We start from the raw sequence: 56971 nt of genomic DNA, 5'->3' as shown, positions 1-56971 counted from the left end.
GGGGCCGTGCGTACGTGGTGGGTCTCGAGCCGTTCGCCGGACGGCCGACCGAGGGCCTCGCCGAGGCGGTCCGCAACGGGTCGGCGCTCGCCCTGCGGCCGCACGAGACCAGGCCGCTGTGGCTGCGCGCGGCCGTGATCGAGGGGGGAGAGACGCGATGAGGGAGTTCGGCGGCAAGGTCGCCGTGGTCACCGGGGGGTCGCTCGGCATCGGCCGGGCGGTCGTCCGGCGGCTCGCGGAGGACGGCGCCGCGGTCGTCTTCTGCGGCATCGACGAGGACGGCGTCCGCGCCGCCGAGGCGGAGCTGCGCGGCGCCGGCCTGGACGTGACCGGCGTCGTCGCCGACGTCACCGACGCCGCGCAGATGCGGGGCCTCGTCGGCCGCGCGGTCGACGCGCACGGCGGCCTCGACACCGTCGTCACCTGCGCCGGGATCCAGCGGTACGGGACGGTCGAGGACACCGACGAGGAGCTGTGGGACGAGGTCCTGGACGTCAACCTCAAGGGCGTCTTCCTGGTCTGCAAGGCGGCCGTCCCGGAGCTGCGGCGGCGCGGCGGCGGCACGATCGTCACGGTGTCGTCGGTCCAGGCGTTCGCGTCGCAGGACCGGGTCGCCGCCTACACCGCGAGCAAGTCCGCGATCAACGGGCTCACCCGGGCGATGGCGCTGGACCACGCCGCCGACGGCATCCGCGTGAACGTCGTGTGCCCCGGCTCCGTCGACACCCCCATGCTGCGCTGGGCCGCCGACCTGTTCCGCGGCGATCTGAGCCAGGACGGCCAGGTCGCCGAGTGGGGCCGGGCGCATCCGCTCGGCCGCGTCGCGCGGGCGGAGGAGGTCGCCGAGATGGTGGCGTTCCTCGCCGGCCCGCGCTCCTCGTTCATCACCGGGGCCGAGCACCGCGTCGACGGCGGCCTGCTCGCCCGCAACCCCGCCGCACTCCCGGAGGTCTGAATGCCGGACGCCCGCGTCTTCTTCGACGGCCTGTTCAGCAGCCCGCGCCTCGACCACCCCGAGTGCGTGGCGGTCCATCCCGACGGCAGCGTCTGGTGCGGCGGGGAGGCCGGCCAGATCTTCCGCGTCGACCCGGCGGGCGAGAGCGTCGAGCAGGTCGCGAGCACCCACGGGTTCGTGCTCGGCATCGCGTTCGACGCGTCCGCGGAGCATCTGTACATCTGCGACATCGAGCACCCCGGCGTGTTCCGCCTCGACCTGGCGTCCGGCGAGGTGTCGCTGTTCGCCGACGGCGCGGACGGCCACCGCTTCGTCAACCCGAACTACCCGGTGATCGACGCGGCGGGCCGGATCTACGTCTCCGACAGCCGGCAGATCGACGACCCCGGCCCCTCGGTGTTCCGCTACGCGCCGGACGGCGCCGGCGAGGTCTGGGACGAGCGTCCGATGGCGTTCGCCAACGGCCTCGCGCTGGCCCCGGACGAGTCGGCGCTGTACGTCGCCGAGTCGTTCCTGCCCGGGATCACCCGCGTCGAGATCCGGCCGGACGGCACCGCCGGCGACCGCTCGACGGCCGCCGAGCTGCCCGGCACCGTCCCCGACGGCATCGCCTTCGGACCCGACGGCCTGCTCTACGTCGGTCTCTACGAGCCCAGCGAGGTGCTGCGGCTGGCGCCGGACGGGCGGCCGGAGACGGTCGTCCGCGACCCCACCGCCCATCTGCTCTGCCACCCGACCAACCTGGCGTTCCGGGGCACCACGGCGTTCGTGGCGAACCTGGGCCGCTGGCACATCAGCGCGTTCGACCTCTGACCGCGGCTCGAGGAGCACGGCCGGGCCTGGACAGCCCAGTACATCAAATGATTAGATGACTTGACTTCTTTATGAAGGAGACGAGGTACAGGATGACCAAGGACGTGGCCCGGCCCAGCCTCTCCGACGCGCTCACCGAGCGCGTGCTTGAGCTGATCCGCGCCGGCGGGCTGCGTCCCGGCGACCGGCTCCCCTCGGCGCGGGAGCTGTCCGAGCGCTTCGCGGTGACCACCCCCACGCTCCGCGAGGCGCTGCGCCGGCTCGAGGCCACCGGCGCCGTCCAGATGCGGCACGGCTCCGGCATCTACGTCGGCGCCGACCTCGAACGGGTCGTCATCCCCAACCCCAACGTCCGGCCGCTGCAGGGCGACCAGCTCCTCCAGCTGCTGGACGCCCGGCTGCTCATCGAACCCCCGCTGGCCGCGATGGCCGCCCGCCGCGCCGAACCCGGCGACCTGGAGCGGCTGCGCACCGTCCTGGACCACGCGGGCCGGCACCTGGAGGGCGAGGACGCCGCGCTGGACGCGGCGAACATGTCCTTCCACCGCGCCGCCGCGCACGCGTCCGGGAACGCCGTGCTCGGCGAGGTCATCGACTCGCTGCTGTCGGTGCACGGCGCCGAGCAGCGGGAGATACTGCGGATCTTCGACGACCGGCGCCGCGACCACGACGACCACCGCGCCATCCTCGGCGCAATCGAGGCCGGCGAGGCCGAACGCGCCGAGGAGCTGATGCGCGCGCACCTGCGCGACGTCACGAAGGTCATCGCGTCCCGGCTCACCTGACCCCGCCACCGCCCCCGGCCCCCGACCGTCCACGACCGCCCCTGACCCCCCGTCCGCAGGCCCGCGCCGGGCCGGCGGTCCCCTTCAGCACACCCAGAACACCCTCAGCCGACCTCCAACCACCCCACGAACCAGGGAGGCCCCCATGCCGTCGATGCGCATGCGCACGACCGCCGTCCTCGCGGCGGCCGCGGCGCTGGCCGCGGTCGCGGGCTGCGCCTCGGGCAACGACTCGGGAGGGTCGAAGTCCGGGCTCAGGCTCTACAACGACAAGGGCGCGTGGAAGCCCTTCTTCGAGCAGATGAGCGCGCTGGGCAAGCAGCAGACCGGGCTGGACATGAAGCCCGTCGGGTACACCGACGAGCCCACCTACACCGCGTTCATCAAGTCCTCGTTCCGCACCAAGGTCAAGCCGGACCTGTTCACCTGGCAGACCGGCGGGCGCCTCCAGGAGATCGTCGAGCAGAAGCAGGTCGCCGAGACCACGTCGATCTGGCAGGACGCCATCAAGAGCGGCGACCTCACCCAGGACCTCGCCAAGTACTACACGGTCGGCGGCAAGCAGTACTGCGTGCCGCTCAACACCGGGTACTGGGGCATGTTCTACAGCAAGAAGATCTTCGCCAAGTACGGCCTGGCGCCGCCGGCCACCTGGGCCGACCTGATGAAGATCGCGCAGACGCTGAAGAGCAAGGGCCAGGTCCCGTTCAACCAGACCACGCCGACGTCGCTGTTCTCCTTCGCCTGGTTCGAGCAGCTGCTCGCCGGCACCGACCCCGACCTGTACGAGCGGCTGTCCACCGGCCAGGCGTCCTACACCGACCCCGGCGTGGTCAAGGTGATGCAGCAGTGGAAGTCGATGATCGACGCCGGCTACTTCTCCAACCCCGGCGACAAGGCCGACCCCGCCGACCACTTCAAGGCCGGCGACGCCGCCATGGTGATCAACGGCACCTGGTTCAACACCAGCATGACCCAGCGCGGCCTCAAGCTCGGCACCGACTACGGGTTCTTCCTCATCCCGAACGTCTCGCCGTCGCTGCCGAAACGGTCGCTGATCTTCGAGAGCGGGCCGCTGTGCTCGCTGCGCAAGGCGCCCGACGCCGCCGCGAGCACCAAGTACCTGAAGTGGTGGATCACCCCCGCCGCGCAGGAGAAGTGGGCGAACGCGCGCGGCGACGTGTCCGGCAACCCCAAGGTCAAGATCGCCGACCCGGAGCTGGACAAGGTCACCAAGGAGGCCGCGAGCGGCCAGAACCGGCTGGTGCTCCGCTACTTCGAGGCGGCGCCCGCGCCCGTCCTCACGGCCGCGCTCAGCGGGTTCGACGGCTTCCTCAGCAAGCCCGGCTCGTACATGAGCGTGCTCAAGGACATCCAGAAGGCCAACGAGGACTACTGGAAGAACCACAAGGCCGGAAGCTGAACCGATGACCGACCAGACGACCGCCGTGCGCGCGGGGACCCCGCACCGCCGCGCGCACGGCGGGCACCACCGGCGCGGCGGGACGGGCGGGCGCCTCCCGGGCGGGTTCGCGATGCACGGCCGGTTCCGGCACGCCTACCTCACCCCGGCCGTCCTCTTCGTCGCGGTGCTGATCTACCTGCCGTTCCTGTGGACCGCGTACCTCAGCCTCACCAGCTACGACGGGCTCGGATCGCCGAAGTTCACCGGCCTGGACAACTACCGGCGGTTGTTCCAGGACGAGGCGCTGCTCACCTCCGTCCGCAACACGCTGCTGTGGGTCGTGGGCACCACGGTCCTGCCGGTCGGGCTCGGCCTGCTGGTCGCGGTGCTGTCGTACAACATCAAGGGCGGCGCCTGGTACCGGTTGCCGTTCCTCATCCCGTACGCGATGTCGGGCGCCGGCCTCGGCCTCATCTGGGGCTTCATCCTGCAGCCCGACGGCATGGCCAACCAGGTGCTGTCGTTCCTCGGCCTGCCCGGCGGCCACACCGAGTTCCTCCAGGACGGCCCGCGCAACACCCTCGCGATGATCGTGGTGTGGGCGTGGCAGCAGCTCGGCGTGAACATGCTGCTGTTCGTCGTCGGCCTCCAGTCGATCCCGCGCGCGCCGATCGAGGCCGCCCGCATCGACGGCGCGTCCGGCTGGCAGCTGTTCCGGCACGTCATCTGGCCGCTGATGCGGCCGCTCACCACCGTGGTGTTCGGGCTGGCGCTGGTCGCGAGCCTGAAGACGTTCGACATCGTCTGGGTGATGACGCAGGGCGGCCCCGGCCGCACCTCCGAGACCCTCGCGGTGACCATGTACCGGCAGGTCTTCGTCGCCGACGAGTACGGCTACGGGTCGGCGATCGCGGTGGCGCTCACCACCGTCACCGGCCTCGCCTCCTACGTCTACCTACGCCACCAGCTCGCCGGGGAGGCCTCCTGATGCGCCGCGCCGTGCTGATCGTCCTCGGCCTGGTGTGGCTGTTCCCGACGTACCTGATCGTCGCGAACGCCGTCCGCCCCGCCGGCGACTACGACCCGTCCGACGCGGTGAAGCCGCCCGGGTCGATGGGCCTGTTCGACAACATCTCCGAGGCGTGGAGCCGCACCGACGTCGGCGCGACGCTCGGCAGCACCGCGATCTACAGCCTCGTCGCGCCGGCGCTCGCCGTGCTGTTCGGCGCGCTCGCCGGGTACGCGATCGTGGTGCTGCGGGTCCGGTTCGGGTTCCTCTGGTTCATCGTGATCTTCGCGGGCACCGTCGTGCCGTTCCAGATGCTGCTCGTGCCGCTGTTCGTCGGCTACAGCAAGGTGTCGCTGTACGACGACCAGATGGGCCTGGTGCTGGTCCACACCGCGATCAGCGTGCCGCTCGCCGCGCTGGTGATGCGCAACTTCTTCGGCTCGGTGGCGGTCTCGATCTTCGAGGCGGCGCGGCTGGACGGCGCGTCCACCTTCCGCATCTTCTGGCGCATCTACCTGCCGCTGTCGTCGGCCGCGCTCGCCGCGGTGTTCATCCTCGAGTTCACCTACGTCTGGAACGACCTGCTGTTCGGGCTGACGCTGGCGCAGTCCGACAACGTCCGGCCGGTCTGGGCGGAGCTGTCGGCGCTCACCACCGACGTGTACGCCGGGACGCCCGTCCCGGTCGCGCTGGCCGCCGGGCTCGTGGTCTCGCTCCCCACGGTCGTGCTGTTCCTCGCGACGCAGCGGCTGTTCACCCGCGGGCTGACGCTCGCCCAATTCTGACCCCCCGGTCACAGTCATTCTGAGAGGACACGGATGACCAGTCGGCTCCTGACGGAGAGCCTCGGTTCCCCCGACTACGACGGAATCCGCGCCGCCCTCCGCCACGACACCTCCACCGAGGTGCTCGCGGTCCGCGGGCTGTCGGTGCGGGCGGCGGTGGTCCCGCTGTTCAGGCGGGACGCGGCCGGCGCGCTCCGGCAGGCCGTCCGGATCGAGGCGGGCCCCGGGCTGACGCTGCGGCTCGGCGACGCCGAGGAGCGCACCGGCGACGACGGCCGGGCGACCCTGCTCGTCCCCGCCGTCGACGCCCCGCGCCGCCTCACCCTCGAGGTGCGGGACGAGGCGGGCCTCGTCGGCGCCGCCCCGCTCGATGTCACCCCGCAGCGCAAGTGGAGCGTCTTCGTCGTCCACCACTCGCACCTGGACATCGGCTACACCGACACCCAGGGCATGGTCCTGCGCCACCACCTCGACTACCTCGACGCGGCGCTGCGGCTGTCCCGCGAGACCGACGGGCGGCCCGACGACGCCCGGTTCCGCTGGTCGGTCGAGTCGTCGCTGCCCGCGCTGCGCTGGCTCGCCACCCGCCCAGGCGACCAGGTCGCCGAGTTCGTCGACCGGACCCGCAGCGGGAACATCGAGGTCACCGCGTTCCCCATGCAGCTGCACACCGAGGCGTGCTCGACCGACGAGCTGTACCGGCAGTTGCGGTTCGTGGAGGACCTGCGCGGCCGGCACGGCATCGACGTCCGCTCCGCCATGCACACCGACATCCCCGGCGCGGTCGTCGGCGTCGTCGACGCGCTGAACGCCGCGGGCGTCCGCTATCTCGCGGCGGCGCACAACTGGGCGGGACGCTCCGTCCCGTACATCACCGGCGGCGACAAGCTCGGCCGCCCGTTCCGCTGGCGCGCGCCGAGCGGCCGCGAGCTGATCGTGTGGTTCACCGACACCCCGCACGGCATGGCGTACATGGAGGGCAACACCGTCGGGCTCGTCGACGGCTACGACCTCGCCGAGGACCTGCTCCCGCGCTACCTGTCGTCCCTCGCCGACCGCCCCTACCCGTACGGGCCGGGCACCTTCGGCTGGTACGCGGCGCCCGGCCAGGTAGGCGCCGACAAGGCCCCCGACGTCCTCGACGCCGTGCACCTGCGGGTGCAGGGCGCGCACGCCGACAACGCCGGTCCGTCGATCATGCCCGCCGACATCGCGCTGCGCTGGAACGCGACATGGGAGTACCCCCGGCTGCGCATGGCGACCAACGCCGACTTCTTCGAGCACGTCGAGGAGCACCACCACGACCGGCTCCAGGTCCACGAGGGCGACTGGACCGACTGGTGGGCCGACGGCCTCGGCTCCGGCGCCCGCCCGCTCGGCCACGTCCGCCGCGCGCAGAACGTCCTGCGCACCGCCGAGACGCTGCACGCCCTCGCCGGGGCCGAGGCCGAGGGCCTCGACGACGCCTACGACAAGGCCGCGCTGTTCGACGAGCACACCTGGGGCGCCGCCAACCCGTGGGAGGACGCCGAGGAGGGCACCGGCTCCGGCGGCCTGCAGTGGACCCGCAAGTCCGCCGTCGGCTACCAGTCCTGCGACGACGCCCTCGACCTGCTGCAGGCCGGGGCGCGCCGGTTCGGCGCCGCGCTCGCGCCCGCACCCGGCGCGCTCGCCTCGTTCGCCGTCCTGAATCCCGGCTCCGCCGCGCGGACCGACGTCGTCCGCGCGTTCCTGCCGCGCGACGTGGTGCCCGTCGACGTCCCGGTGACGCTGCTCGACGCCCGCACCGGCGACCCGCTGCCGCACCACGAGGAGGAGGTCGACCCCGACGAGTGGCCGACCCGCCCCATCGGCCGCCACCTGGAGGCCGTCGTCCCGGACGTCCCCGGCATGGGCCGCGTGCGCCTCGACGTCGTCCGCGGGGACACGCCCGCGCCCGAACCCGTCGACCTCGGCCGCGACGGCGTGATCGAGAACGAGTACTACCGCGTCACCTACGACCTCGCCGAAGGCCACCTCGCCTCCGTCTTCGACAAGGCGGCCGGCCGCGAGCTGGTCAACGCCGACGCCGCCGCCGGGTTCGGCCAGTACGTCTACGACCGGTACGCCACCGCGCCGCACTTCAATCACATGTCCGGGCACATGCTCGTGCACGACCGGACGCTCCTCGGCGACCGCGCCCTCGGCCGGCACGCCGCCGTCGTGAAGTGCGAGCGCACCGCCGTCGGAGAACGCCTCGTCGTGGAACTCACCGGCAAGGGCGCCGACTGGATCCGCACCACCCTCGAGCTGCACGCGGGCGTGCCGCGCCTCGACCTGCGCTTCCAGCTCGGCAAGCAGCCCACGGCGACCAAGGAGGCGGTGTTCTTCGCCTTCCCGTTCGCGTCCGGCGGACCACCGGCGGCGTGGGAGCTGACCGGCGGCGTCGGCGGCACCGGCGTGCCGAGCGTCCCCGGATCGGCCGAGCACATGCGCCCGATCCGGCACTGGGTCGCGTTCGAGGACCCCGACCTGACCGTCGCATGGGCGACGCTGGAAGCGCCCCTCGTCCAGTTCGGCTCCATCCACATGCCGTACGCGCCGTTCCCGCCGACCGTCGACGACGAGCCCGCCACCGTCTACTCCTGGGCGCTGAACAACATCTGGGACACCAACTTCCCGTCGCAGCAGCAGGGCGAGACCACCTTCCGGTACGCCGTCGCGTCCGCCGCCGGCGACGTCCCCGGGCGGCGGCTCGGCGCCCTCGCCGCCGCCGGGCTCACCGACCCGTTCGTCGCGACGCTCACGACCGGGACCGGGCCGGCGGCGCCCGCCGAGGCGTACGCGTCCGTCGACGACCCCGACGTGCACATCACCTCGATCGGGCGGCGCGGCGCCGACCTCGTCGTCCGGCTCCGCTCGCTCGCCGCCGCGCCCGTCGAGACGGTCCTGGCCGTCCCCGGGATGCGCCGTGCGATCGTCGACTCCGGCCTCGGCCGCGACGCCGCCGAGGCGCCCGTCCGCGACGGCGCCGCGACCGTCCGCCTGCCCGCCTGCGGGATCGTCGCCGTCACGGTGAAGGGGAACCTCTGACAATGAAGATCACCGGCATCCGGGCCACCACCGTCGCGGTCCCGCTGGAGGCGCCGCTGCTGCACAGCAACGGCGCGCACTGGGGCCGCTTCGTCCGCACGATCGTCGAGGTCGAGGCGGACAACGGCCTGGTCGGACTGGGCGAGATGGGCGGCGGCGGGCAGAGCGCCGAGGACGCGTTCCGCGCGCTCGCGCCCTACCTGGAAGGGCACGACCCGTTCGAGCTGGAGGCCCTCCGCTTCAAGATCGCCAACCCGACGGCGAGCCTGTACAACAACCGCACCCAGATGCTCGCCGCCATCGAGTTCGCCTGCCTCGACCTCGTCGGCAAGCACCTCGGCGTGCCCGTCCACGACCTGCTCGGCGGGCGCGTCCGCGACAGCGTCCCGTTCGCGTCCTACCTCTTCTACCGCTACCCGGGCGCCGGCGGCCGGACGCCGGAGGTCCGCACCCCCGAGCAGCTCGTCGCGCACGCCCGCGACCTCAAGGAACGGCACGGCTTCACCGTCCACAAGCTGAAGGGCGGCGTCTTCCCGCCCGCCTACGAGCTGGAGTGCTACCGGGCGCTCGCCGAGGCGTTCCCCGGCGACCGGCTGCGCTACGACCCCAACGCCGTGCTCAGCCTCGACGAGGGCCTCCGGTTCGCCAAGGCCATCGAGCCGCTCGACAACGACTACCTCGAAGACCCCGTCTGGGGCCTGGAGGGGCTGCGGCTCGTCCGCGAGAGGACGCCGACGCCGCTCGCCACCAACACCGTCGTCGTCAACTTCGAGCAGCTCGCCACCAACGTGCTGCACCGCAGCGTGGACGTCGTCCTCCTCGACACCACGTTCTGGGGCGGCATCCGCGCGTGCGTCAAGGCGGCCGGCATCTGCGACACCTTCCAGCTCGGGGTGTCGGTGCACTCGTCCGGCGAACTCGGCGTCCAGCTCGCCACCATGCTGCACCTCGGCGCCGTCCTGCCGAACCTCACCTACGCCGCCGACGCGCACTACCACCACCTCGCCGGCGACGTCATCGAGGGCGGCCCGTTCCGGTACGCGGACGGGCGGATCGCGGTGCCGTCCGGGCCCGGCCTCGGCGTCACCCTGGACCGCGACAAGGTCGCCGAGTACGCCGAGCTGTACCGCGAGCTCGGCGGCTACCCCTACGACCGCGACCCGGGCCGCCCCGGCTGGTACCCGCTCGTCCCGAACGAGCGGTGGGCCGACCCGGAGGCGCCGCTGGCCGCGCTCTGACCAGGACGGCCCAGGACGGCCCAGGACGGCCCGGGACGGCGCACGCGGCGGCCTGGCATAGCCTTTCGGCATGATCCGCCCTGCCGCCCCCGACGACGTCCCCGAGATCCTCCGGTTCATCCGCGAGCTGGCCGAGTACGAGCGCGCCCTGCACGAGGTGAAGGCCACCGAGGAGCAGCTGCACGCACGGTTCTTCGGCGACGACCCGCGCGCCCACGTGCTCATCGCCGAGCACGAGGGCCGCGTCGCCGGGTTCGCCGTGTGGTTCCTCACGTTCTCCACGTGGAACGGCACGCACGGCATCCACCTGGAGGACCTCTTCGTCGACCCGGGCGTCCGCGGCCACGGCTACGGCAAGGCGCTGCTCACCGAGCTCGCCCGCATCGCCGACGAGCGCGGCTACGGACGCGTCGAGTGGGCCGTCCTCGACTGGAACGAGCCCGCGATCGGCTTCTACGAGTCGCTCGGTGCGCGCCCCCAGGACGAGTGGACGACCTACCGCCTCACCGGCGACGCCCTCATCAAGCTCGCCCGCTCGTGACGGCACGACCGAGGCCCGGCCCCGAGCGGGACCGGGCCTCGAAGCGGGCCGTGCTCAGCCCTGCTTGGTCTCCCAGAAGATCTTCGAGATCTCCTCGATCTTCGCGAGCAGGTCGTCGGCGACCTTCGGGTCCATGCTGCCCTTGGTGCCGGAGGCGCCGGCGAGCTTGGTCGCCTCGTTGAACAGCTGGTGGAGCTGGGGGTACTTCTCGAAGTGCGGCGGCTTGAAGTAGTCGGTCCACAGCACCCACAGGTGGTGCTTGACCAGCTCGGAGCGCTGCTCCTTGATCAGGATCGCGCGGGCGCGGAACTCGGGGTCCTCGTTGGCCGCGTACTTCTCGGTGATCGCCTTGACCGACTCGGCCTCGATCCTGGCCTGCGCCGGGTCGTAGACGCCACACGGCAGGTCGCAGTGCGCGGAGACCGTGGTCTTCGGGCGCAGAAGCTTGAACACCTGCGATTCCCTTCCCTCGTTGCGGATCATGCTCAGGTCACCGACATTACCCTTGTGCCCCTGGGCGCGTCCGGCCAGGGCGCTCGGTATTTCGGCCTAGGACCGGGCCGCGCCGCGGCCCGGAACCCCGTCCAGCGGTGTTCATGTACCCGTGGCCGCGCGACTATGCGGCCGCAGCGCGCGAAAGCGCCGTGCACGGAGGCGAGGAGAAGGATGCGGATGCGCCACCCGGTGGCCTGGACGCTCGGCGGGGCGCTGCTGCTTGCGCTGGCCGGGACGCGCGGGCGGCTGCGGACGGTCGCGGTCGAGGGCGACTCGATGCTGCCCGCGCTGGCGCCGGGGGACTGGCTCGTGGTGCTGCCGGGCGCCCGGCCCCGCCCCGGTGACGTCGTCGTCGCGCGGCATCCGGAGCGGGGGGACGTGCTGATCGTGAAGCGGGTGGCGCACCGGTCGGGGAGCGGCTGGTGGCTGGAGTCCGACAACCAGCGCGCCCGCGGCCGCCGCGACAGCTGGGACTTCGGGGCCGTGCCGGACGGCCTCGTCCTCGGCCGCGTCGTGGCCCGGTACTGGCCGTGGCGGCGCGTGTCCGTCCGTCCGGGGGCCGGTCGGGCCGTGGACGGACGGTAGATGCCGTCCGCGCTCCGCGGGTGGGGAGCGCGGGCCGGCGCGAGGCGCGGCGGAGCGGGACGGGTCAGACGCGGTTGACGCCCTCGGCGCGGGCCTGCGCGGCGACCGCGGCGGTGACGGCGGGCGCGACCCGGTCGTCGAACGGGTTGGGGATGACGTAGTCGGCGGTGAGGTCGTCGCCCACGATGCCGGCCAGCGCGTTCGCGGCGGCCAGCTTCATGCCCTCGGTGATGGAGTGCGCGCGGACGTCCAGCGCGCCCCGGAAGATGCCGGGGAAGGCGAGCACGTTGTTGATCTGGTTGGGGTAGTCGCTGCGGCCGGTCGCGACGACCTTGGCGTGCCGGCGCGCGACGTCCGGGTGCACCTCGGGGGTGGGGTTGGACAGGGCGAACACGATGGCGCTGTCGGACATGGTCGCGACGCACGACTCCTGGACGGTGCTGCCGGACAGGCCGATGAACACGTCGGCGCCGCGCAGCGCCTCCTCGGTGGAGCCCTTCAGGTGGGACCGGTTGGTGATCGCGGCGATCCGCTCCTTGACGGGGTTGAGCCCGTCGCGGCCCTCGTAGATGAGGCCCTTGCTGTCGGACAGGGCGATGTCGCCGATGCCGCCCTCGATCAGCATCTTGGAGACGGCGATGCCGGACGCGCCGGCGCCGGCGACGACGGCGCGCAGCTCCGACAGCGGCTTGCCGACGTACCGGGCGGCGTTCTTCAGCGCGGCGAGCGCGACGATCGCGGTGCCGTGCTGGTCGTCGTGGAAGACGGGGATGTCGAGGGCCGCGCGGAGCCGGTCCTCGATCTCGAAGCAGCGGGGGGCGCTGATGTCCTCGAGGTTGATGCCGCCGAAGCTCGGCGCCAGCCGGGTCACCGTGTCGACGATCTCGTCGACGCCGGTGCAGTTCAGCGCGATCGGCACGGAGTCGACGTCGGCGAACTCCTTGAACAGCAGCGACTTGCCCTCCATGACGGGCATGGACGCGGCCGGGCCGATGTCGCCGAGGCCGAGCACGGCGGTGCCGTCGGTGACGACGGCGACGACCTTGGACGTCCAGGTGTAGTCGTAGGCGAGCTCGGGGTTGTCGGCGATGGCCGTGCAGACCCGGGCGACGCCGGGCGTGTAGGCCAGGGACAGATCGTCCTTGTTGCGGACCGGGATGGTCGACCGCATCTCCAGCTTTCCGCCGCGGTGCAGCGGGAACGCCGGATCGTCGTCCAGTGAGTGCGGTTCGGTGGGAATGGGCTCGGCAGCCACAGCGACCCCTGTCAGTGAAAGTTGGCTTTCGGGCGATGCCGCCGCGGTGGTGTGGTCTGGTGGCCGTCACCTGGTGGACATCTCGCGACGTACGGGGGTCACCCGTTGTCCGATTGTGCCACAGGGGGTTCCGCCGATCCGGGGGCGGGGCGGTGGCGGCCGTCACTGATCGTCACGGACGGTCCGGCGGCCATCGCGTAGAGTGCGGGGACCGGAGGTCGTGCCGGGGGCGCCGGGCCGCCTCGTTGTCCGATTGTGTCGCACCCTTTATCCGCATCGAGCCAGGTGTGCGCCAAAATGTGCACTTGACCTCAGGATCCGTGCGGATCCACTGCGACCTCTGGAGGGGGACCTGTGATCACCGGTTCTCTGCGCCGCCGCGCCGTCGCGGCCGGCGCGCTCGTGCTGACAGGCGCCCTCGCCCTGTCGGCGTGCGGCGACGACAACGGCTCCGGTGGCGGCGCCGCCGCGCCGACCAAGTCCGTCGGGGACATCTTCTCCGGCATCACCAAGGACGACGCGCTGAACGCCAAGCTGGCGGCGGACGTGAAGTCGGCCGGCAAGATCACTGTCGGCACCGACCCGTCGTACGCGCCCAACGAGTTCTACGACACCGACAACAAGACGCTGATCGGGATGGACCTCGACCTCGGCAAGGCGCTGGGCAAGAAGCTCGGGGTCGAGTTCGCCTTCCAGAAGGCGGGCTTCGACGCGATCATCCCGGGCATCAAGTCCGGCCAGTACCAGCTCGGCATGTCCTCGTTCACCGACAGCAAGGAGCGGGAGAAGACGGTCGACTTCGTCACCTACTTCACCGCCGGCTCCGCGCTGATGGTGAAGAAGGGCAACCCGCAGGGCCTCAAGCCGGACGACCTGTCGCTGTGCGGCAAGAAGGTCGCGGTCGAGAAGGGCACCGTCCAGAACGACGAGGTGTCGAGCACCATCGACGTGGGCAAGGGCCTCGGCACCCGCACCAAGAAGTGCAAGGACGCGGGCAAGCCCGGCCCGGTCGGCCAGCCGTACCCGGACCAGAACGGCGCGAACCTGGCGCTGAGCAGCGGCCGCGCGGACGCGGTGCTGGCCGACTCGCCCGTCATCGACTACGCCGCGAAGCAGTCCGGCGGGCAGTTCGAGGTGTCCGGCGCGACCTACGACACCGCCCCGTACGGGATCGCGGTCGGCAAGCAGCTCGGCACCACCAAGGACGCGATCCTCGGTGCGCTGAAGGCGCTGCAGGCCGACGGCACGTACAACAAGATCCTCGACAAGTGGGGCATCACCAGCGGGGCCAACACCTCGCCGCAGATCAACGGCGCCACGAGCTGAGCGAATGACTGTCACGGACGAGAAGCCGCGCGCGGGACGGCCCGAGGAGATCCGGGCCGTCCCCGTGCGGCACTGGGGACGCTGGGTCGCCGCCGTGATCATCGCGTACATCGCGGTGTGGGCGATCTACAGCGTCGTCAACAACCCCAACTTCGGCTGGGACGTCATCGGGCAGAACTTCACCATCACCGCGGTGATGACCGGCATCGGCAAGACGCTGGAGCTGACCGCCATCGCGATGGTGATGGGCGTGGTCGGCGGCGTGCTGCTGGCGATCATGCGGCTGTCCCCGAACCCGCTGATCTCCGGGTCCGCCTGGCTGTACATCTGGGCGTTCCGCGGCACCCCCGTGCTGGTGCAGATCCTGCTGTGGGCGTTCATCAAGGCGCTCGTGCCGCAGCTGTCCATCGGCATCCCGTTCGGCCCCACGTTCGCGCACTTCGACGCGAACACGCTGATCACCCCGTTCGTCGCGGGCTGCCTCGGGCTGGGGCTGAACGAGGCGGCGTACATGTCGGAGATCGTGCGGGCCGGCATCCTGTCGGTCGACCAGGGGCAGGCGGAGGCGGCGAGCGCGCTCGGCATGAGCCGCGCCAAGACGATGCGCCGGATCGTGCTGCCGCAGGCGATGCGGGTGATCATCCCGCCGACCGGCAACGAGACGATCTCGATGCTGAAGACGTCGTCGCTGGTGTCGGTGATCGCGGTGCCCGAGCTGCTGTACTCGGTGCAGATCATCTACGGCCGGACGTACCAGACGATCCCGCTGCTGCTGCTGGCCAGCATCTGGTACCTGATCATGACGTCGATCCTCACGGTCGGGCAGTTCTACCTGGAGCGCTACTTCGGGCGCGGCACCGCGCAGCGGCAGACGATGCTGGAGCGGCTGTGGAGCAACCTGCGCGCCCGGCGGACCGTCCGGCGGACGGCCGTCGAGGGGAGGGAACCGTGAGCGGAGTCGGGCTGGACAAGCCGGGCGCGGAGCCCGCGGACGGCGACGGCGCGCCCGGCGGTGCGCCCGATGGTGCGCCGGGGCAGCCGATGGTCAGGTCCGAGGGCGTGTGCAAGTCCTTCGGCCGGCTGGACGTCCTCAAGGGCATCGACTTGGAGGTCATGCCGGGCGAGGTGATGTGCGTCATCGGGCCGTCCGGGTCCGGCAAGTCGACGTTCCTGCGCTGCATCAACCACCTGGAGAAGATCAACGCCGGGCGGCTGTGGGTGAACGGGCACCTGGTCGGCTACCGGGAGCGCGGCGGCAAGCTGCACGAGCTGCGCGAGAGCGAGGTCGCCGCGCAGCGCCGCGACATCGGCATGGTGTTCCAGCGCTTCAACCTGTTCCCGCACATGACGGCGCTGGAGAACGTCATGGAGGCGCCGGTGCAGGTCCGGCGGATCCCGCGGGCGAAGGCGCGGGAGGCGGCCGGCGCCTTGCTGGAGCGGGTCGGGCTCGGCGACAAGGCGCGCAGCTACCCCTCCCAGCTGTCCGGCGGGCAGCAGCAGCGCGTCGCGATCGCGCGGGCGCTGGCGATGGAGCCGGCGCTGATGCTGTTCGACGAGCCGACGTCGGCGCTCGACCCGGAGCTGGTCGGCGAGGTGCTGGAGGTCATGAAGCAGCTCGCGGTGGACGGCATGACGATGATCGTCGTCACCCACGAGATGGGTTTCGCCCGCGAGGTCGGCGACTCGCTCGTCTTCATGGACGGTGGCGTCGTCGTGGAGAAGGGCAGGCCCCGCGAGGTGCTCGCGAACCCGCAGCACCAGCGCACGCAGGACTTCCTGTCCAAGGTGCTCTGAGGCCCGTCACGGGCCGGTCGGCCGGCGGCCCGTCCCCGTGACCGGGGGCGGGCCGCCGGGCGTCGCGGGCGGGCGGTTAGTGTGCGTCCATGTTCGCTGCCACGGCCACACAGATCGACGCAGACCATCCGCTGAACGGGCTGACGCTGGGGGAGCGGCCCGATCCCGAGGTGCCGGACGGCTGGACGACCGTCACGGTGAAGGCCGCCGCGCTGAACCACCACGACCTGTGGTCGCTGCGCGGCGTCGGGCTCCCCGCCGACCGGCTCCCGATGATCCTCGGCTGCGACGCCGCGGGCGTCGACGAGGACGGCAACGAGGTCATCGTCCACTCGGTGATCGGCGACCCGGACCGGGGCGGCGGCGACGAGACCCTCGACCCGAAGCGGTCGCTGCTGTCCGAGCACTACCAGGGGACGCTGGCCGAGAAGGTCGCGGTGCCGCGCCGCAACCTCGTCCGCAAGCCGGCTGAGCTGTCGTTCGAGGAGGCCGCGTGCCTGCCGACGGCGTGGCTGACCGCCTACCGGATGCTGTTCGACAAGGCGGGCGTGGAGCCCGGCGCGACGGTGCTGGTGCAGGGCGCGGGCGGCGGCGTCGCGACCGCCGCGATCGCGCTGGCGTCCGCGGCGGGCCTGCGGGTGTTCGCGACGAGCCGCAGCGAGGCCAAGCGCAAGCGGGCCCTGGAGCTCGGCGCGGACGTCGCCGTCGAGTCCGGCGCGCGGCTGCCGCAGCGGGTCGACGCGGTCATCGAGACGGTCGGCGAGGCGACCTGGTCGCACTCGCTGAAGTCGCTGCGGCCCGGCGGCCGGATCGTGGTGTCCGGCGCCACCAGCGGCCAGGTGCCGCCCGCCGAGCTGAACCGGGTGTTCTTCCTGCAGCTGCAGGTCGTCGGGTCCACGATGGGGACCCGGGAGCAGCTGGAGCGGCTCGCGCGGTTCCTGGTCAAGACCGGCACCCGCCCGCTGATCGACCGGACGCTGCCGCTGGCGCGGGCCCGCGACGGCTTCGCCGCCATGGCCGAAGGCGACCTCTTCGGCAAGATCGTCTTCACCCCGTAGCCGTTGACTTGTGGCGTGTCGTGGTTATGGCGGTGCCGATGACCACGACACGCCACAACTCAACGAGGTCGGTCGCGGTTGAGGATCTCGGTGTTCAGGCGGTTGCGGGTTTCCTCTAGGAGGGTCTGGACGGCGGCTAGGTCTTCGTCGTCCAGGTGGGAGCGCTTGGCGGCCTTGCGGACGTCCTCGACGAACCGGCGCAGCAGCCGCTCCAGCTTCAGCCGGGCGATGTCCTCGCGGGTGCCGGTGGCGGTCTTCCAGGCGTCCTCCCAGTTCTGCCGCCACTCCTCCTTCCACGCCTGCTTCTGCTCGCGCCAGAAGTCCTTCTGCCGCCGCCACTCGTCCTTCTGCCGGTCGGTGGTCTCCTTCCACGCCTCCTTGGACGTGGCCTTGCCCTGGTCCCGCATCGTCCGCGCGGCCTGCGTCAGCTCCTCGCGCAGCGACCGGACGGTCTGCCGGACGTCCTGCTGCACGCCGCGCGCGAACTCCTGCGCGGACGCGGTGATCTCCTCCTCCAGCTCCGCCAGCTCGTCCATCCGGCGCTCCAGCTCCTCGCGGCCCTTGTCGGTCAGCGAGTACACCTTCTTGCCCTTGACCACCTCGTGGGTGACCAGGCCCTCGGCCTCCAGCCGGGCCAGCCGCGGATAGATCGTTCCGGGGGAGGGCGAGTACACCCCGAGGAACCGGTCCTGCAGGATCCGGATCACCTCGTAGCCGTGCCGCGGGCTCTCCTCCAGCAGCTTCAGCAGGTACAGGCGGAGCCGGCCGTGGCCGAAAACGGGGCTCAACTCACTTCTCCATTCGCGGGGTGCTGATCTCCGGGGCGTCGCCGTCGCGGCCGAGGAGGGTGATCGAGCCGGACACCGAGTTGACCGACAGCCGGCCCGACCCGTCGCCGATCTTGCCGGAGACGGTGGTGGCGACGGCCCGGTCGGCCCGGCCGAGCTCGGGGAAGGACGTCTCGATCCGGCCGGCCGCCGCGTTCAGCGTGACCCGCGCCCCGGCGGACTCGGGGATCCGCAGCGCGACCTCGCCGGAGACCGTGTTGACGTCGATCCGGCCGTCGCCGACCAGGTCGACGTCGGCGGCGATGCGGCCGCTGACGGTGCGGGCGGTGAGCTGCTCGACCGCGCCGCCGGCCAGCGCCAGGTCGCCGGAGACGGAGGTGAACGACACGGTCCCGTCCAGGCCCTGCGCCTCGATGTCGCCGGACACCGTGTTGGCGTCGACCGCGCCGGTCACCCCGTCGAGGGTGATGCCGCCGGACGCGCACTTGATGGACGTGCGGGCGGTCAGCCCGGTGATCACCGCGTCGGCGGACACCAGGTTGACGGTGACGGGGCAGTCGTGCGGGACGGTCACCGTGATCGCGGCGCGGGCGTTGCGGGTGCGCAGCCAGCTCAGCACGCCCTCCCAGAGCCGCTCGTGGGTGATGGTGAGCAGGCCGGCCTCGTGCGCGATCATCAGCGGCGGGCCCTCGACCTCGCTGATCATGATGGACGGGCGCTCGTCCGAGGCGAGCACGGAGACGGTCCCGGCGATCAGCGTCGTGCGCAGCGTGACCACGCCGTCGAAGTCCAGCGTGGTCGGTTCGTCGATCGTCCAGCGCGACATCGCCTCAGGCCCTTCGTCCGAGCGTCCCTTCCGGTAACACGATATGTCGCGTCAACGAAAAGTCAAGATGTATCGCGAATCCCGGTGCGTGGCGTCAGTCGTCGTCCTCGTCGTCGAGGCGGGCGAGCCAGGTCGCGAGGCGGTCCACCGGCGTCTCGAACTCGGGGTTCAGGTCGACGAACTCGCGGAGCCGCTCCGCCAGCCAGGTCAGGCTGACCTCCTCGCCGCCGCGGCGCTCGGTGAGCTCCTCGATGCCCCGATCAGTGAAGTACATGTGAATCTATTCCTCTTACCCCTGTAACGCAGCCGCTCCGCGTCCCGCCTCGGCGGCGGGACGCGGAGCGGCACGGCCTGCCCGTCAGAACAGCCTGGACAGCAGCGCCTCCTGCTCGGCCTGGTGCAGCTTCGCCGACCCCACCGCGGGCGACGACGACGCCGGGCGCGACACCCGCGACATCGTCAGCCCCTCGATGTGGTGCGGCAGCTTCAGCGCCATGAACGGCCACGCGCCCATGTTCGCCGGCTCGTCCTGCACGAACACCACCTCGGCGTCCGCCGGGTACTTCGCCAGCTCCGCCTTGATCTCGTCGACCGGCGGCGGGTACAGCCGCTCGATCCGCACGATCGCCGTGTCGTTCGCGCCCGCCGCGTCGCGGGCCTTCGCCACGTCGTAGTAGATCTTGCCGGTGGTGAGCAGCACCCGCTTCACGCCCGCCGGGTCCACCGCCGGGCTGCTCTCCGGGATGACCGGCTGGAACGCGCCGTCGGTGATCCGCTCGACCGGCGACGTCGCCGCCTTCAGCCGCAGCAGCGACTTCGGCGTGAACACCACCAGCGGCTTGCCCCGGCCGGACAGCACCTGCCAGCGCAGCAGGTGGAAGTAGTTCGCCGGCGTCGTCGGGTAGGCGACGGTCATGTTGTCCTGCGCGCACAGCTGCAGGTACCGCTCGATCCGCGCGGACGAGTGGTCGGGGCCCTGCCCCTCGTAGCCGTGCGGCAGCAGCAGCACCAGGCTGGAGCGCTGGCCCCACTTCTGCTCGCCGGACGAGATGTACTCGTCCACCACCGACTGGGCGCCGTTGGCGAAGTCGCCGAACTGCGCCTCCCACGCGACCAGCGCGTCCGGGCGGGTCATCGAGTAGCCGTACTCGAAGCCCATCGCCGCGTACTCGCTGAGCAGCGAGTCGTGCACGTAGAACTTCGACACGCCCTGCCCGAACTGCTTGAGCGGGGTGTACTCCTCGCCGGTCTTGCGGTCGACGAGCACCGCGTGCCGCTGCCCGAACGTGCCGCGCCGGGTGTCCTGCCCGACGAGCCGGACCGGGTGGCCGTCCATCAGCAGCGAGCCCATCGCCAGCAGCTCGCCGGTCGCCCAGTCGATCGCGTCGTCCTCGATCATCTGCGCGCGGCGCTGCAGGATCGGCTGCAGCCGCGGGTGCGGGGTGAACCCCTCCGGCAGGCTGACCTGCGTCTCGATGATCCGCTTGACGGTCTCCTGCGGGATCGCGGTGCCGGCCTTGCCGTGGTCGATCGGGATGCGCTCCTCGACGTCCGGCTTGACGACCGAGCCCGGCTCCAGCGGCTTCTTCACGGCCTCGCGGGTCTCGGTGAACGCCCGCTCCAGCTGCTCCTGGTAGTCGCGCAGCGCCTGCTCGGCCTCCTCGACGGTGATGTCGCCGCGGCCGATCAGCGCCTCGGTGTACAGCTTGCGCACCGAGCGCTTGGCGTCGATCAGGTCGTACATCAGCGGCTGGGTGAACGAAGGGTTCTCGCCCTCGTTGTGCCCCCGGCGCCGGTAGCAGACCATGTCGATGACGACGTCCTTCTTGAACGTCTGCCGGTACTCGAACGCCAGCCGCGCCACCCGCGCGCACGCCTCCGGGTCGTCGCCGTTGACGTGGAAGATCGGCGCCTGGATCATCCGGGCCACGTCCGTGGCGTACACGCTGGACCGCGAGTACTCCGGCGCGGTGGTGAACCCGACCTGGTTGTTGATGATCACGTGCACGGTGCCGCCGGTGCGGTAGCCGCGCAGCTGCGACAGGTTCAGCGTCTCGGCCACCACGCCCTGCCCGGCGAACGCGGCGTCGCCGTGGATCAGGATCGGCAGCACCGTGAACCCGGCCTCGCCGACGTCGAGGAGGTCCTGCTTGGCGCGGACGACGCCCTCCAGCACCGGGTCGACCGTCTCCAGGTGGGACGGGTTCGCGACCAGCTCGGTGTGGATCTTCGAGCCGTCGTCGGCGACGAAGTCGCCGGACGCGCCGAGGTGGTACTTCACGTCGCCGGAGCCCTGCGCGCTGCGCGGGTCGAGGTTGCCCTCGAACTCGCCGAAGATCTGCCCGTAGGACTTGCCGACGATGTTGGCGAGCACGTTCAGCCGGCCGCGGTGCGCCATCCCGATGACGACCTCGTCCAGGCTGGCCTTCGCCGCCGCGGAGATCACCGAGTCCAGCAGCGGGATGACGGACTCGCCGCCCTCCAGCGAGAACCGCTTCTGCCCGACGAACTTGGTCTGCAGGAACGTCTCGAACGCCTCGGCGCTGTTCAGCCGGCGCAGGACGTGCAGCTGCTCCTCGCGGGACGGCTTGTCGTGCGGGACCTCGACGCGCGCCTGGATCCAGGCGCGCTCCTCTGGGTCCTGGATGTGCATGTACTCGATGCCGACCGTCCGGCAGTACGCCATCCGCAGCACGCCGAGGATGTCGCGCAGCTTCATGGTCGGCTTGCCGCCGAACCCGCCGGTCGCGAACTCGCGCTCCAGGTCCCACAGGGTGAGGCCGTGCTTGAGGATGTCGAGGTCGGGGTGGCGGCGCTGCTTGTACTCCAGCGGGTCGGTGTCGGCCATCAGGTGGCCGCGGACCCGGTAGGCGTGGATCAGCTCGTGCACCCGGGCGATCTTGGCGACGTCGTCCTCGTGCCCGGCGGAGATGTCCTTGACCCAGCGCACCGGCTCGTACGGGATGCGCAGCGCCTCGAAGATCTCGTCGTAGAAGCCGTCCTCGCCGAGCAGCAGCTCGTGGATGCGGCGCAGGAAGTCGCCGGACTGCGCGCCCTGGATGATCCGGTGGTCGTAGGTGGAGGTCAGCGTCATCACCTTGCTGATCCCCATCCGGGCGAGGGTGTCGGTGGACGCCCCCGCGAACTCGGCCGGGTACTCCATGGCGCCGACGCCGATGATCGTGCCCTGGCCGGGCATCAGCCGCGGCACCGAGTGGACCGTGCCGATCGTGCCCGGGTTCGTCAGGCTGATCGTGGTGCCCTGGAAGTCCTCCAGGGTCAGCTTGTTGCCGCGCGCCTTGCGGACGATCTCCTCGTAGGCGGCCCAGAACTGGCGGAAGTCCAGCGTCTCGGCGGCCTTGATGCTCGGCACGACCAGCTGCCGGGAGCCGTCCGGCTTCTGCAGGTCGATCGCCAGGCCGAAGTTGACGTGCTCCGGCCTGATCAGCACCGGCTTGCCGTCCACCTCGGTGAACGCGGCGTTCATCTCCGGCATCGCCGCGAGCGCCTTGACGATCGCGTAGCCGATCAGGTGCGTGAAGGAGACCTTCCCGCCGCGGCCGCGCTTGAGGTGGTTGTTGATGACGATGCGGTTGTCGATCAGCAGCTTGGCCGGCACGGCGCGCACGCTCGTCGCGGTCGGCACCGCGAGGCTGGCCTCCATGTTGGTGGCCGTCCGGGCGGCGACGCCGCGCAGCCGGACCTCCTCGGCGCCCGCCGGGACCGGCGGCGGCGCCGGCTTGTCGGTCTTGGGCGCCGGCCCGCCGGCCTTGCCGGCCGGCTTGGCGGGGGCCTTCGGCGGCGACACCGGGGCCTGCGGTGTCGGCGGAGCGGCCGCGGTGCCGTTGGCGGCCGCGCCGGCCGCCGTTCCGGTGCTCGGCTGGGGTGCGCCGGGGGACGCGGGGGTCACGGACGCCGGCCGGGTGTCCGGCTGGTAGTCCGCGAAGAAGTTCCACCAGGCTTCGTCAACCGAGTTCGGGTCTTCGAGGTACTTCTGGTACAGCTCGTCGACCAGCCACTCGTTGGCACCGAAATCTGTGTTCCTTGGGTCGGCACTAGTTTGCGACGACTCTGTCGACACGGCGGAGATCGCCCTCTTCCGCTGCTCGCAGGTGAGATAAGAGACCTATCAAGGCTACTCGCACTTGACCTCTTCCCATGCCAGCGCGTTGCGATCGCCCTCCATTCCCCCGCGGCCACAGGGATCTTGCCGAAGCCGAGGCCGCGCCTCCGACAAGATCCGCCACCCCGAAGCGTGACCGACGTCACCAGCCGCGCCTCGGCTCAGTGCGTGTGCGGGGGAACGGTGGGGCCTTCGCTGGCCTGGACGAGGACGAAGCCCTGGCCCTGGTAGGCGAGCTGCATGGCTTCGCCGCTGCCGCGGCCGATGAGCGCGGCGGCCTTGAAGGTGCGGTTGACGCCGACCTGGAGGCTGGTGCTCCACGCCACCGCGGACTGGCCGTCGGCGAACGTGGGGGCGCGGCCGCAGTCGAGCATGACGGGGGTGCCGTGCGTGGTGAGCGCCACCCAGCCGGTGCCCTGCAGGGTGGTGTTGAACAGGCCGCCCGCGGCGATGCCGGCGCCCTGGACGCGCTGGATGTCGGACTGCAGGTGCGAGTCGTAGGCGAGGATGTTGGCGCCGTTGACGGTCAGGCCCTCGTTCTCCAGGTAGAACAGGTGGATGTCGGCGGCGTCGTGCGCGACGAACAGCAGGCCCTGCCCGCGGACGCGCATCAGCGGGACGCCCTCGCCGGTGACGGCCTTCTTGATGAACTTGCCGATGCCTCCGGCGCCCTCGTAGTCGAACTCCATCTGGCCCTGGAAGGCGACCATGGAGCCCTGCCGGGCCAGGACGTCCCCGTTGAGGTGGACGCGGAGCATCTTGGAGTTCTGGAGGGCGAAGTGGCCGGGGAGCTGCTGCCCCTGGTCCATGTTTCCGAAGAACTGGCTGCGCATTGTCGGAGGTACTGCCTCTCACATCGAGATCGTTCCGGAGATCCGCCAGCATAACGACGGGTGTGACCGGTACGACGTGGAGTGAGCGGCGTTCGGTTCCCGGTGTCAGGCTCCGCTGTCCGCGCCGCGGCCGTGCGGGGCCGTCCAGTCGATGAGCGGGCCCTTCGGGACGACTCCGGACGGGTTGATGTTGCGCTGCGTGACGTAGTAGTGCCGTTTGATGTGGTCGAAGTTCGTCGTCTCGCCGAACGCCGGGACGGAGTAGAGGTCGCGGGCGTACGCCCAGAGGTTCGGGTAGTCGACGAGGCGGCGCAGGTTGCACTTGAAGTGCGAGTAGTAGACGGCGTCGAAGCGGGCGAGCGTCGGGTAGAGGCGGACGTCGGCCTCGGTGATGCGGTCGCCGAGCAGGTAGCGGCGGCCGGCGAGCCGCTCCTCCAGCCGGTCGAAGGTGGCGAAGAGCGCGTCGAACGCCTCTTCGTAGGCGTCCTGCGCGGTGGCGAAGCCGGCCTTGTAGACGCCGTTGTTGACGGTGTGGTAGACGAGGTCGTCCAGCTCGTCGATCTCCGGGCGCAGCGCCTCGGGGTACAGGTCGGGGGCACCGTCGCGGTGCAGCGCGGTGAACTCGGTCTCCAGCATCGTGGTGATGGTGGGGAAGTCGTTGGTGACCAGGCGTCCCGTCACGGTGTCCCAGATGCACGGGACGGTGTAGCGGCCCTCGAAGGACGGGTCGCTCGCCAGGTACAGCTCGGACAGGAACACGGCGCCGGTGACCGGGTCGCGGTCGGGGAACCGCCAGCCGCGCTCGTCCCGGATCGGGTCGACGACGGCGACGGGCAGCGCGTCCTCCAGGCCGAGCAGCCGCCGGACGATCAGCGAGCGGTGCGCCCACGGGCAGGCGTAGGAGACGAACAGCCGGTACCGGCCGGCCTCCGCCGGGTACCCGCTCGAGCCGTCGGCGGTGATCCGGTCCGTGAACCGGTTCTGCTGCCGGACGAAGCGGCCCCGCTCGACTTCCTGTGCGGTCATGTCCGGTTCCTTCCGAAAGTCACCCGGTGCGGGCCCGCCCCTGGGAGGAGACGGCCGCCGGTCCGCACGCCGTTTCGGCCAGTGGCAAGTCGTCCTTCCGGGGGATCCTGGACCACCGGCCCCGCGCATACGATTACCGTCGGCGGCCCGCGCTAAACGGGCACGCACGATCGCATGGCACGCAGCAGGGGCCGGCAGCCGGAGGCGGCCCCGGACGGACGAGATGGCGGGGGACCATGCTCGAGACTTTCAACACCCTGGTGGACGGCCTGCCGCCCGGCCTGGTCTACGGGCTGATCGCCGCGCTGGTGTTCGCGGAGGCGGCGCTGTTCGTCGGGTTCGTGTTCCCCGGCGAGACGGCCGTGGTGGTCGGCGGTGTGCTGGCCAGCCAGGACACCCTCTCGCTGCCGCTGCTGCTGGTCATCGGGGTCGTCGCGGCGGTCGCCGGCGACTCGGTCGGCTACGAGATCGGCAAGAGGTACGGGCCGCGGCTGCTGGACATCCGGGCGGTGGCCAAGCACCGCGCGAAGGTGGAGGGCGCGCAGGACCTCATCCGGCGGCGCGGCGCCATCGCGGTGTTCATCGGCCGGTTCACCGCGCTGCTGCGGGCGCTGATGCCCGCGCTGGCGGGCGGCTCCCGGCTGCCGTATCCGAAGTTCCTGCTGTTCAACTTCCTCGGCGGCCTGACCTGGGTGGTGACGTTCACGCTCGGCGGCTACTTCGCCGGCGAGGCGTTCGACCGGGCCGCGCAGTGGGCCGGTCGCGGGCTCGCGATCGGGCTCGCGGTGATCGCGGTCGTCGCGATCGTGGTGTGGAGCGTCCGCAAGCACCGCCGGGAGGCCGAGGAGGAGGCCGAGGCCGAGGGGGAGTCCCGCGTGGAGCAGACGCTCCCTTGACCGCGCGGGGGCGGCGTGTCACAAGCCGCCGGGGGCGGTGGCGTCCATCCGCCCGGTGACCGGCGGTAAGTCCAGGTAGGTGCGGATGCCGGGCTCGGCGGCGCACACGACGGGGATCGAGTTCAGCGCGTGCACCGCGGCGGCGGTGACCTCGTCGGACACCCACTCGTCGTCGGTGGTGAACGTGATCGACGGGCGGCCGTGCACCCGCACCGAGTGCCCGGGGTCGCCCCAGTCGGGGATCCGCGCGGCGTCCGCCTTGTGGATCACCTCGACGCTGATCACCGGCCGCCCGCCGGCCAGCCCGCTGAACGTCCAGCGCGCCGCGGCGACGGTGCCGCGCGGGATCCGGCCGGCGGTGATCTCCAGGTCGGTGCCGGCGAGCCGGTAGTCGACGTCCACGTCGATCTCGTCGAGGTCCACGCCGAGCCCGGCGGCGACGAGGTGCAGGCTCTCGGTGTACAGCAGACGCATCGCGGTGCGCTTGGGGCGCAGCGCGCGCAGGAACTTCTCCTCGTCGCGGCCGAACCCGACCATGTGGTGCACCATCCGCCAGGACGGGTGCCGCGAGAAGTCGGAGCACTCGCGCGAGTAGACGTGGGTGATCCGGCGCGACAGCCGGGACAGCACCAGCGGCATCACGTCCGCCATGAACCCGGTGTTGAAGCCGGTGCCGTGCACCGACGAGCCGCCCTGCTTGCAGGCCCGCTCCAGCTCCTCCACCAGGGACGGCCCGTGCGCCTGCGGATAGACCAGGCCGTTCGTCGCGATCACGTTCTTGCCGGACGCGAGCAGCGCGCAGACGGTGTCGAGGTCGGTGAGCGGGTCGCCGGTGCGCCCGGGGGCGTAGACGACGCAGTCGGCGTCGAGGTCGAGGATGGCGTCGAGGTCGCGGGTGGCGGTGACGCCGGTGGCGGCGCGGCCGCTGAGCAGGCCCGCGTCGGCGCCGTCCTTGGCGGGGGAGTGCACCCAGACGCCGGCGAGCTCCAGGCCGGGGCGGTCGAGGACGCCGCGGATCACGGCGCGGCCGAGCGTGCCGGTCGCCCACTGCACGACGCGGTACGGGCGGGGGGCGCTGGACGCGTCGGCAGGGCTCATCGAGACGGGACCTCCGATGTCGAGGCGGCACCTGTGCGGACCGGGCCGGGTGGGTGAGGACACTACGCCGCACGCCCCGGAAAATGCGGCATTTGCCGCAAGTTTCACTGAAGTCCCACGGAGCACGCTGCTCCCCGCGGGGAGAGATCGGAGGGGGCCGAGGCCGAGCGGGATTCGGTTTAGTGGTACCACTGGGTAACCCCCGGATGATTACCTGGGGGCGTAGTCGGTGCGATGTGAGGAGACAGAGATGTCGGAACTGCGCTACGACGGCCGTGTCGCGGTCGTGACCGGGGCGGGCCACGGCCTCGGCCGCCGGCACGCGCTGGAGCTCGCCGCGCGCGGTGCGAAGGTCGTCGTCAACGACCTCGGCGGCGACCGCTCCGGTGTCGGCGCCTCCGCCGGCCCCGCCCAGGAGGTCGTGGACGAGATCAAGAAGAACGGCGGCGAGGCCGTCGCCAACCCCGACAACGTCGCGACCCCCGAGGGCGCCAAGGCGATCGTGCAGACCGCGCTCGACGCGTTCGGCAAGGTCGACATCGTCATCAACAACGCGGGCATCCTGCGCGACAAGTCGTTCAAGAACATGACCGTCGAGGAGTTCGACGCGGTCATCGCCGTGCACCTGCGCGGCTCGTTCCTGGTCTCCAGCGCCGCCTGGCCGCACCTGCGCGACAACGCCTACGGCCGCATCGTCAACACCTCGTCGCCGGCCGGCCTGTTCGGCAACTTCGGCCAGGCCAACTACGCCACCGCGAAGATGGGCCTGGTCGGGTTCACCAAGACCCTCGCCCACGAGGGCGCCAAGTACAACATCAAGGCCAACGCCATCGCGCCGGTCGCCTGGACCCGGATGACCGAGGACCTGCTGCCCGCCGACTTCGCCGACAAGCTCGGCGTCGACCAGGTCACCCCCCTGGTCGCCTTCCTCGTGCACGAGTCCAACGAGGACTCCGGCGAGGTCTACACCGTCGGCGGCGGCCGGATCGCCAAGATCTTCGTGGCGGAGGGCCCCGGCTACGGGCAGAAGGAGACCCTGTCCGTCGAGGCCGTCCGCGACAACTGGGCCGCGATCAACGCGAGCGAGCCGCTCGCGGTGTTCAAGAACCCGATGGAGCAGATGGGCCCGCTCATCCAGCAGCTGACCTCCTGAGCCGTTGGACGGGATCAGGCTCGACCGGCGGGACGGGGTGCTCACCATCGCCCTGTCCCGCCCGGAGCGGCTGAACGCCGTCGACGGCGCGCTGACCGAGCGGATGCTCGACGTCCTCAACGAGCTGCAACGCGACCCGTCCACCCGGGTCGTCGTGCTCACCGGGGACGGCCGCGGCTTCTGCTCGGGCATGGACATCCAGGGCGACCCGGGCCAGAAGACCGACGAGGGCCGCGCCCAGCGGCTGTACCGCGGCATCGCCCGCGGCGGCGAGGTCACCGCGCGGCTGCGGGAGATCCCGCAGCCGGTGATCGCGGCGCTGCACGGCCCGGTCGCGGGCATGGGCGTCTCCTGGGCGCTGGCCTGCGACCTGCGGGTCGCGGACCCGACCACCCGGTTCGTCGTCCCGTTCGTGAACCTCGGCCTGTCGGCCGGGGACTGCGGGCTGTCCTGGCTGCTGCCGCGCCTCGTCGGCCCGGCGAAGGCCGCGGAGATCTGCTACCGGGCGCAGCGCCTCGACGCGGCCCGCGCCGAGGCCCTCGGGCTCGTCAACGAGGTGTGCGCGGAGGGCGGCGACCTCGACGCCGCGCAGGCGCTCGCCGACGAGCTGCTGGCCGCGTCCCCGTACGGGCTGAGCCGGACGAAGGAACTGCTGAACATGTCCCTGGACGTCCCCGGCCTGCGCCGGCAGATCGCCGCGGAGACCGGCGTCCAGGCCCTGGCGTTCTTCACCGAGGACCTGGCCGAGGGCATGACCGCGACGATGCAGAAACGCCCACCGCACTTCAAGAACCGCTGACCGCCGACCGATTCCCGGCCGGGCGCAAACCGCCCGGCCGGGACGGCCCGTCTGAGACCGCGCCCAACCGAAATCGGCCGGGATCGCCCGTCCAGGGGCGCGCACCGCCCAGCCCCCGCCCCAGCCCCGCGCCCGACCGGAACCGTCGCGATCGCGTGCGAAGCCGGATTCGAGCGAAGCAAGAATCCGATCGCGCAGCGAGCCCCCAGGGCGAGTCGGAGCGATGCTGCGATCGCACACATTGCCCGCCGGAGGAAGGCCGTCTAACGGCCTGACGCCAAGGGCAATGTCATTGGGACAGCGCCAGCGACAGGGCCTCGACGTAGCGGAGGGCGGCGAGGCGCGCCAGGGCCGGGTGGGCGCCGAGCGGGCCCGCGTGCGCCGCGCCGACGGCGGCGGCCGCGGCGGGGACCAGGCGGCTCTCCGGCTCGGGGCCGATGAGGTGCGGCGCGACGGCGACGGACGCGGCGCCGGCGGCGCGCAGCTGCTCTCCGGCGGCCCGCATGCCGGCCTCGTCGGCGAGCGAGGCGGTGAAGACGGGCGCGGCGAGCCGGGAGGCGAGCAGCACGCTGGTGACCTCGGCCTGCCGGACGGCGGTCGCGTCGCCGGGGGTGGCGACGATGACGCCGGTCGCGGCGGTCACCATCGTCATCATCCGGATGCGGTCGGCGCGGGCGAGGCCCGCGTCGGCGAGCCGGTCGTGCAGCGCCTCGGCGATGAGCGGGTGGGGGCCGAGCGGCTCGGCGGCGACGGTGCGCACCGGGGCGGAGGCGACGGCGGCGCGGACGGCGGCGTCCAGGGCCGGGTCGGGCCCGGTGGACATCGGCACCACGACGGCCGCGAGCTCGTCCTGCGGGCGGCCGAGGGCGGCCAGCAGGGCGTGCAGGCCGCCGTCCGCGCCGTCCAGGTGCGCGACGTGGGCGGGCTGTCCGGTGTGCTCGATCTCCACGAGCCGGGCGAGCTCGGCGGCGATCTCGGTGCCGCCCTGCCGGGCGGGGCCGGGCACGGCCAGGACGAGCGCGGGGGATCCGGGGGGAAGCAGGAAGGACTCGTCGCCGCGATGTCGGCCGCCGCGGGGGGCGCGGCGGCGTCGCGACGGGAGTGCCTCGGATGCCTGGCTTTCGGGACTCACGGCGGGAATGGTAACGCTCCCGGGCGCGGGGAGCGGGCTTCCGCTCCGGCCGGGCGGGCCGGCCGCGCCGTGGCTGCCTGTACTGATCGTCGGTCTCCCTCCCGTGCCGGGCCGCGATCGGCGGGCGAAACAGCAGAGTATGGCCCATCGCCGCCCGGCAACAGGGGGAAATGAAGCAAATGTCCTGAATGTCGATAACGGATCCGGTTCCGAATACGGACGAAAGGTGGTGAAGGGGTTGCGGAAGCGTCGCAGGCCGCCTCTATGATCGGGCCACCCGCGCGCAAGGTCCGACTACGTGCCGGAACGTTCGAGGTCCCATGAGAACCGCACGCACGCGCCCGATCCGGTCCAAGGTCGCCGCGCTTCTTCTCGTTCCGCTCGTCTCGCTGGTCGCGATCTGGGCGTACGCGGCCGAGCTCACTGGCCGCTCCGCCCTCGCCCAGCGCAAGTACCACACGCTGAACGACCAGTTCGCCGCGTCCGGGCAGGCGCTGCTCGTCGCGCTGGGCAACGAGCGGCAGGCGTCGGTCGTGTACCTCAGCGGCCCGCGCAAGGCGGCGTCCACGCCCGCGGCCCTCACCGCCCAGCGCGCCCGCCTGGACAAGGCCGTGGCCACCTTCCGCCGCACCTCCACCTCCGACGCCGCGCGCGGCGCCACCACGGCCGAGATGCGCTCGCGGGTCTCGGACGTGCTGAAGGCGCTCGGCGGCCTCGGCGAGCTGCGCGCCGCCGTCGACGGCCGCAGGATCGACCGGCTGACCGCCGTCAACGACTACAGCAGCATGGTCGACGTGATGCACCGGCTGTACGACAGCCTGATCGTCATCGACGACTCCTCGCTCTACAACTGGACGCTGTCCGACCGCGCCGCCGGGCGCGCGATGGAGCTGCTGCAGCGCGAGAACGCGCTGGTCGCCGGCGCGCTCGTCACGCACGGCCGGATGACCGCCGCCGAGCACCGGATGTTCCTGGAGATGCTCGGCGAGCAGCGCTGGCAGTGGCAGCGGCAGCGCTCGCTGGCCGACCCGAAGATCTACGCGCGGCTCACCGCGCCGGTGTTCGCCTCCACCCAGTACCACGCGTACAAGGACATCGAGGACCAGATCGCCGCGCACGACCGCGGCCCGCTGCCGATCAGCACCTGGCAGTGGCAGGAGACCGCGCAGCCGCTGGTCCTGTCGGTCAACCAGATGATCCTGGCCAACACCGACGGCGCCGCCGCCCGCGCCGACCGGCTGGGCCGCGACGCCTACATCCGGCTCGGCGTCGTCGGCGGCGTCGGCCTGCTGGTCATCGCCGGGTCGGTGCTGCTCGCGCTGCGGTTCGGGCGCGGCGTCGTCCGCGAGCTGGTCGGGCTGCGCGGCTCCGCCGAGGAGCTCGCCGACGAGCGGCTGCCGCGGCTGGTCGAGCGGCTGCGCCGCAACGAGGCCGTGGACGTCGAGGCGGAGGCGCCCGCGCTGCCGCGCGGCCGCACCAGCGAGGTCAACCGGCTCGCCGAGTCGTTCGCCAAGGTGCAGCGCACCGCCGTGGACGCCGCCGTCGGGCAGGCAGAGCTGCGCGCCGGCGTCAGCCGCATCTTCCTCAACATCGCCCGCCGCAACCAGTCGCTGCTGCACCGCCAGCTGACGATGCTGGACGGGCTGGAGAGCCGCGCCGAGGCCGACGACCTGGAGGCGCTGTTCCGGATCGACCACCTCACCACCCGCATGCGGCGGCACGCCGAGAGCCTGATCATCCTGTCCGGCGCCACCCCGGGCCGCGGCTGGCGGCGCCCGGTGCACATCACCGACGTGCTGCGCGCCGCGATCGCCGAGATCGAGGACTACACCCGCGCGGTCGTGCTGACCGACTCCGAGGACGGCCTGGTCGGCGCCGCCGTCACCGACGTCGTGCACCTGCTGGCCGAGCTGCTGGAGAACGCGGCGTCGTTCTCCCCGCCGAACACCGAGGTGCGGGTGATGGCCGAGCGGGTCGGCAACGGCTTCTGCGTGGAGATCGAGGACCGCGGGCTCGGCGTGAAGCCGGAGACGCTCGCCGAGATCAACCGGCGGCTCGCCGAGCCGCCGGAGTTCGACCTGGTCGACACCGACCGGCTGGGGCTGTTCGTCGTCGCGCGGCTCGCCGCCCGGCACGGCATCGACGTGTCGCTGCACCGCTCCCCGTACGGGGGCGTCACGGCGATCGTGCTGATGCCGCACGACCTCGTGGTGCCCGCCGACCGGATGGACGAGGACCCCGCGATGCTGGACGGCGGGACCGGCACGCCCGCCGTCGAGGCGCCGGCGGGCGACGACGACCACGCGCCGTCCGGCGGCGCGGACGCCCCGTCCAAGAGCGGGCCGGGCGGCGCCGAGCCCCTCGACGCCGAGCCCGTGGACGCCGAGCCCGTGGACGCCGAGCCGGTCGGGAAAGGACCGGTCCAGGCGGTTCCGGCCGACGCCGGGACGGCGTTCATGGGCACCCCGTACACCGGCGTCCCGTTCGGCGGGACGCCGCGCCCGGAGGTCGTGACGCGCGCAGAGGTCGTCCCGGACGTCGGCGTGTTCGCCCGCCGCGAGCCCGCGCCCGCCGACCCGCCGCGCCCCGGCGCGGCGGGGCCGGAGCCCGTGCCGCTGCGCGAGGCGCCGCCCGTGCTGCCGCAGCTCGCCGGCCCGGCGGCCCCGTGGGGCCGGCCCGAGGACGCGGCGCCCGCCGCGCCGTCCCGCGGGCCCGGTGCCGGATCCGCGAACCCGTGGTCCGACGACGCAGGCACCGACGCCGGCGCGGTGCCGGCCTACGCGTCCGACGACCCGTCCGACGCCGACGGCTGGGTGCCCGCGCCCGTCTACGCGCCCGGCGTCCGCCCGTCCGGCGCCCTGGCGGGCGCGCCCGGCCGCGGCGACCGCGACGAGCCGGCCGCGGAGCGCGGTGCGCATGCGGGCGGTGACGCGGCGTGGGACGGCGGCGAAGATCGCGGTACCGTCGACGGCGGCGAGCGCCCTCGGGGCGCGGAGGGCGGCTCTCCCGCCGGAACCCACGCGGGCCTGCCCCGCAGGGTCCGGCAGGAGAACCTCGCGCCGCAGCTGCGCAAGGAGCCGCCGCCGCTGCCCCCACCGGTGGGCGGCGGCACCGCCGGCGGGGTCGCGAGGTCCCCGGAGGAGGCGCGCTCGCTGATGGCCTCGGTACAGCAGGGATGGCGGCGCGGCCGCGCGTCCGATGGGGAGGATGAGGGGACCCGATGATGCACAACACGGCCACCGGCGAGCTGAACTGGCTGCTCAACGACTTCGCCGAGCGCGTCGCGAGCGTGCGGCAGGCGGTGATCCTGTCCCGCGACGGCCTCGCGGTCGCGGCGTCCAGCGAGCTCGGCCGCGAGGACGCCGAGCACCTGTCCGCGCTGGCGTCCGGCGTGCAGAGCCTCGCGCGCGGCGCCGGCCGGCACTTCGCGGGCGGCAATGTCCGCCAGACCATCATCGAGATGGACGCGCTGCTGCTGTTCGTCACCGCCGCCGGCGACGGCACCTGCCTCGCGGTGATCGCCGAGGCGGAGGCCGACGCGGGCCTGGTCGCCTACGAGATGGCGGTGCTGGTCAAGCGGGTCGGGCAGCACCTGCAGGCCGCCCCGCGCTACGAGGCCGCCGGCGGCGGCTTCGGGGGCGGTTTCGGCGCGGGGGGAGCGGCCCCGCAGGGCCGGTGATCCGGGCGGAGCCCGTCCCGGGGGAGATGTGGGGGTAGTGACCGATGGACCCGTCGGCGGAGCGGTGGCTGGACCGGGAGGCCGGCCCGCTCGTCCGCCCCTACGCGCGGACCCGGGGCCGCACCCGTCCCGCGGGTGAGGGCTTCGAACTGATCGCGGTCGTCGCGGCGACCGGCGCGCAGCCGGGCGACCGGCTGCGCTACAGCCCCGACCACGTGCGGCTGCTGCGCGGCTGCGCCCGCCCGGTCGCCGTGGTCGACCTGGCCTCGGAGTTCGGGCTGCCGCTCGGCGTCGTCCGGGTGCTGCTCGGCGACCTGCGCGACGAGGGGCTGATCGCGGTGGTGGACTCCGCCGCCCCCGCCGGCGGGCGGCCCGGACGCGGCGTGCTGAGGGAGGTCCTCAATGGCCTACGCGCCCTCTAACCCCAACGAGGCGGCCCCCGGCGAGGCGGCCCCCGGCGAGGCGGCCCCCGGCGAGGCGGCCCCCGGCGAGGCGGCCCCCGGCCGCGCGGCGCCGGGCGGCGGCGAGCATCCCTGGTTCGGCGGCCCCGCCGAGCCGGACGCCGGCGCGGGCGCCCGCCCGCTGGTCACGACCAAGATCCTCATCGCGGGCGGGTTCGGCGCCGGCAAGACCACCTTCGTCGGGTCCATCAGCGAGATCCGGCCGCTGCGCACCGAGGAGCCGCTGACCGACCGCGGCGTCGGCGTGGACGACCTCACCGGCGTGCAGGCCAAGACGACCACGACCGTCGCGATGGACTTCGGCCGCATCACGCTCTCCGACCAGCTGCTGCTCTACCTGTTCGGCACGCCCGGCCAGGACCGCTTCTGGTTCATGTGGGACGAGCTGGCGGCCGGCGCGATCGGCGCGGTCGTGCTCGCCGACACCCGCCGGCTGACCGGCTCGTTCCCCGCGATCGACTACTTCGAGCGGCGCCGCCTGCCGTTCGTCGTGGCCGTCAACTGCTTCGACGGGGCGCAGCGGCACGACCCGCGGGACGTCGCGATCGCGCTCGACCTGGACCCGGGCGTCCCGGTGCTGCTGTGCGACGCGCGCCGCCGCGCGTCCACCAAGCAGGTCCTCATCGCGCTGATGGAGCACGTGCTGAGCTGGCCGGACGCCGACGACCCCGGACATGACGCTCGGTCACCTGATCGTCGCGGACCCGCGACGTAGTAGAGTCCGGCAGACCCCCGTACATCCCGCATCGGGAGGTTTCCCCCGCATGTCGCATCCCCCCTCCCCGAAAGCCGCCGATGTGAGCATGGTCCCCCTGCCGTGATGGGCCCCCGCTTCTCCTCCATCCGGGCGAGGATCACGCTCCTGGTCCTCGTGCCGCTGCTCGCGCTGGCCGCGCTGTGGATGTTCCTCACCGGGATCACCTACGGGGACGCCCACGAGCTGCTGCAGAGCCGCAAGTTCCAGCAGGAGGCGGTGCTGCCGACCCAGCGGCTGCTGAACGCGCTGCAGAAGGAACGCCGGCTGTCGATGGCCGACGCCGGGTCGTCGCGCGCGGCGAACCCCGACGTGCTGCGCACGCAGCGGCAGGTGACCGACGGCGCCGTCAAGGAGCTGCGCAAGGGCTTCGGGGACGGCGCGCTGCGCGGCTCGATCCAGTCGAGCGTCGTCAAGCGGATGGACGACCTGCTGGCCAAGCTCGGCACGCTGGAGGCGACCCGCCGCGGCGTCGACGACCGGGCGTCCACCCGCGCCGAGGTGCTGGCCGACTACAGCGGCATCATCGACGCCGGCTTCGCGATCTACATGGCGACCGCCCCGGACAACGGGACGATCACCGCCGACGCCCGCACCCTCACCTCCGTCGGCCGCGGCCGGGAGTTCCTGTCCCGCGAGGACGCGCTGCTCACCGGCGCGCTCGCCGCCGGGCACCTGAGCGCCGCCGAGCGCGGCGAGTTCGCGCAGCTCGTCGGCGCGCAGCGGATGGCCTACGCCGACAACGTCCCGAGCCTGCCGGCCGTCGACCGCGCCCGCTACGAGCGCCTCACGGCCACGCCGCAGTTCGCGCAGCTGCGCAAGCTCGAGGACCAGGTCATCCGGGAGACCGAGCCGGTCCGCACCGCCGCGAAGAAGAAGCCGGCCCAGGGCCGGACGGCCGCCGGTACGGGTTCCGGAACCGGGCAGGGCGCCGCGTCCGGGACGGGCTCGCAGGGCGGCGCCGCCGGCCGGACGGCCCGCACCGCGAAGACCCCGGTCGTCGACCCGGCCCAGTGGCGGAGCGTCGCCGACGACGCCGACGACGGCCTCTACCGCTTCGAGAACCGCACCCTCGACGACCTCACCGGCCGGTCCCAGCACGTCGCGGTCGGCGTGTTCGTCCGGCTCGGCGTCGCGGGCGGTCTCGGGCTGCTCGCCGTCGTGCTGTCCGCCCTCATCGCGATCCGGGTGTCGCGGCGGCTGCTGCGCGAGTGCCGCACGCTCGCCGGCGCCGTCGTCGACTTCACCCGCACGCGGCTCCCCCTGCTGGCCGAGCAGGTCCGCGCCGGGCGGCCCGCCGAGCCCGAGCCGGAGCCCGCCGTCGACTTCCGGATCCGGGAGATCCGGCAGATCGCCGACTCCTTCGACCGGGCCCGCGAGGCGGTGCTGGTCGCCGCGGCCGGCGAGGTCGCGGCGCGGCGCGGGATCAGCGAGGTGTTCGTCAACCTCGCCCGCCGCAACCAGGCGCTGCTGCACCGCCAGCTGAGCCTGCTCGACACCATGGAGCGCCGCACCGAGGACCCGTCGGAGCTGTCGGACCTGTTCCGCCTCGACCACCTCGCGACCCGCATGCGGCGGCACGCCGAGGGCCTGGTCATCCTCGCCGGCAAGACCGCCGGGCGCGGCTGGCGGCGGCCCGTCCCGCTGGTGGACGTGGTGCGCGGCGCCGTCGCCGAGGTCGAGGACTACCCGCGCGTCCGGGTGCAGCCGCTGCCGCGGATCGCGCTGCTCGGCTCCGCCGTCGCCGACGTCATCCACCTGCTCGCCGAGGTGGTGGAGAACGCCACCACGTTCTCGCCGCCGCAGTCGCCGGTGCGGGTCAGCGGGCACCCGGTCGCCAACGGCTTCGCGATCGAGGTGGAGGACCGCGGCCTCGGCATGACCGAGGAGGCGCTGCGCGCCGCGAACGCCCGGCTGGACGACCCGCCGGAGTTCGACCCGTCCGACAGCGCGCAGCTCGGCCTGTTCGTCGTGGCGCGGCTCGCCGAGCGGCACGACATCAAGGTGACGCTGCGGCAGTCGCCGTACGGCGGCACGACCGCGATCGCGCTGATCCCCGGCTCGCTCATCGTGGACACCGCCGAGCCGGAGCCCGTCCAGCGCCGCGACACCGGGCCGATGCGGCTGCCCGCCGCGCCCGCGGGCGCGCTGCCGGCGCCGGCGCGCGCGGCGGTGGAGCAGGCCGGTGTCGTGCGGCTGGTCGCGGAGGCCGAGCCGGTGCGGGCCGACTCGCTCCAGGCCGGCCCGATCGCCGGCGTTCCCGCACAGCCCGATCCCGCACAGCCCGATCCCGCGCAGCCCGATCCCGCGCAGCCCGATCCCGCGCAGCTTGAGCCCGCACAAGCCGAGCCCGTCCAAGCCGGGCCGGCTCGGCCCGATCCGGCGACGAGCGAGCCTGCCGGGGCGCAGCCGGTGCGGGCGGAATCCGGACGGCCCGAGCAGGCCGGCGACGAGGCGCCGCTGCCGGAGCGCAGGCGTGCCGCCCCCGAGCCCGCCCAGGCGGCGGGCGGCGAGCCCGCGCCGCCGCAGGAGGGCGAGCTTCCGAAGCGCCGCCGGCAGACGCACCTCGCGCCCCAGCTGAAGCAGCGGGTGGACGCCCACCTGGCCGAGCGGGGGCAGGCACCACCGCCCGCCGCCGCGCCCCAGCCGTCCGAGCCCTGGCGGCCGGCGTCGCGGGAGCCGTCGATGCCGCTCGCGGCCCCCGTTCCCGCCGACGCGGGAGCTCCGGACGTCCCGCCCGGCGATGGGACCGCTCCACCGGACGGCCCGGACGCGGCGCGCTCGCCGGAGTCCATGCGCTCGATGATGTCCGCCATGCAGCGCGGCTGGCAGCGCGGCAGGCGGGAGGCGGCCGACGCCGAGGCGCAGGCACCGCCCGGCCTTGACGATCAGCCCAACCGAGGTGACCAGGAGGACGACGCCCCATGACAGATGCCCAGCATCCCGGCGCGAACGCCGCGGGCGGTGCCGGCGGCGAACTGAACTGGCTGCTCGACAGCCTGGTCCAGCGCGTCGCCCAGGTGCAGAACGCGGTGGTCCTGTCGAGCGACGGCCTGCGCATGGCGGCCTCCCGCGGCCTGGGCCAGGAGGCCTCCGACCACCTCGCGGCCGTCGCCGCCAGCTTCCAGAGCCTGGCGCGCGGCGCGGGCGAGTCGTTCGGCGGCGGCCCGGTCCGGCAGACCATCGTGGAGATGGAGTCGGCGTTCCTGTTCGTCACCGCCGCCGGGCGCGGCGCCTGCCTGGCGGTCCTCGCCGACGCCGACGCCGACCTCGGCATGATCGCCTACGAGATGGCGATGCTCGTCACCCGGGTCGGCCAGCACCTGTCGGCCAGCCCGCGGGCGGCCGCCGCCGAGGGCGGCGTGTGAAGGTGGACGGGACCGAGAGTTCGGTGCCCGAGTGGCCGCACCGGCACCCGGCCGGCGCCGAGGCCGGCCCCGTGAGCGGTACTGCGGGCGGCTCGCCGGCGGCCGGGCCCGGCGCGCCGGGCGGGTCGGCGTGGTTCGACGACGCCGCCGGCCCCGTCGTGCGCCCCTACGCGCTCACCGGCGGCCGCACGCACTACGACGGCGTCGAGTTCGACCTCGTCGCGCTGATCGAGGCCGTCGACGCGCCGGACGGCGCGGAAGCATCTCCGGCTATTCCGGCATCCCCGTGGTCGCCGGAGCCGGAACATGACATGATCCTGGAGCTTTGCCGCACCCCGTTGTCGGTTGTCGAGATAGCGTCGGATCTGGAACTTCCCCTCGGGGTCGTCCGCGTCCTGCTCGGCGACCTGCTCGACCGCTCGCTGATACAGGTCCGGCGCCCCGCGCCGGTGGCGCAGTTCCCCAGCGAGCGCGTACTCAAGGAAGTGATCGATGGAATCCGTGCGCTCTGACGCGGCCGCCCAGGCGGGCGATTCCGCGCTGACCGTCAAGATCCTTGTGGCCGGTGGCTTCGGAGTAGGCAAGACCACCCTGGTGAGCGCGGTCAGCGAGATCCGTCCGCTGCGCACCGAGGAGGCGCTGACCGAGAAGAGCATCGGCATCGACGACACCTCGGCGGTGGCGTCCAAGACGACGACGACCGTGGCGATGGACTTCGGCCGGATCACCCTGCCGAACGGCCTGGTGCTGTTCGTCTTCGGCACGCCCGGCCAGGACCGCTTCTGGTTCATGTGGGACGAGCTGGCCAAGGGCGCGCTCGGCGCGGTGGTGCTGGTCGACACCCGCCGGCTGGCCGACTGCTTCGCCTCGGTGGACTACTTCGAGCGGCGCGGCGTGCCGTTCATCATCGGCGTCAACCGGTTCGACGGCGCCGGGCGGCACACCCACGACCAGGTGCGCGACGCCCTCGACCTGGCTCCCGAGATCCCGGTGATCGACTGCGACGTGCGCGACCGCGAGGACGCCAAGCGGGTGCTGATCACGCTCGTCGAGCACATCATGCGCACGATGAGCGCCGGCCGCCAGCCGGTCACCTACTGAGCCGTCAGGGGGTGTGGGGGGTCGTCCCCCTCGGGAAGTACTGAGCTGAGGGGAGAGCCCCGGACCCGGCACGTCCCGGTCCGGGGCTTTTTCATGACCGACTTTGTCCTACGAATGGAGAAAGTTGGTACGAGTTGAAGGAAAGGTCTTCTCAAAGCGGCGAAAGCCGGTTACGGTCTCCGCATGAGACCGGGGTCACACGGCCCCGGGACCGCCGAACGGAACCCGAGAGGACGGCGTGATGCGCATGCCGGCTCGTCCGCAGAACGTGCATCAGGCACGGCTGCTGCGGCTGCTGCGCGACGAGGGCCCGCGCTCGCGCGCCGAGCTGGGCGACGTCGTCCGGCTGTCGCGCTCGAAGCTGGCCGTCGAGCTGGACCGGCTGGTCGAGCTCGGGCTGGTGGAGGGCGCCGGGCTCGCGGCGTCGCGCGGCGGGCGGCGGTCCGGGATCGTCCGGCTGTCGCCGAGCCTGCGGTTCGTCGCGTTCGACATCGGCGCCACCTCGATCGACGTCGCGGTGACCGACGGCGCGCTGGAGGTGCTCGGCCACGTCAGCGAGGCGTGCGACGTCCGGCAGGGCGCGACCGCGGTGCTGGACCGGGCGCTGGACCTGCTCGGCAAGCTGCGCGACGAGGGCCTGATCCCGCGCGTGCACGGCACCGGCATCGGCGTGCCGGGGCCGGTGAGCTTCCGGGACGGCATGCCGGTCGTCCCGCCGATCATGCCGGGCTGGGACCGGTTCCCGGTGCGCGACGCGATCGGCGCGGAGCTCGGCTGCCCCGTGCTGGTGGACAACGACGTGAACCTGATGGCGCTCGGCGAGCTGCACGCGGGCCTCGCGCGGTCGGTGGACGACTTCCTGCTCGTGAAGATCGGTACCGGCATCGGCTGCGGCATCGTCGTGGACGGCGCGATCTACCGCGGCGTGTCCGGCAGCGCGGGCGACATCGGGCACATCCGGATCGACGACGACGGGCCGATCTGCGCGTGCGGCAACGCCGGCTGCCTGGAGGCCTACTTCGGCGGCGCGGCGCTCGCGCGGGACGCGCGGGCGGCGGCGCGCTCGGGGGAGTCGCCGCAGCTCGCCGCGTTGCTGGAGGCGCACGGGGAGCTGTCGGGCGAGCACGTCGCGCAGGCCGCGGCGGCGGGCGACCCGGCGTCGGTGCGGATCATCCGGGAGGGCGGCCGGCACGTCGGGCAGGTCCTCGCCGGGCTGGTCAGCTTCTTCAACCCGGGCCTGGTGATCATCGCCGGCGGCGTCGCCGGGCTCGGCCACACCCTGCTCGCGGAGATCCGCAGCGTCGTCTACCGCCGGTCGGCGCCGCTGGCGACCGGCAACCTGCCGATCGTGCTGTCGGAGCTGGCCGGCGCCGCCGGGGTGGTGGGCGGCGCCCGGCTGATCAGCGACCACGTGTTCTCCCCGCCGCCCGACCCGCGTCCCTCCTGACCCCCGAGGAGGCCCGATGGGCCCGTCCGACCCCGAACCGCTGCTGCGCATGCGCGGCATCGTCAAGCAGTTCCCCGGCGTCCGCGCGCTGGACGGCGTCGACCTCGACGTCCGGGCCGGCGAGGTGCACTGCCTGCTCGGCCAGAACGGCGCCGGGAAGTCCACCCTGATCAAGGTGCTGGCCGGCGCGCACCAGCCGGACGCCGGCGAGATCGTCTTCGCCGGCCGGCCGGCGCGCCTCGCCGGGCCGACCGCCGCGATGCGGGCCGGCATCGCGACCATCTACCAGGAGCTCGACCTGGTCGACGGGCTGTCGGTCGCCGACAACATCTTCCTCGGCCACGAGCGCGCGACGCTCGGCTTCACCCGGCGCGGCGACGCCGAGCGCGCCGCGCGGGAGCTGCTCGGCCGGCTCGGGCACGGCGAGATCCCGCCGCGCCGCGAGGCGGGCCGGCTGCCCGCGGCGGGCAAGCAGGTGGTCAGCATGGCCCGCGCGCTGTCGCACGACGCCCGGCTCATCGTGATGGACGAGCCGTCCGCCGCGCTCGCGCACGACGAGGTCGCGAACCTGTTCCGCATCATCCGGGAGCTGACCGCGTCCGGCGTCGCGGTCGTGTACATCTCGCACCGGCTGGAGGAGATCCGCGAGATCGGCGACCGGGTGACCGTGCTGAAGGACGGCCGGTCCGTCGCGAACGGCCTGCCCGCCAAGACGACGAAGACCGACCACATCGTCTCGCTGATGACCGGCCGCGACATCGAGTACGTCTTCCCCGACCGCCCCGCACCGGACGGCGACGACGCCGGAGACGGCGACGGCGGCGCCGAGGAGGGCCGGGCCGAGGTGCTGCGGGTCGAGGGGCTGACATTGCCCGGCGCGTTCGCGGACGTGTCGTTCTCCGTCCGGGCGGGCGAGATCGTCGGGCTGGCCGGGCTCGTCGGGTCGGGCCGCTCGGAGATCCTCGAGGCGGTCTACGGTGCGCGGCGCCCGGCGCGCGGGCGGGTGCTGGTGGACGGCCGGCCGGTGCGGCCGGGCGACACGGGCGCGGCGGTGCGGCGCGGGATGGGCATGGCGCCGGAGGAGCGCAAGAGCCAGGCGCTGCTGCTGAACGACTCCGTCGCGGGGAACGTGACGGTCGCGGGCCTGCGCCGGTACTCGCGGTTCGGCTGGCTGAACCGGCGCCGCGAGCTCGCGGACGTCCGGGAGCAGATCGAGGCGCTGGACATCCGGCCGCCCGATCCGCGCCGCCCGGTGGTGACGCTGTCGGGCGGCAACCAGCAGAAGGTCGTGCTGGCGCGGTGGCTGGCGGGCGCGCGGAACCTGCGGCTGCTGATCCTGGACGAGCCGACCCGCGGCGTGGACGTCGGCGCCCGCGCCGAGCTGTACGCGGTGATCCGCGCCCTGGCGGCGCGCGGGATCGGGGTGCTGCTGGTGTCCAGCGAGGTGCCCGAGGTGCTCGGCCTCGCCGACCGGGTGCTGGTCGTCCGCGAGGGCCGGGTCGTGCACAGCGGCGCGGCCGCCGGGCTCGACGAGGCCGCCGTACTCAACATGATCATGGAAGGGAGCGCCCTGTGACCGAGACGGACGCGGGCGTGCGCGGCGCCCCGGCGCGCGGAGCGTGGGCGAAGGGGCCGCTGCGGCCGCTGCGGCGCGCCGGCGCGGGCCGCGGGCCGGGCGAGTTCCGGCACCTCGGGCTGGTCGCCGCGCTGGCGCTGCTGGCGGTGGTCGGCGTGATCAGCGAGCCCGACAACTTCCCGACCTCGGGCAACCTGGTCGGGATCCTGGCGCTGGCCGCCACCATCGGGGTGATCACGGTCGGCCAGACGTTCGTGATCATCGGCGGCGGGATCGACCTGTCGGTCGGGTCGGTGATGGCGCTGGCGTCGGTGTGGGCGACGACCGTGGCGACGCAGTCGTACGGCCCGGCGGTGATGGCGCTGTGCGCGATCCTCGTCGGGACGGGCGCGGGCGTCGTCAGCGGCCTGCTGATCTCCTACGGCCGGATGGTGCCGTTCATCGCGACGCTGGCGATGCTGGTGTCGGCGCGCGGGCTGGCGCAGCGGATGTCGGACCGCAAGACCCAGCTGATCAGGCCGGAGAACGACGCGATCGAGTCGCTGTCCACCACGAAGGTGCTCGGGCTGCCGCTGGTGGTGTACATCTTCGCGGCCGTCGCGGTCGCCGGGTGGGTGCTGCTGAACCGCACCACGTTCGGCCGCCGCACGTTCGCGGTCGGCGGCAACCCGGAGGCGGCGCGGCTCGCGGGGATCGACGTCCGGCGGCACACGCTGCTGCTGTACGCGCTGTCGGGGTTCTGCTGCGGCGTCGCGGCGATCATCATCATGGCCCGCACCACCACCGGCTCCAGCACCCACGGCGACCTGTACGAACTGGACGCCATCGCCGCGGTGATCATCGGCGGGACGCTGCTGACCGGCGGGCGCGGCACCGTCGCCGGGTCGATCCTCGGCGTGCTGGTGTTCACCCTCATCACGAACCTGTTCATCCTGAACGGCCTGCAGACCAGCGACCAGCTCATCGCCAAGGGCGTGATCATCGGCATCGCGGTGCTGCTGCAGCGCCGCGGCCTGCGCTCGCCCACCTGACCCCGTTGCCCATCCGACCCCTGACACACCCCTGACCCGTCCGTCCCGCCGCGCGCCCCCCGCCCCCACCCCCCGGAAACCAGGAGCACGTCATGCGCGACCAGAGCACCCGCCCCACCCGCAGAGGCGTCCTGTTCGGCGGCGCCGCCGTCGCGGCCGGCGCCCTCGCGACCGCCTGCACCAGCAACAAGGAGAAGGACGACCCCGCCCCGGCCGCGCAGACCGGCGCGCTCGGCGGCGACAACGACAAGCCAGGCAAGCAGGTCGTGATCGGGTTCTCCGCGCCCGCCGCCGACCACGGCTGGACGGCCGCGATCGCCAAGAACGCCGAGGCGCAGGCGAAGAAGTACAAGGACGTGACGTTCAAGCCCGTCCAGCCGACCAACGACATCAACCAGCAGATCTCCGCGGTCGAGTCGCTGATCTCGGAGAAGGTGAACGTCTTGGTGATGCTGCCGAACGACGGCGAGCAGCTGAACCAGGTCGCGCGCAAGGCGATGGACGCCGGCATCCCGGTGATCAACCTGGACCGGGTGTTCCCCGACAAGCTGTCGTACCGGACGTGGATCGGCGGCGACAACTACGGCATGGGCGTGTCCGCCGGGCACTACATCGGCAAGAAGCTCAAGGCCAAGGGCGTGTCGAACCCGGTGATCGTGGAGATCCAGGGCATCGCGACGCTGCCGCTCACGCAGGACCGCAGCAAGGGATTCGCGGACGCGCTGAAGTCCTACGGCTACTCCGTCACAGCCAAGCAGGACGCCAAGTTCACCGTCGAGACCGGCAACCAGGTCGCGTCGAACCTGCTGCAGGCGCACAAGAAGATCGACGCGCTGTGGAACCACGACGACGACCAGGGCGTCGGGGTGCTCGCCGCGATCAAGCAGTCCGGCCGCAAGGAGTTCTTCATGGTCGGCGGCGCCGGGTCCGCGAACGCGATGCGGGAGATCAAGGCGGGCAACGGGGTGCTGGAGGCGACCGTCACCTACCCGCCGACGATGGCCGCGTCCGCGGTCCGGCTGGCCCGGTTGCTCGCGCAGGGCAAGGGCATGGCCGACCTGGTGGAGCTGGAGCCGCCGCAGTCGATCACGCTGGCGTCGGAGACCGTCACCAGGGACAACGTGGGCCGCTACCTGCCGCTCGGCTTCGAGTCCTGAGCGCCGGGGGCCGCGGCGCGCCCGCCGGAGACCCCGGCGGGCGCGCCCCGTACAGAGAGGTGAGCACATTGACCACCGTCGGAGTCGGGATGGTCGGGCACGCGTTCATGGGGCGCGCCCACTCCCAGGCATGGCGCAGCGTCGGGCCGTTCTTCGGGCCGCCGCTGACCCCGGTGATGGCCGCTCTCGCCGGACGCGACGCCGTGCGGGCCGCCGCGGCCGCCCGCACGCTCGGGTGGGCGTCGTCGGAGGGCGACTGGAAGCAGCTGCTGCACCGCGACGACGTGCAGATCGTCGACATCTGCACGCCGGGCGACACGCACGCCGAGATCGCCGTCGCGGCGCTGGACGCGGGCAAGCACGTCCTATGCGAGAAACCGCTCGCGAACTCGTCGGCGGAGGCGGAGGCGATGGTGGCCGCCGCGGAGCGCGCGCGGGCGAAGGGCGTCCGGTCGATGGTCGGGTTCAACTACCGGCGCGTCCCGGCGGTCACGCTCGCCCGCGACCTCGTCGCCGACGGGCGCATCGGGACCGTCCGGCACGTCCGCGCGCAGTACCTGCAGGACTGGCTGACGGACCCGGAGGCGCCGTTCAGCTGGCGGTTGGACCGTGACAGGGCCGGTACGGGCGCGCTCGGCGACATCGGCGCGCACATTATCGACACCGCGCAGTTCGTCACCGGGCACCGGCTCGTCGGGGTGTCGGCCGTGATGGACACCTTCGTCCCGGAACGCCCGAAGCCCGGCGGCGGGACGGCCGCCGTCACGGTGGACGACGCGGCGCTGTTCATCGGCCGCACCGACGGCGGCGCGCTCGCCTCGTTCGAGGCCACCCGGATGGCGACCGGGCGCAAGAACGCGCTCCGCATCGAGGTCAGCGGCTCGTCCGGCGCGCTGTCGTTCGACCTGGAGGCGATGAACGAGCTGTGGTTCTACGACGGCACCGAGGACGCCGAGACGGCGGGGTTCCGCCGGATCGTCGTCACCGAGCCCGTGCACACCTACGCCCGGCAGTGGTGGCCGCCCGGCCACCTGCTCGGCTACGAGCACACCTTCACCCACCAGGCCGCCGACCTGCTCACCGCGATCGCCGGCGGCACCGACCCGAGCCCGTCGTTCGCCGACGGCCTGCGGGTGCAGCGGGTGCTCGACGCGGTCGCGGCGAGCGCCGCGTCCGGGGCCTGGGCCGACGTCGAGGGGAGCCTGTGATGGCGCGACCGATCACCCTGTTCACCGGCCAGTGGGCCGACCTGCCGTTCGAGGAGGTCTGCCGGCTGGCGTCCGGCTGGGGCTACGAGGGCCTGGAGATCGCCTGCTGGGGCGACCACTTCGAGGTCGACAAGGCCCTCGCCGACGACGACTACGTCCCGCGCCGGCTCGAGACGCTCGCCGAGCACGACCTCAAGGTGTTCGCGATCTCCAACCACCTCGTCGGGCAGGCCGTCTGCGACCTGCCCGACGAGCGCCACCAGGCGATCCTGCCCGCGCGGATCTGGGGCGACGGCGAGCCCGAGGGCGTCCGCCGCCGCGCCGCCGAGGAGATCAAGGACACCGCCCGCGCCGCCGCCCGCCTCGGCGTCCCCACCGTCGTGGGCTTCACCGGCTCGTCGATCTGGCACACCGTCGCGATGTTCCCGCCCACCCCCGAGGCGATGGTGGAGCGCGGCTACGCCGACTTCGCCGCCCGCTGGAACCCGATCCTCGACGTGTTCGACGAGGTCGGCGTCCGGTTCGCGCACGAGGTCCACCCGAGCGAGATCGCCTACGACTACTGGACGACCGTCCGGACCCTGGAGGCGATCGGGCACCGGCCCGCGTTCGGGCTGAACTTCGACCCGTCCCACTTCGTCTGGCAGGAGCTCGACCCGGTCGGGTTCCTGTTCGACTTCCGCGACCGGATCTACCACGTCGACTGCAAGGACACCAAGGTCCGCACCGGCGACGGCCGCCGCGGGCGGCTCTCCTCGCACCTGCCGTGGGCGGACCTGCGGCGCGGCTGGGACTTCATCTCCACCGGCCGCGGCGACGTCCCCTGGGAGGACGTGTTCCGCGCCCTCAACGCGATCGGCTACGACGGCCCGATCTCGATCGAGTGGGAGGACGCCGGCATGGACCGCCTCCAGGGCGCCCCCGAGGCACTGGAGTTCGTCCGAGCGCTGAACGCGATGGAACCCCCGTCCGCCGCGTTCGACGCCGCCTTCTCCTCCGACTGACCCCCTGCTCGCGGCGCGCCGCCCCTTGAGGCCACGCAGGAGACGGCGCGCCGCGCTCGATGCCGGATGTCAGGGGCGGGCGCGGAAGTCGGCGAAGTCGAAGCCGGGGGAGACCACGCAGCTGACCAGCACCTCGTCCGGCCCGGCCGGGCGCGCCGCCTGCCACACCCCCGGCGGGACGACGGCCTGCGGCATCTGCCCGGCCGCCACGTCCGCGCCCAGCGTGACCGTCTCCGGCGCGTCCGCCGGTTCGCCGCCGTCCCCGCCGAGCAGGAGCGACAGCGGGCCGCCGCGGTGCCACAGCCACATCTCCGCCGAGCGCACCGCGTGCCACATCGACTCCTCGCCGGGCGGCAGCAGGAAGTAGATGCCGGTCGCGGTCGCCCGCTCGCCCGGATAGCCGTCCGGGGAGACCGCCACGTCCGACCGCCACGTCTCCCGGTACCAGCCGCCCTCGGGATGCGGGAGCAGGTCGAGGGCCTCGGCGGTGGCGGGACGGTCCAGCAGCGCGACGTGCCGCCCGTCCGGCCCGCGCCGCACGTACCGGACGGCCGTCGCCGCGGACTTGTCGATCACCCCGCGCGGCGGCCGCAGCCCCGGCTCGGGGTCCAGCGCGACCGCGACGAGCTGGCCGGCGTCGCCGCCGTACACGTCGTCGGCGATGGCGAGCAGGTCGGGCTCGGAGTCGGGCGCCCACACCGCGCCCGCGTCGGACAGGACGAACCGGGGGCCGGGCTGGTCGCGCCAGCCGTCGAGCGTCGTCAGCAGCAACACCCTCCCAGGCTAGGGAAGAACCGGACCGCCGGTCCCTCGCGTCGCGGCGTGTTGCCGTCAAGAAGCCCTCATGGCGACAACACGCCGCTGCTCAACGCCCGTGCCGGACGCCGGCTACTGCCAGATCTCGAGCACCCACCCGGCGCCGGTGACGTACAGGCACCTGTACGGCCAGCCTTCCCGCTCGTACTGCTGGCCGGCGTCGACGCACTTGGACTTGGTGCCATAGGTGCCGACGTCCCACCACGTCGCGGCGGGCGCCGCCGGTGCCGCCTGCGCGGGGAGCGCGGCGACGCCGACCGTCAGACCGAGGCCGGTCGTGAGCGCGGCGGCCAGGACGGCGGCGCGTGTACGCAGGTTCACTGCGCGGGAGCGTGTGAACAAGGAGAACCCCTCTTCCTGCTATGGAGGGCGCCTTCCGGCGCCCTCGCTGACTCACTCTCTATGAGGCCCGGCCCGGCCGGATTGTGACGTTCCACACTGGCCGGGACCGGCCGGGGGCCGGCCGTCGCCGCGGGGCGTGAAACTCGTTCGCGCGCGTGCGAGGCAGGGTGGCGCCCCGCCGGCGCCGGACGGCTGCGCGCCGCGCTCCTCGCCCTCGCCGACGAGGACCCGCTGATCCGCGCGCGGCCCGCGTCGTCCGGCGCCACCCCGGTGCTGCTGTTCGAGGCGGAGGTGCCCGGCGACGCGCTCGGCCCCGTCCTCGCCGCGCTCGGCGGCCTCGGCGCGGCGGCCGTCGAGCCCGCGCCCGGACCGGGCGGCTGGACGATCAAGGGCGAGATCCCCGCCGGGCGCGCGCGGGAGGCGGAGGCGGCGCTGCCCGCCCTCGCCCGCGGCGAGGGCACCTGGTGGTCCGAGCCGTCCGGCGAGCGCCGCGTCACCGCGCCGTCGCGGCCGCGCACCGGCGCCGACCCCCTCGACCGCGCCGCCTACCTCCGCCACCTGAACCGGTGACGGGGCCGCTCACACCGTGAGGACGATCTTGCCGGACACCCGTCCCGTCTCGCCCCGCTCGTGCGCCTTGGCGGCGTCCTCCAGCGGCAGCACCGTGTCGATCTCGGCGCGCAGCCGCCCGGACGCCGCCAGCTCCGCGATCCGCGCCATCGCGTGGAAGTCCGGCTCGACCAGCAGCCCCTCGAAGCGGACGCCGCGCTCGGCGGCCTGGGCCGCGACGTCGCCGGACTGCCCGCGCCCCACGATCGTCACCAGCGTCCCGCCGCGCCGCATCGTGCGCAGCGAGCGCGGCGCGTAGTCCCCGCCGATCGTGTCCAGCACCACGTCGACGTCCTCGGCCGCCTCGGCGAAGTCGACGCTCCGGTAGTCGATCGGCTCGTCCACGCCGATCTCGCGCAGGAACGCGTGCTTCGGCTCGCTCGCCGTCCCGAGGACGTACGCGCCCCGCGCCTTGGCGATCTGCACCGCGAGGTGGCCCACCCCGCCCGCCGCCGCGTGCACGAGCACCCGCTGCCCCTCCCGCACGTCCGCCGTGTCCACCAGTGCCTGCCAGGCGGTCAGCGCGGCCAGCGGCAGCGCACCGGCCTGCACGTGGTCGATGGCCTCCGGCTTGCGGACGAACGTCCGCGACGGCGCCACCACGTACTCGGCGTGCGACCCGACACCGCCGGGGTAGCGCAGCATGCCGAACACCTCGTCGCCCGGCTTGTGGATCGTCACCCCGAACCCGACCTCCTCCACCACGCCGGACACGTCCCAGCCCAGCGTGAACGGCGGGTCCGGCAGGAAGATCTTCATCGCGCGGTGCTTCCAGTCGGTCGGGTTCACCCCGGCGGCCCGCACCCGCACCAGCACCTCGGTGGGCCCCGGCTCCGGCCGCTCGACCTCGACCAGCTTCAGCACCTCGGGCCCGCCCAGCACGTCCTGCCTGACCGCCCGCATCAGCTCCGACATGGCATTACTCCCTTTCTCGGTTGCGACGCACCCACTCTGCCCGGCCGCCGGGGCGGCAAAAAGCGGCGAGATCGCCAACAACTGAAAGGATCTGGCCACCGGCCTCCCGGCCTCCGGCCGGAGGGAGCCTCAGTCCATCTCGGAGAGGCGGACGGGATCGAACCGGATCGGGAACGGCGCCGTCAGCGTCACCGTCTCGCCGGACCGCGCCCTGCCCGCCACCTCGTAGCGCCCGCCGGCCAGCTCCAGCATCGTGATCGACGGGCGGGGCTCCAGGTCGATGATCCAGTAGTGCGGGATGCCGGTCGCCGCGTACTCCTCGACCTTGCGGACGCGGTCGATCTGCTCGTTCACCGTGCGGGGCGTCACCACCTCGGCCACCAGCATCAGGTCGGGGCCGTAGTAGGTGCGGGTCCGCCGCTCCAGCGCGGCGCGGGCCACGTCGCGGGCGACGGCGAACACGTCCGGCTTGCGGACCCCGGCCGGGGTGGTGACGTCCTGCGGCGCGCCCGCCACGTGGACGTCGGCGTCGGCCTGCCGCGCCGCGTCCTTGAGGATCGTCTTCAGCGTGTCGGCCGCGTGGTCGTGCCACAGGTCGCCCGGCAGCTCGTTCAGCCAGCCGTCGGCGAGCTCGTAGCGCCGGCCCTCCTCGGGCATCGCGTCCAGGTCGTACAGCGTGTACGGGCCGTGTGCACGCCCCGCCGTCCCGCCCATGACCGTCCCCCCTCAATCAACGGGCCGATCCGAATCTACCGGCCGGACGCCCGCGAGTCCGGCACCCATGATCGCGAGTCGGATCCGGGCGAATCTCTCGCAAACCGAGCGAGATCGAAATAAGATACATCGCGAGTCTGCTCGACCCTCCACCCGCCGGAAGGTCCAGGCTGAAGGCAGACCGCCGCGAAGGAGATGCGAGATGACCGTCGAACAGCGAAAGGGCCTGCGCGCCTCGGACGGCGACCGCGACCGGGTCCTCGTCCGGCTGCACACCGCCTACGCCGAGGGCCGGCTCACCGAGGCCGAGCTGGACGAGCGCATCGACCTCGCCCTGGCCGCCCGCACCGACACCGACCTCGCCGAGGTCGCGTCCGACCTGCCGGCCGCCGCGACCGCCGCCCCCGCCGGGCACGGGCCCGCCGGACGCTTCCAGCTGGCCTACAAGAGCGGCGTCCGCCGCACCGGCCGCTGGCGCCTCCCCGAGAAGTACACCACCGTCATCTACAAGGGGCGCTCCCTGCTCGACCTGCGCGCCGCCGAACTGGACGGCCCCGTCACGACGATCCGCGTCCTCGCCTACAAGTCGACCGTCGAGGTGATCGTCCCGCCCGGCGTCCGGGTGGAGACCGGCGGCATGGGCGTCTCCGCCGACCTGCACGGCGCGCCCGGGCCCGACGCGCCCGTCGTCCACATCCAGGGATTCGCCTACAAGGGGGCGATCGAGGCGAAAGATCGGATCCGTCCCGCTTGAGGTGATAGAACGCTCCAGCGGCCTGATCGGCCGCCGTTCACGCCGATGTGCGAACAACCACCGGTGTGGCGCGGTTTCATAGTGGTCCCAGGACCGTGAAGGAGCGCGTGTGACGGCGAGGACCCCGGAGCGGGACGGCGCACCGTCCCCGGCCGGAGCGGAGCCCCCTGCCGACGACCGGCCGGCCGGATCGCGCGCGGTCAGACGCCGGCTGACCTTCGGCGTGGCCGCCGATCTCGCCGACCTCCCGGCGGCCCTGTCGCCCTGGCAGCGCGCCTACGAGGCGTGGCGCGCCGCGGGCATCCGCTGGGGCCACGGGGCGCCGCCCCGCGAGCGCGCCGCCGCCCCGCAGCCCGAGGCCCCCGCGAGCCTCAACGCGATCCGCGCGGACGCCCCGCCCGCCCCCGAGGACGCGGACCCCGAGCCCGCCGTCGCGCCGTCCGAGACCGAGAAGGGCGAGAAGCCCGACGCGGCGGCCGGGAAGGCGCAGGCGGAGCCGCCCGCGCGTGCGAGAAGCCGGGGCTCGCGGAGGCTGCGGGTCGCCGTCGCGGGGACGGCCGGGCTGGTGGTCGTCGCGGGCGGCGTGCTGTTCGCGCTCGATCAGGGCGGCGGCTCGGAGAAGCCGCGCCCGCCCGCGGTGGTCCCGGCCGGAGCGCTGTTCGCGACGGACCCGGCGGCCACGACGGACGGCCTCGTCCAGGACCTCGGCGTGATCGCCGCGTCCGGGCGGAAGGTCGTCGCCGCCGGGACGGAGGGCGACGGCACGCCGGGGCAGGAGCGTGCGCGGTTCCTGGTGTCCGCGGACGGCGGGCACGCGTGGAAGGCGGCGAAGGTGCGCGGCGCGGACGGCGCGGAGCCGCCGGCCGGGGAGCTGCCGCGGCTGATCGCGGCGGGGCCCGGTGGCTGGGCGGCGCTCGGCCGGTCTCCTGCGGGCACGGTGGTGTGGCTGAGCAAGGGCGGCGCGCTCTGGACGCGGCACCTCGACACCTCCGCGTTCAAGCCGGACGACCAGGTGAACGCGCTGGCCGCGACCGCGCACGGGTTCGTCGCGGTGGGCTCGGCGAGCGGCCGGGCGGTGGTGTGGAGCACCGCGGACGGCCGGGCCTGGCAGCGCGTCGACGGGCTGCAGGCCGGGATCACCGGGCTGGACCGGGTCGCGGCGTCCGGCGGCGTGCTGGTGACGCACGGGACGTTCAGCCGGAAGGTCACCCGCAAGAAGGGCAAGAAGAAGGTCACGCGGACGGTGCGGAGCGATGGCCTGTGGCGGTCCGCGGACGGTGGGCGGACGTGGACGGCGGTGGCCGTCCCGCAGGCGCAGGGGTCGCAGGGTGCGACGATCGGCCTGGTCGCGGGCCCCGGCGGGTTCGCGACGGTGCGCGAGGGGCGGCGGACCACCGGCCGGAAGAAGCATCGCAGGACGACGCGGTTCGGGGTGCTGTTCACCTCCCCGGACGGGCGGAAGTGGCAGGCCGCGGGCCGGTTCTCGGTGCCCGGGTACGCGGGCGTCGAGCGGTTCGGCGGTTCCGCGGCGGGGCTCGGCGTCCTGGTCGAGGGCGCGAAGGGGCAGCGGACGGTGCTGCGCAGCGACGACGGGCGCACCTGGCGGCCGTCGGGGACGGTGGCGGCGCCGGTGCGCAGCAGCGGCCTCGCGGTCGCGGCGGGCGGCGCGGTCACGGTCGCGGGGCGGCAGGGCGGCGACGCGTACCTGTCCGGCGTGAATCTGGCGGCGGTGCCGGGCGCGGTGCACACCGAGCGGTCGGTCCGGTCCCTCGCCGCCGGCCCGGGACGGGCGGTCGCGGTGGGCAGCACGAACGGCGGCGCGGCGGTCTGGAGTTCGCCGGACGGCCGCGGCTGGACGCGCGGCCGGGTGCCGTCCGCGCCGGGGCGGCTGCTGGACGTGGCGTTCGGCGGGCAGGGGTGGCTCGCGGTCGGCCGCACGGCGGGCGCGCGGCCGGGCGCGCTCGCGATGACGTCGCGGGACGGGACGGTCTGGGAGCCCGCGAAGGTGCCCGCCGGTCCGCTCAGCGCGGTCGCGTCCGGCTCCACGGGTTACGTGGCGGTCGGCGGCGGCACGGTGTGGCGGTCGGCCGACCTCAAGACGTGGCAGCGCGCCGCGGTCGCCGGGAACCTCATCGACGTGGCGCCGGCCGGTTCCGGTTACGTGGCGGTCGGCGGGCGCGACGGCAAGCCGGCCGTCTGGACGTCGCCGGACGGCGCGAAGTGGACGCCCGCGCCCGCGGCACCGCCCGGCACCGGCCCGCTGACGCAGGTCGCCGCGCGCGGGAACGCGCTGCTCGCGGCGGGAGCGGGTGCGAGCCTGCTGGTGTCGCCGGACGCCGGGCGGACGTGGGTGCAGCGCACGCCGCCGGGCGCGCGGCAGGTGACCGCGGCCACCGCGACGCCGCGGGGATTCGTCGTGGCGGTCGCGACCGCGCCGGGCGGCGCGGCCGTGTTCGGCTCACCGGACGGGAACGCGTGGCGCCGGGTGCCCGCGCGGGGTCTCGGCGGCCGTACCGGGCGGAGCCTCACGGCGCTGACGTCCGCCGGGAAGACGCTCCTGGCGACCGGTTCCGGCGTCCGCGACGGCGCCGAGACGCCGCTGCTGTGGCGGGCGCCCGCCCCGGAGGCGGCGACGCCCTAGCGGAAGATCACCCGTTGCAGCCGCAGGAGCAGCCCTTCGGGCAGGAGCATCCGCCGCCGTGTCCGCAACTGCAGTCTTTTTTCGTCATGAGCGGAACGTACCTCTTTGAGCGTTTTGGGGTCTATGACCCCGACGGAACAGGAAGGTGCCGCCACAGGTCAACCGTGGATGTGCAGATCCACGCCCAGCAGAATGAGCACCCAGAGGAAGATGGCCAGCAGCGCGCTGCCGACCTGGCGCAGCAGCGGGGCGTCGATGTAGCCGCGGTCCCAGGCGACGAACACGCCGATGATGAGATAGATCAGGCCGACCAGGCTGATGTGGCGCGACCGATATCGATAGGCCATGGGGGACGTCTCCTCCCGGAGGGGGTGTGGCGATCGGTCGCTGCCCCCGCCCCGGAGAGAAAAACACCGGCGGGTTTCCGGATCGTCCATAGACGATCTTTTCGGTAACGCCGGAACGGGGAGACCGCGTCACCTGCCGGGCAGGTCGATGCGCACCACGGTCGGGTCGTGGTCCCCGGCGCGGGACGCGAACTCCGACGCCCGGTGCACGATGTCGAACCGGTGCCTGCTCCTGGCCAGCGACGGGCTGAGCAGGATGTGGTCGAGGTCCTCGGAGTTCCCGCCGGTGACCGCGGTGTACCGGTCCCCGGCGGGCAGCCTGGCGGGCAGGTCCGCGAGCCCGGCCTCCTTCGTCAGGGCCTGGACGGGCAGGGACGTCCCGCCGTCGTTGAGGCCCCCCGCCACGATCACGTCGGCCTTCTTGCCCGCCGCCCGCACGGACCGGACGAACCCGGCGACCACCCGGGCCTGCGCGTCGCGGCGCCACTCGGTGGGGCTGGACGGCGGCTGGTACCGGCCGAAGGCGGGCTGGTCGTCGCCGGTGCGCGGGTACCAGTCGTCGGCGACGACGATGATGCGCCGCCCCCGCCACGTGACCTCCCCGGCCAGCGGCTTGCGGGCGCCGCTCCAGGCGGCGTTGCCGGGGGAGATCCGGCCGGGCGACCGGGACAGGGCCGCGGTGCCGTCCGCGCGGCGCAGTGGCTTCGCGGCGGTGACGGCCGGGTCGGGCTGCGCGGCGGGCGGCGGGTCGGCGAGCGGCTCGGTCGCGGCGGGGCGGTCGACGAACGCGAGCCCGCGGTCGGTGCGGAACAGGAACCCGATCCGGCTGTTGCCGCCCTTCTCGCCGCCGTCCGCGCCGTCGCGCGGGTTCACCGAGCGCCAGTCGTAGGCGGGGCCGCCCGCCTCGCTGATCGCGGTGATCAGCTGCGCGACGGTCTGGTCGGCGGCGACGGTGCCGTCGTCGTGCGGGCCGCTGTTGTCCTCCAGCCCGCTGACCGCCACGAGATCGGGGGAGCCGAGGCCCTGGACGATGTCGCCGGCCAGGTCGCGGAACCGCTGCGGGGGGCTGTCGGGGTTGAGGCCGGACAGCCCGGCGGTGCCGACGGCGAGCTCGCCGGGCCGCTGCCGGGCCGCGGCCTCCTGCGGCAGGCCGCCGTCGGCGCGCCGCGGGGCGGCGGTGAGCAGCAGCGTGAAGTCGCCGTAGGAGTAGTCGAGGACGCCGTCGTCGGCGCCGGGCAGCCGGTCGCCGACGTTCATCCCGGGCAGCGGGGCGAGCGCGTCGTCCAGGACGATCCGCTCGGGGTTCGCGTCGCCGTCGCGCAGCAGGAGGCCGCCGCGCTTGGTGCGGGTCCCCGCGCCGGCGCCGTTGGCGGGCAGCACAGGCACCTGCCCGTCGCGGGACGGGCCGACCGCGACGGCGTCGCTGATCCGGACGCGCATCCCCTCCAGCGACTCGTAGAAGTCGAGGCCGCTGCGCTTCGGATCGAGCGCGCCGCCCTTCTCGACGTCGCCGCGGCGGGCCGAGATCACGGCGGTCGGGGGCCGCCGCCCGCCGGGCCCGATGACGACGGGGGCGGGCGGCGCGGCGCCGTGCGCGGTCACGCTCGTCGCGGTCGCGTCGATCTCGGTGCGGGTCAGCCCGGCGGACCCGCCGCCCGGCCGGTACTCGCGGACCTTCCCGTTCACCCGGACCGCGTCGCCGGCGGCGGCGGACGGCCGGGTGCGGGTGAAGACGAAGACGCCCTCGGACGTCGCGGGGTTCCGGTCGGGGCGGGGGTCCTGCATCCAGAAGCCGTTGCCGGTGACGGCGGTGACGACGCCGGGGACGCCCGCGACGGCGGCGCCGTTCAGCGGCGAGACGTGCGCCGCGCCCTGGACGTCGTGGATCCGCCGCCCGGTGAGGGGCGCGGCGGCGTGCGCGGCCGGCGGCACGGCGAGGGGGACGGCCAGCAGAACGGACGCGAGCGTCCCGAGAGGGCCCGCTGCAGCTGCGTACGCCACCCGCACTCCACGATCGTCTAGTCGTCCGAAGGGCACGAAGCAGGATGGCACGGGAACCGGACAACTGACGAACCGCCGGGTGTACTACTCCTCTAGGGTCAGCGCGGCCTTCGGGCACGAGCGGACCGCGTGCCGGACGCGGTCGGCCTCCTCGGCCGGCACGTCCGGCTTGAGGATCTCCAGCTCGTCGTCGTCGTTGAGGTCGAAGACCTCGGGGGCGAGCCCGACGCAGACGCCGTTGGCCTCGCACACCAGCGGGTCGACCCGTACTCTCATCGGCTTCTCCGTTCAACGTTCGCTCGGACGGGCGCCGCCCAACCTACCGAACCGGGTTCTGGCACCGGCCGCCCGCCCGGAAAAGTAGAACACGTTCCAGTCTGGTGCGGCAACACCGGGGCGAGACCCGAGTCTCATTCGGCGTTGGATAAAGTGCGCGGATGAACGGAACCCCGTCTGTGACGGAGATGCCGGCGGACCTGCTCCGCGCCGCCCGCTGCGCCAAGGGCTTCATGCCGGACGACGAGGGCCGCGTCCTCTACGAGACCGCCCTGGAGTACGGTGCCCGGCTCGCCGCCACCGGTCCGCTGCTGGAGGTCGGCAGCTACTGCGGCAAGTCGGCGATCTACCTCGGCGCCGCCGCCCGGCAGGCCGGCACGGTCGTCGTCACCGTCGACCACCACCACGGTTCCGAGGAGAACCAGGCGGGCTGGGAGCACCACGACCCGTCCCTGGTCGACCCCAGCACCGGGCGGATGGACACGCTGCCGACGTTCCGCAGGACGGTCGGCGCCGCGGGCCTGGAGGACCAGGTCGTCGCCGTCGTCGGGCAGTCCCGGACGGTCTCGGCGTTCTGGCGCGCACCGCTGGCGCTGCTGTTCATCGACGGCGGCCACGCAGAGGAGCACGCGCAGGGCGACTACGAGGGCTGGGCACCCCACGTCGCGCTCGGCGGTGCCCTGGTGATCCACGACGTCTTCCCCGACCCGAAGGACGGCGGCCGGCCTCCCTACCACGTCTACCTGAGAGCCCTGGCAAGCGGCGCCTTCGAGGAACGCCGCGCCCAGGGCTCCCTACGCGTCCTGGAACGCGTAAAGGACACCGACCCAACCACCCCACCCCGCCCAACCACCCCATAAACCCGGGGCCGTCGGCAGGGGGTGTGGGGGCGGAGCCCCCGCCGGGGGGCGTGGGGGGGCTGGCCCCCCACCGGGGGTGGCCGAAGCCCGGAGCGGAGCGCTAGCGGAGCGGAGTGGCGC

53 protein-coding genes (1 of these 53 cut by a window edge) are annotated in these 56971 nt (G+C 73.3%); 36 read left to right on the top strand and 17 right to left on the bottom strand.

Features of this window, described 5'->3' with window-relative positions:
• From F8568_RS39840 to F8568_RS39795, 10 genes are all read left to right on the top strand, one after another.
• Window positions 1–161, top strand: the end of a protein-coding gene (locus tag F8568_RS39840; protein WP_151598882.1) for a DUF4432 family protein. It extends 802 nt beyond the left edge of the window; 161 of the gene's 963 nt are visible here — the last part of the coding sequence; its start codon lies beyond the left edge, outside the window; the stop codon is at window positions 159–161.
• Entirely contained in the window at window positions 158–955 is a 798-nt protein-coding gene (locus tag F8568_RS39835; RefSeq protein WP_151598881.1) for an SDR family NAD(P)-dependent oxidoreductase, read from the top strand. The genes F8568_RS39840 and F8568_RS39835 overlap by 4 nt, the downstream gene beginning before the upstream one ends.
• Window positions 956–1768, top strand: a complete 813-nt coding sequence (locus F8568_RS39830) for an SMP-30/gluconolactonase/LRE family protein (RefSeq protein ID WP_151598879.1) — start codon at window positions 956–958, stop codon at window positions 1766–1768.
• Between the two features lie 92 nt (window positions 1769–1860).
• Window positions 1861–2553 carry a FadR/GntR family transcriptional regulator gene (locus tag F8568_RS39825; RefSeq protein ID WP_151598877.1) on the top strand — a complete coding sequence of 231 codons (693 nt, stop codon included), beginning with the start codon at window positions 1861–1863 and terminating at the stop codon, window positions 2551–2553.
• 145 nt (window positions 2554–2698) lie between these two features.
• The gene (locus tag F8568_RS39820; RefSeq protein WP_151598875.1) at window positions 2699–3976 is read left to right on the top strand and encodes an ABC transporter substrate-binding protein; all 1278 of its coding nucleotides are present in this window, start codon (window positions 2699–2701) and stop codon (window positions 3974–3976) included.
• 4 nt (window positions 3977–3980) lie between these two features.
• Window positions 3981–4946, top strand: a complete 966-nt coding sequence (locus tag F8568_RS39815) for a carbohydrate ABC transporter permease (RefSeq protein WP_236009948.1) — start codon at window positions 3981–3983, stop codon at window positions 4944–4946.
• Window positions 4946–5752 (top strand): carbohydrate ABC transporter permease, encoded by an 807-nt coding sequence (locus tag F8568_RS39810; RefSeq protein WP_151598873.1) that lies wholly within the window; start codon window positions 4946–4948, stop codon window positions 5750–5752. The genes F8568_RS39815 and F8568_RS39810 overlap by 1 nt, the downstream gene beginning before the upstream one ends.
• Before the next feature lie 33 nt (window positions 5753–5785).
• Window positions 5786–8824, top strand: coding sequence for a glycoside hydrolase family 38 N-terminal domain-containing protein (locus F8568_RS39805; RefSeq protein WP_151598871.1), 3039 nt, complete (start codon window positions 5786–5788; stop codon window positions 8822–8824).
• 2 nt (window positions 8825–8826) lie between these two features.
• Window positions 8827–10062 carry an enolase C-terminal domain-like protein gene (locus tag F8568_RS39800; protein WP_151598869.1) on the top strand — a complete coding sequence of 412 codons (1236 nt, stop codon included), beginning with the start codon at window positions 8827–8829 and terminating at the stop codon, window positions 10060–10062.
• A 70-nt stretch (window positions 10063–10132) separates the two neighbouring features.
• On the top strand, window positions 10133–10603 hold the full coding sequence (locus tag F8568_RS39795; protein WP_151598867.1) for a GNAT family N-acetyltransferase: 471 nt from the start codon (window positions 10133–10135) through the stop codon (window positions 10601–10603).
• Between the two features lie 54 nt (window positions 10604–10657).
• On the opposite strand, the gene sodN is transcribed toward F8568_RS39795, so the two are convergent.
• A complete protein-coding gene (gene sodN / locus F8568_RS39790) occupies window positions 10658–11086 on the bottom strand; it encodes a superoxide dismutase, Ni (protein WP_151598865.1) in 429 nt (142 codons plus the stop codon).
• Window positions 11087–11269: 183 nt separating this feature from the next.
• Here sodN and sodX point away from each other — a divergent pair, with 183 nt between their 5' ends.
• Entirely contained in the window at window positions 11270–11683 is a 414-nt protein-coding gene (sodX, locus tag F8568_RS39785) for a nickel-type superoxide dismutase maturation protease (protein ID WP_236009947.1), read from the top strand.
• Window positions 11684–11747: 64 nt separating this feature from the next.
• Here sodX and F8568_RS39780 read toward each other — a convergent pair whose 3' ends face one another.
• On the bottom strand, window positions 11748–12938 hold the full coding sequence (locus F8568_RS39780; protein ID WP_151598863.1) for an NAD(P)-dependent malic enzyme: 1191 nt from the start codon (window positions 12936–12938) through the stop codon (window positions 11748–11750).
• 354 nt (window positions 12939–13292) lie between these two features.
• Here F8568_RS39780 and F8568_RS39775 point away from each other — a divergent pair, with 354 nt between their 5' ends.
• From F8568_RS39775 to F8568_RS39760, 4 genes are all read left to right on the top strand, one after another.
• A complete protein-coding gene (locus tag F8568_RS39775; RefSeq protein WP_151598861.1) occupies window positions 13293–14264 on the top strand; it encodes an ABC transporter substrate-binding protein in 972 nt (323 codons plus the stop codon).
• Window positions 14265–14268: 4 nt separating this feature from the next.
• A complete protein-coding gene (locus tag F8568_RS39770) occupies window positions 14269–15216 on the top strand; it encodes an amino acid ABC transporter permease (protein WP_151598858.1) in 948 nt (315 codons plus the stop codon).
• Window positions 15217–15305: 89 nt separating this feature from the next.
• On the top strand, window positions 15306–16058 hold the full coding sequence (locus tag F8568_RS39765) for an amino acid ABC transporter ATP-binding protein (RefSeq protein WP_151598916.1): 753 nt from the start codon (window positions 15306–15308) through the stop codon (window positions 16056–16058).
• A gap of 89 nt (window positions 16059–16147) precedes the next feature.
• A complete protein-coding gene (locus F8568_RS39760) occupies window positions 16148–17116 on the top strand; it encodes a zinc-binding dehydrogenase (protein ID WP_151598856.1) in 969 nt (322 codons plus the stop codon).
• 59 nt (window positions 17117–17175) lie between these two features.
• On the opposite strand, the gene F8568_RS39755 is transcribed toward F8568_RS39760, so the two are convergent.
• From F8568_RS39755 to F8568_RS39730, 6 genes are all read right to left on the bottom strand, one after another.
• On the bottom strand, window positions 17176–17904 hold the full coding sequence (locus tag F8568_RS39755; RefSeq protein WP_151598854.1) for a PadR family transcriptional regulator: 729 nt from the start codon (window positions 17902–17904) through the stop codon (window positions 17176–17178).
• A 1-nt stretch (window position 17905) separates the two neighbouring features.
• The gene (locus F8568_RS39750) at window positions 17906–18730 is read right to left on the bottom strand and encodes a DUF4097 family beta strand repeat-containing protein (protein WP_151598852.1); all 825 of its coding nucleotides are present in this window, start codon (window positions 18728–18730) and stop codon (window positions 17906–17908) included.
• Between the two features lie 94 nt (window positions 18731–18824).
• On the bottom strand, window positions 18825–19004 hold the full coding sequence (locus F8568_RS39745) for a DUF6104 family protein (protein WP_151598850.1): 180 nt from the start codon (window positions 19002–19004) through the stop codon (window positions 18825–18827).
• Between the two features lie 84 nt (window positions 19005–19088).
• On the bottom strand, window positions 19089–22811 hold the full coding sequence (locus F8568_RS39740) for a multifunctional oxoglutarate decarboxylase/oxoglutarate dehydrogenase thiamine pyrophosphate-binding subunit/dihydrolipoyllysine-residue succinyltransferase subunit (protein ID WP_151598848.1): 3723 nt from the start codon (window positions 22809–22811) through the stop codon (window positions 19089–19091).
• 203 nt (window positions 22812–23014) lie between these two features.
• Complete coding sequence (locus F8568_RS39735; RefSeq protein ID WP_151598846.1) at window positions 23015–23686, bottom strand: AIM24 family protein; 672 nt, start codon at window positions 23684–23686, stop codon at window positions 23015–23017.
• Between the two features lie 105 nt (window positions 23687–23791).
• Window positions 23792–24712 (bottom strand): glutathione S-transferase family protein, encoded by a 921-nt coding sequence (locus F8568_RS39730; RefSeq protein WP_151598844.1) that lies wholly within the window; start codon window positions 24710–24712, stop codon window positions 23792–23794.
• Between the two features lie 236 nt (window positions 24713–24948).
• On the opposite strand from F8568_RS39730, the gene F8568_RS39725 reads away from it, so the two are divergent.
• Window positions 24949–25608 carry a DedA family protein gene (locus F8568_RS39725; protein WP_151598842.1) on the top strand — a complete coding sequence of 220 codons (660 nt, stop codon included), beginning with the start codon at window positions 24949–24951 and terminating at the stop codon, window positions 25606–25608.
• 18 nt (window positions 25609–25626) lie between these two features.
• On the opposite strand, the gene F8568_RS39720 is transcribed toward F8568_RS39725, so the two are convergent.
• Window positions 25627–26706: an NAD(P)H-dependent amine dehydrogenase family protein gene (locus F8568_RS39720; protein ID WP_151598840.1), complete on the bottom strand. Its 1080-nt coding sequence runs from the start codon at window positions 26704–26706 to the stop codon at window positions 25627–25629.
• 250 nt (window positions 26707–26956) lie between these two features.
• Between F8568_RS39720 and F8568_RS39715 the strand changes: the two genes are divergently transcribed.
• Together F8568_RS39715 and F8568_RS39710 are read left to right on the top strand one after the other, a co-directional pair.
• Window positions 26957–27859 carry an SDR family oxidoreductase gene (locus tag F8568_RS39715; RefSeq protein WP_151598838.1) on the top strand — a complete coding sequence of 301 codons (903 nt, stop codon included), beginning with the start codon at window positions 26957–26959 and terminating at the stop codon, window positions 27857–27859.
• A gap of 4 nt (window positions 27860–27863) precedes the next feature.
• On the top strand, window positions 27864–28658 hold the full coding sequence (locus tag F8568_RS39710) for an enoyl-CoA hydratase/isomerase family protein (RefSeq protein ID WP_151598836.1): 795 nt from the start codon (window positions 27864–27866) through the stop codon (window positions 28656–28658).
• Between the two features lie 289 nt (window positions 28659–28947).
• Here the strand turns inward: F8568_RS39710 and F8568_RS39705 are convergent, their stop codons facing one another.
• Window positions 28948–29790 carry a hypothetical protein gene (locus tag F8568_RS39705; RefSeq protein ID WP_151598834.1) on the bottom strand — a complete coding sequence of 281 codons (843 nt, stop codon included), beginning with the start codon at window positions 29788–29790 and terminating at the stop codon, window positions 28948–28950.
• A gap of 320 nt (window positions 29791–30110) precedes the next feature.
• On the opposite strand from F8568_RS39705, the gene F8568_RS39700 reads away from it, so the two are divergent.
• From F8568_RS39700 to F8568_RS39635, 14 genes are all read left to right on the top strand, one after another.
• Window positions 30111–33014: a nitrate- and nitrite sensing domain-containing protein gene (locus F8568_RS39700; RefSeq protein WP_151598832.1), complete on the top strand. Its 2904-nt coding sequence runs from the start codon at window positions 30111–30113 to the stop codon at window positions 33012–33014.
• On the top strand, window positions 33014–33469 hold the full coding sequence (locus tag F8568_RS39695; RefSeq protein ID WP_151598914.1) for a roadblock/LC7 domain-containing protein: 456 nt from the start codon (window positions 33014–33016) through the stop codon (window positions 33467–33469). Before F8568_RS39700 ends, F8568_RS39695 begins: the two co-directional genes overlap by 1 nt.
• Window positions 33470–33513: 44 nt before the next feature.
• Window positions 33514–33891 carry a DUF742 domain-containing protein gene (locus F8568_RS39690; protein ID WP_151598830.1) on the top strand — a complete coding sequence of 126 codons (378 nt, stop codon included), beginning with the start codon at window positions 33514–33516 and terminating at the stop codon, window positions 33889–33891.
• Between the two features lie 160 nt (window positions 33892–34051).
• Complete coding sequence (locus F8568_RS39685) at window positions 34052–34645, top strand: GTP-binding protein (RefSeq protein ID WP_207750436.1); 594 nt, start codon at window positions 34052–34054, stop codon at window positions 34643–34645.
• Between the two features lie 105 nt (window positions 34646–34750).
• Window positions 34751–37612, top strand: a complete 2862-nt coding sequence (locus F8568_RS39680; protein WP_151598912.1) for a sensor histidine kinase — start codon at window positions 34751–34753, stop codon at window positions 37610–37612.
• Complete coding sequence (locus F8568_RS39675; protein ID WP_151598827.1) at window positions 37609–38052, top strand: roadblock/LC7 domain-containing protein; 444 nt, start codon at window positions 37609–37611, stop codon at window positions 38050–38052. The genes F8568_RS39680 and F8568_RS39675 overlap by 4 nt, the downstream gene beginning before the upstream one ends.
• Window positions 38049–38564, top strand: coding sequence for a DUF742 domain-containing protein (locus F8568_RS39670; protein ID WP_328601231.1), 516 nt, complete (start codon window positions 38049–38051; stop codon window positions 38562–38564). The genes F8568_RS39675 and F8568_RS39670 overlap by 4 nt, the downstream gene beginning before the upstream one ends.
• Window positions 38545–39153 carry a GTP-binding protein gene (locus F8568_RS39665; protein WP_151598826.1) on the top strand — a complete coding sequence of 203 codons (609 nt, stop codon included), beginning with the start codon at window positions 38545–38547 and terminating at the stop codon, window positions 39151–39153. The genes F8568_RS39670 and F8568_RS39665 overlap by 20 nt, the downstream gene beginning before the upstream one ends.
• 241 nt (window positions 39154–39394) lie before the next feature.
• Complete coding sequence (locus F8568_RS39660) at window positions 39395–40600, top strand: ROK family transcriptional regulator (RefSeq protein ID WP_202125889.1); 1206 nt, start codon at window positions 39395–39397, stop codon at window positions 40598–40600.
• A gap of 16 nt (window positions 40601–40616) precedes the next feature.
• The gene (locus tag F8568_RS39655; protein ID WP_151598825.1) at window positions 40617–42176 is read left to right on the top strand and encodes a sugar ABC transporter ATP-binding protein; all 1560 of its coding nucleotides are present in this window, start codon (window positions 40617–40619) and stop codon (window positions 42174–42176) included.
• Entirely contained in the window at window positions 42173–43207 is a 1035-nt protein-coding gene (locus F8568_RS39650) for an ABC transporter permease (protein ID WP_328601230.1), read from the top strand. Before F8568_RS39655 ends, F8568_RS39650 begins: the two co-directional genes overlap by 4 nt.
• A gap of 92 nt (window positions 43208–43299) precedes the next feature.
• Window positions 43300–44364 (top strand): ABC transporter substrate-binding protein, encoded by a 1065-nt coding sequence (locus F8568_RS39645; RefSeq protein WP_151598824.1) that lies wholly within the window; start codon window positions 43300–43302, stop codon window positions 44362–44364.
• Window positions 44365–44423: 59 nt separating this feature from the next.
• Complete coding sequence (locus F8568_RS39640) at window positions 44424–45572, top strand: Gfo/Idh/MocA family protein (protein ID WP_160573927.1); 1149 nt, start codon at window positions 44424–44426, stop codon at window positions 45570–45572.
• A complete protein-coding gene (locus F8568_RS39635) occupies window positions 45572–46576 on the top strand; it encodes a sugar phosphate isomerase/epimerase family protein (RefSeq protein ID WP_151598823.1) in 1005 nt (334 codons plus the stop codon). The genes F8568_RS39640 and F8568_RS39635 overlap by 1 nt, the downstream gene beginning before the upstream one ends.
• A gap of 69 nt (window positions 46577–46645) precedes the next feature.
• Here F8568_RS39635 and F8568_RS39630 read toward each other — a convergent pair whose 3' ends face one another.
• Window positions 46646–47350 (bottom strand): cupin domain-containing protein, encoded by a 705-nt coding sequence (locus tag F8568_RS39630; protein WP_328601229.1) that lies wholly within the window; start codon window positions 47348–47350, stop codon window positions 46646–46648.
• 114 nt (window positions 47351–47464) lie between these two features.
• Window positions 47465–47713 (bottom strand): hypothetical protein, encoded by a 249-nt coding sequence (locus tag F8568_RS39625; protein WP_151598822.1) that lies wholly within the window; start codon window positions 47711–47713, stop codon window positions 47465–47467.
• Window positions 47714–48004: 291 nt separating this feature from the next.
• Here F8568_RS39625 and F8568_RS39620 point away from each other — a divergent pair, with 291 nt between their 5' ends.
• Window positions 48005–48304 carry a hypothetical protein gene (locus tag F8568_RS39620; RefSeq protein ID WP_151598820.1) on the top strand — a complete coding sequence of 100 codons (300 nt, stop codon included), beginning with the start codon at window positions 48005–48007 and terminating at the stop codon, window positions 48302–48304.
• A 9-nt stretch (window positions 48305–48313) separates the two neighbouring features.
• Here F8568_RS39620 and F8568_RS39615 read toward each other — a convergent pair whose 3' ends face one another.
• Together F8568_RS39615 and F8568_RS39610 are read right to left on the bottom strand one after the other, a co-directional pair.
• On the bottom strand, window positions 48314–49246 hold the full coding sequence (locus F8568_RS39615; protein WP_151598900.1) for an NADP-dependent oxidoreductase: 933 nt from the start codon (window positions 49244–49246) through the stop codon (window positions 48314–48316).
• A gap of 141 nt (window positions 49247–49387) precedes the next feature.
• The gene (locus tag F8568_RS39610) at window positions 49388–49972 is read right to left on the bottom strand and encodes a Uma2 family endonuclease (protein WP_151598819.1); all 585 of its coding nucleotides are present in this window, start codon (window positions 49970–49972) and stop codon (window positions 49388–49390) included.
• 202 nt (window positions 49973–50174) lie between these two features.
• Here F8568_RS39610 and F8568_RS39605 point away from each other — a divergent pair, with 202 nt between their 5' ends.
• Both F8568_RS39605 and F8568_RS39600 read left to right on the top strand, forming a co-directional pair.
• Window positions 50175–50726 (top strand): DUF1707 SHOCT-like domain-containing protein, encoded by a 552-nt coding sequence (locus F8568_RS39605; RefSeq protein ID WP_151598817.1) that lies wholly within the window; start codon window positions 50175–50177, stop codon window positions 50724–50726.
• 109 nt (window positions 50727–50835) lie between these two features.
• Window positions 50836–53367, top strand: coding sequence for a hypothetical protein (locus tag F8568_RS39600; protein ID WP_151598815.1), 2532 nt, complete (start codon window positions 50836–50838; stop codon window positions 53365–53367).
• A 158-nt stretch (window positions 53368–53525) separates the two neighbouring features.
• Here F8568_RS39600 and F8568_RS39595 read toward each other — a convergent pair whose 3' ends face one another.
• The 3 genes from F8568_RS39595 to F8568_RS39585 form a co-directional block, all read right to left on the bottom strand.
• Window positions 53526–53714 (bottom strand): hypothetical protein, encoded by a 189-nt coding sequence (locus F8568_RS39595; RefSeq protein ID WP_151598813.1) that lies wholly within the window; start codon window positions 53712–53714, stop codon window positions 53526–53528.
• Window positions 53715–53843: 129 nt separating this feature from the next.
• On the bottom strand, window positions 53844–55715 hold the full coding sequence (locus tag F8568_RS39590) for an endonuclease/exonuclease/phosphatase (protein WP_328601228.1): 1872 nt from the start codon (window positions 55713–55715) through the stop codon (window positions 53844–53846).
• A gap of 84 nt (window positions 55716–55799) precedes the next feature.
• Window positions 55800–55991: a ferredoxin gene (locus F8568_RS39585; RefSeq protein ID WP_151598811.1), complete on the bottom strand. Its 192-nt coding sequence runs from the start codon at window positions 55989–55991 to the stop codon at window positions 55800–55802.
• A gap of 161 nt (window positions 55992–56152) precedes the next feature.
• On the opposite strand from F8568_RS39585, the gene F8568_RS39580 reads away from it, so the two are divergent.
• A complete protein-coding gene (locus F8568_RS39580; protein ID WP_236009944.1) occupies window positions 56153–56851 on the top strand; it encodes a class I SAM-dependent methyltransferase in 699 nt (232 codons plus the stop codon).
• Window positions 56852–56971 lie beyond the last annotated feature (120 nt).

The sequence above is a fragment of the Actinomadura physcomitrii genome (genome assembly GCF_008923205.2).
Lineage (GTDB): Bacteria > Actinomycetota > Actinomycetes > Streptosporangiales > Streptosporangiaceae > Spirillospora > Spirillospora physcomitrii.
This window is presented reverse-complemented; position numbering and strand designations above follow the sequence as displayed.

Bases quoted from the DNA above. Each gene is read 5' to 3' on its own strand.
- F8568_RS39745 (WP_151598850.1), bottom strand. From the start codon at position 19,004: ATGTACTTCACTGATCGGGGCATCGAGGAGCTCACCGAGCGCCGCGGC.
- F8568_RS39680 (WP_151598912.1), top strand. From the start codon at position 34,751: ATGGGCCCCCGCTTCTCCTCCATCCGGGCGAGGATCACGCTCCTGGTC.
- F8568_RS39660 (WP_202125889.1), top strand. From the start codon at position 39,395: ATGCGCATGCCGGCTCGTCCGCAGAACGTGCATCAGGCACGGCTGCTG.
- sodN (WP_151598865.1), bottom strand. From the start codon at position 11,086: ATGATCCGCAACGAGGGAAGGGAATCGCAGGTGTTCAAGCTTCTGCGC.
- F8568_RS39595 (WP_151598813.1), bottom strand. From the start codon at position 53,714: ATGGCCTATCGATATCGGTCGCGCCACATCAGCCTGGTCGGCCTGATC.
- F8568_RS39750 (WP_151598852.1), bottom strand. From the start codon at position 18,730: ATGTCGCGCTGGACGATCGACGAACCGACCACGCTGGACTTCGACGGC.
- F8568_RS39700 (WP_151598832.1), top strand. From the start codon at position 30,111: ATGAGAACCGCACGCACGCGCCCGATCCGGTCCAAGGTCGCCGCGCTT.
- F8568_RS39795 (WP_151598867.1), top strand. From the start codon at position 10,133: ATGATCCGCCCTGCCGCCCCCGACGACGTCCCCGAGATCCTCCGGTTC.
- F8568_RS39615 (WP_151598900.1), bottom strand. From the start codon at position 49,246: ATGCGGGCGGTCAGGCAGGACGTGCTGGGCGGGCCCGAGGTGCTGAAG.
- F8568_RS39820 (WP_151598875.1), top strand. From the start codon at position 2,699: ATGCCGTCGATGCGCATGCGCACGACCGCCGTCCTCGCGGCGGCCGCG.
- F8568_RS39715 (WP_151598838.1), top strand. From the start codon at position 26,957: ATGTCGGAACTGCGCTACGACGGCCGTGTCGCGGTCGTGACCGGGGCG.
- F8568_RS39730 (WP_151598844.1), bottom strand. From the start codon at position 24,712: ATGACCGCACAGGAAGTCGAGCGGGGCCGCTTCGTCCGGCAGCAGAAC.
- F8568_RS39835 (WP_151598881.1), top strand. From the start codon at position 158: ATGAGGGAGTTCGGCGGCAAGGTCGCCGTGGTCACCGGGGGGTCGCTC.
- F8568_RS39830 (WP_151598879.1), top strand. From the start codon at position 956: ATGCCGGACGCCCGCGTCTTCTTCGACGGCCTGTTCAGCAGCCCGCGC.
- F8568_RS39655 (WP_151598825.1), top strand. From the start codon at position 40,617: ATGGGCCCGTCCGACCCCGAACCGCTGCTGCGCATGCGCGGCATCGTC.
- F8568_RS39725 (WP_151598842.1), top strand. From the start codon at position 24,949: ATGCTCGAGACTTTCAACACCCTGGTGGACGGCCTGCCGCCCGGCCTG.
- F8568_RS39770 (WP_151598858.1), top strand. From the start codon at position 14,269: ATGACTGTCACGGACGAGAAGCCGCGCGCGGGACGGCCCGAGGAGATC.
- F8568_RS39645 (WP_151598824.1), top strand. From the start codon at position 43,300: ATGCGCGACCAGAGCACCCGCCCCACCCGCAGAGGCGTCCTGTTCGGC.
- F8568_RS39825 (WP_151598877.1), top strand. From the start codon at position 1,861: ATGACCAAGGACGTGGCCCGGCCCAGCCTCTCCGACGCGCTCACCGAG.
- F8568_RS39665 (WP_151598826.1), top strand. From the start codon at position 38,545: ATGGAATCCGTGCGCTCTGACGCGGCCGCCCAGGCGGGCGATTCCGCG.
- F8568_RS39765 (WP_151598916.1), top strand. From the start codon at position 15,306: ATGGTCAGGTCCGAGGGCGTGTGCAAGTCCTTCGGCCGGCTGGACGTC.
- F8568_RS39610 (WP_151598819.1), bottom strand. From the start codon at position 49,972: ATGGGCGGGACGGCGGGGCGTGCACACGGCCCGTACACGCTGTACGAC.
- F8568_RS39635 (WP_151598823.1), top strand. From the start codon at position 45,572: ATGGCGCGACCGATCACCCTGTTCACCGGCCAGTGGGCCGACCTGCCG.
- F8568_RS39800 (WP_151598869.1), top strand. From the start codon at position 8,827: ATGAAGATCACCGGCATCCGGGCCACCACCGTCGCGGTCCCGCTGGAG.
- F8568_RS39815 (WP_236009948.1), top strand. From the start codon at position 3,981: ATGACCGACCAGACGACCGCCGTGCGCGCGGGGACCCCGCACCGCCGC.
- F8568_RS39735 (WP_151598846.1), bottom strand. From the start codon at position 23,686: ATGCGCAGCCAGTTCTTCGGAAACATGGACCAGGGGCAGCAGCTCCCC.
- F8568_RS39675 (WP_151598827.1), top strand. From the start codon at position 37,609: ATGACAGATGCCCAGCATCCCGGCGCGAACGCCGCGGGCGGTGCCGGC.
- sodX (WP_236009947.1), top strand. From the start codon at position 11,270: ATGCGGATGCGCCACCCGGTGGCCTGGACGCTCGGCGGGGCGCTGCTG.
- F8568_RS39585 (WP_151598811.1), bottom strand. From the start codon at position 55,991: ATGAGAGTACGGGTCGACCCGCTGGTGTGCGAGGCCAACGGCGTCTGC.
- F8568_RS39720 (WP_151598840.1), bottom strand. From the start codon at position 26,706: ATGAGCCCTGCCGACGCGTCCAGCGCCCCCCGCCCGTACCGCGTCGTG.
- F8568_RS39605 (WP_151598817.1), top strand. From the start codon at position 50,175: ATGACCGTCGAACAGCGAAAGGGCCTGCGCGCCTCGGACGGCGACCGC.
- F8568_RS39580 (WP_236009944.1), top strand. From the start codon at position 56,153: ATGAACGGAACCCCGTCTGTGACGGAGATGCCGGCGGACCTGCTCCGC.
- F8568_RS39805 (WP_151598871.1), top strand. From the start codon at position 5,786: ATGACCAGTCGGCTCCTGACGGAGAGCCTCGGTTCCCCCGACTACGAC.
- F8568_RS39810 (WP_151598873.1), top strand. From the start codon at position 4,946: ATGCGCCGCGCCGTGCTGATCGTCCTCGGCCTGGTGTGGCTGTTCCCG.
- F8568_RS39695 (WP_151598914.1), top strand. From the start codon at position 33,014: ATGCACAACACGGCCACCGGCGAGCTGAACTGGCTGCTCAACGACTTC.
- F8568_RS39760 (WP_151598856.1), top strand. From the start codon at position 16,148: ATGTTCGCTGCCACGGCCACACAGATCGACGCAGACCATCCGCTGAAC.
- F8568_RS39690 (WP_151598830.1), top strand. From the start codon at position 33,514: ATGGACCCGTCGGCGGAGCGGTGGCTGGACCGGGAGGCCGGCCCGCTC.